Here is a 56,650-nt window from a genome sequence, read left to right as displayed (position 1 = left end):
CTTTTGGGCCGAAAAGAACAAAGTCGATTATCGATCAACCGTTCGATTTCAGCCTTTTCAGGCAGATGGTAATGCAACACGTCATCAAATCGCCGAAAAAGCGCCTGATCCAGAATTCGCGGATTGTTGGTTGCCGCAACGATCAGACTGTCAGATTCATCCCGCTCAATAAACTGAAGAAACGCATTGAGCACCCGGCGCATCTCGCCCACATCATTTTCGCGACTGCGCTCGCCGCCGATGGCGTCAAACTCATCGAAAAAGTAAACCCCTCGGCTTTCCAGCATGACATCGAATATCTGCCGAAGCTTGGCGCTCGTTTCACCCATGAATTTGGTGACGATCTTGTCCATCATGATCGTGAACAAGGGAAGGCCCAGCTCTCCTGCAAGGACAGATGCCGTCAGCGTTTTTCCGGTTCCGGGAGGGCCAGCGAGAAGAATTTTACGCCGATGTGACAAGCCGTACTTTTCAAGCTTGTCTTTCTGGCGGTATTCACGGAGAATTCGTTCGATCCGTCCGCGCATGTCATCAGACTGAACAAGCGAACCAAGGCGTTCTTTTGGGTCTGTCGTTAGGACAAGATGATCCAGGTCAGGAGTGAAAGGTATTACCCTGCCAGGGCGGAGCTTAGCCTTATCGACAAGAGTGCGGATCTCATGAGCAAGACTCTGGTGTCCCTGCTTCGCTTCATGTGCCGCAACCTGCAAAGCGATAGTGAAAAACTGCTCAGGTTTTTCATTGAAGTGCGAACGAATGAGAGACTTGATCTGTTCAGCGGTTGCCATGATGTTTCCCCTTTGTTGTATTGCTCCACTCATTCATGAAAACACAGTGCATTCGTATTCCCGCGTAACTAATATATAATAGGGAAAATACGCCAACAAACCATCTATTCCCCCTCATCCACGTCCCTCATCTCCCTCCGTCGGCTCCTCTGCTATCTCCGCTTCGGCGGCGGTGGCGACGAGGACTTCGGCGACGCGGAGGGAGCGGCGGCACTCTTCGATGCTGGGGCGGCGGTCGGCGAATTTGACCAGGTCGGCCTGGTCGAGCAGCTCGATCAGCTCCTGGCGAACGTTGACGTTGCGCGCGGCAAGCTCTTCGGCAATCTCCTGCGTGACCATCTCCATCGCGCCGAAGCGATAACGCTTCTGGAGGAATTCGCGCAAAATGTTGCTGAGCGATTCGTAACCGTCAGCCGGGACAAGCCCTTTCGAGAGCTGGCGGCGGATCGCGCGGAGCTTCTGGCGGGCGGCGCGCACCGGGTCGTCGAGGTGGCGGCGCAAGGCGGTGACGAGCCGGGCGACGAGGAATCCGGCAAGCCCCAGCACGGCGAGCGCGACGAGCACCGGCGCGAGCAGCCACGCAGGAAACGGAGCGCTGACCAGCGGCGCGATGGGGCGCAGCTCCGTGACGGTCGAGTCGCTCATGCTCAGCACCGTCACCGATTCTGCCGGGGTGATGGCGAGCCGCTCCGGCCCTGCCACCGAAGCCCTGCCGGAGACGACCGTAAAACCGGGCAACTGATGCTGACCCAAACCGAAGACAGCGATTTCGGCATCCATGCGGAATTCGGCGCGGCCATCCGGCAGGGTTTTCAAGAAAGATTTGGTGCCGGTGATCTCGAACGGTGTGCCCTGGCCGGTCTTGAGCGAGGCGACGGAGACCGAGTCGCGACGGTCGTGCCGCACGGTGATGACGTAGTGCAGCCGCTCTCCGGCAAAGAGGCTGTCCGGTTCGGCGCTGACGGTGACGTCGCCCGGAACCGGCGCGGCGCTGGCCGGCCCGCCAGCAATCACCAGCAGCAGCGCCGCAACCGCCCGGATGTTACACCTTGCGCTCACGGTGGCGGAAGAATGCGTTCAGGCCGCCGATGATCGACTTGCCGGTATCGAGAAAGACCGCATCGACCTTCATGCGGCTCAACTGCCGCTGCACCGCCTCGCGCTCCGCCTGCCGCTCTTTGGCGTAGCGGGCGAGAAAAGCGCGGCTTCCGGCGTCAACCGTCATGCGCTCGCCCGTCTCCGGATCGACCAGATCGAGCAGGCCGGAGCGGGGAAGCTCGTGGTCGAGCGGGTCGCCGATGTGGATAAGCACGAATTCGTGGCGAACGTTGAGCAGCTTCATGCCGCGCTCGTACTCCGAGCCGAGCAGGTCGGTGAGCAAAAAGATGATCGCCTTGCGCTTCTGCGTACGACGCAGGAACGAAAGCGCCGCGTCGATGTCGGTTTTGCGCCCGCACTGCCGCAGCGAGAAGATTTCGTTCAGAATCACCAGCGCGTGGGCGCGACCCTTGCGGGGCGGAATGTAGGTCTCGACCTTGTCGGAAAAGACCAGCAGCCCCACCATGTCGTTGTTCTGCACGGCGCTGAAGGCCAGAATCGCCGAGACCTCGGCGGCCAGCTCCTTTTTCAGCCGTCCGCTGCCAAAGAGCATGGAGCCGGAGCCGTCGAGCACAAGCATCATGATGCGCTCGCGCTCCTCGGTGAACATCTTGACGTATAGGCCATTCTTGCGCGCCGAGGTGTTCCAGTCGATGGTGCGCACGTCGTCGCCGTACTGGTACTCGCGCACCTGGCTGAACTCGATGCCGCGCCCCTTGAACGAGGAGTGGTACTCGCCGCTGAACAGCTCGTTGACCAGCCGCCGCGACCGGATTTCGAGCTTGCGCACCATCGCGGACAGTTCACCCGGATCGGGCGCTCCCTGGCGGGCGCGGAGGTCGTCAGGGCACCTGGACATGTTCGAGAATGCTTCGGATGAACTCCTCCGGCTTCATGTTTTCGGCCTCCGCCTCGTAGCTCGGCCGGACGCGGTGGCGCAGCACCTCATAGACGATGCTCTTGACATCCTCCGGCGTGGCGTAGGCGCGGCGCTGCAAAAAGGCGTGGGCTTTGGAGGCGAGCAAAAGAAAGATCGAGGCTCGCGGCGACGCGCCATACTCGATCATCGTCGAGAGGTTGCCGAGGCCGTAACGCTCCGGCGAGCGCGTGGCCGTCACCAGATCGACGATATAACGCTGCACCCGCTGATCGACGTAGATGCGATCCACCAGGCTTCGCGACCGAAACACCTCTTCGGGCTGCACGACCGCCCGCATCTCGATGGGAGCCTGCACCGCGGAGGCCCGCTGCATCACTTCGAGTTCCTCCTCGAAGGTCGGGTACTCGACAATGATTTTCATCATGAAGCGATCGAGCTGCGCTTCGGGCAGCATGTAGGTTCCCTCGTGCTCGACAGGGTTCTGCGTGGCCAGCACCATGAACGGCTCGCCGAGCGGGTAGGTGACATCGCCAATCGTCACCTGCTTCTCCTGCATCGCTTCGAGCAAGGCGGACTGCACCTTGGCGGGCGAGCGGTTGATCTCGTCGGCGAGAATCACGTTGGCGAACACCGGCCCCCTGCGCGGATGGAACTCCATCGTTTTCGGATTGTAGATCATCGTGCCGATCAGGTCGGCGGGCAGCATGTCGGGGGTGAACTGGATGCGGTGGAACGAGAGGTTCATCGCCGACGCAAAGGTGCGCACGATGAGCGTCTTGGCAAGCCCCGGCACCCCTTCGAGCAACAGGTGGCCGTTGGCGAGCAGGGCGATCATCACCTTGTCGATCACCGCCGTCTGACCGATGATGGTCGTCGAGAGCACCTGGCGCGCCCGGTCGATAAATGCCGACTCCTCGACGATCTGCCGTCCGAGAGTTTCGAGTTCAGTTTCCTGTTTCATGGGTGAGTTGCGAATGTTCCGGTGCGTTCAGTGGACAAGATGGACTGGATGGCGAGGACAACGATCCATTATCAACGACTCTTCACTCCTGCCGGAAAAGGCCCTTGATGCCTATAGCAAGCAGCGCAAGGCCGATGAGGAGCGCTGGCCAGGAGACCATGTCGCCGATGTAGAAGGCGCTGTTGAGCAGGCCGAGGCCTGGCGACAGGAGCAGGACGAGATCGGCTCCGACAAGAATCAGAAACGCCTTGAAAAAGCTGATTCTGCCGCGCGGTTTGCTATTGTTCTCCTCTTTCTTAGCTTTGGCCATTACGCATTTCCACTCTTGAGCGATGAATATTTTAGGAATAGAAACCAGTTGCGACGAAACCTCGGCAGCCGTGCTCGGCGGCGGGAAGGTTCTCTCGAACGTCGTCAGTTCCCAGCGATGCCACACCGATTTTGGAGGCGTGGTGCCAGAGCTGGCTTCACGGGAGCATGAGCGGCTGATCGTCTCGATTGTCGAGGCCGCCATAACCGAAGCAAATATAGCAAAAAATGACCTCGATGTCATAGCCGCCACCGCCGGGCCGGGGCTGATCGGCGCGGTGATGGTTGGGCTTTGCTTCGCCGAGGGGCTGGCCTGGGCGCTCGGCAAACCGTTCGTGCCGGTCAACCACGTCGAGGCGCACATCTTTTCGCCCTTCATCAGCGACGAGGCGGGTCATTGCGAGCCGAAGGGTGACTTCGTTTCGCTCACCGTCTCCGGCGGCCACACGCTGCTCTCGGTCGTGCGGCAGAGTCTCGATTACGAAGTGATCGGGCGCACCATCGACGACGCGGCGGGCGAGGCGTTCGACAAGACCGGCAAGATGCTCGGCCTCGGCTATCCCGCCGGGCCGGTGATCGACCGGCTGGCGAAAAGCGGCGATCCGGCGTTCCACCGCTTTCCGCGCGCGCTGACCGCAAGCTCGCAGACCAGCAAGAGTTACCGGGGCAACTTCGACTTCAGCTTCTCCGGCCTCAAAACCTCCGTGCGCACCTGGCTCGAAGGTCACGACGCTGAGTACGCCCAAGAGCACCTGGCTGACCTGGCCGCCTCGATTCAGTCGGCGATTGTCGAGGTGCTGGTCGAAAAGACCATCGCCGCCGCGCTGCTCTATAAAGTCAATGCGATTTCGGTAGCGGGCGGCGTGAGCGCCAACTCTGGCCTGCGCTCGGCGATGCAGACGGCCTGCGACAAGCACGGCCTCGACCTCTTCATCCCCGCGCCCGCCTACTCGACCGACAACGCGGCCATGATCGCCACGATGGCGCGACTGATGCTGGAGCGCGGCAAGTACCGGCCTGAAATGAACTCCTACGGCGTCGCCCCCTTCGCCCGCTTCGAGGCGGCCAGAAAAGGGGCGCGTTGAAATAGTTCGGGAAATAAATTATCTTCGGATTCTAAAAAAGCGCCCGATCCGGCCCGAATTCCGCCGGAAAGGCAAGCTCCGAATACCAACCGCAAGCCACTGACCATGTCTGACACCATCCTTGCCCTGATGCTCTTCGCCCCGCCAGCAGGAGGCGCGACGCCGAATCCGTTCATCCAGCTCGTACCGCTCGTCCTGATCTTCGTCGTCTTCTACTTCTTCATGATCCGCCCGCAGCAGAAAAAACAGAAAGAGCGCGAATCGCTGCTCAACGATATCAAGCGCGGCGACCGGATCGTCACCATCGGCGGCATCCACGGCACCGTTGCCGGGATCGAAACCGAGAAAAAAACGGTTCTTGTGCAGGTTGCCGACAACGTCAAGCTCAAGTTCGAGCGTTCGGCGATCGCCAACATAGAAAAACAGGAAACCGGCGACAAGCTCGCCTCGAAGGAGTAAGAAGCATCGATGCAGGAAATACCCGCAATTCTGGTTCTTGAAAACGGCTCGGTCTATCGCGGCACGGCCTTTGGCCACGCTGGCGAAGCGACCGGCGAAGTAGTTTTCAACACCTCGCTGACCGGCTATCAGGAGATTCTGACCGATCCGTCCTACGCGGGACAGATGGTGGTCATGACCTATCCGCTGATCGGCAATTACGGCATCACGCCGAACGACGACGAGTCGGCGAAAATCTGGGCCTCGGCGCTGATCGTGCGCGAAGCCTCGAATGTTTACAGCAACTTTGAATCGACCCGCAGCCTCGACGAAACGCTCAAAGAGGCTGGCGTGATGGGCCTCGCAGGTATCGACACCCGCAAACTGGTGAGAGAGATTCGTCAGAAGGGCGCGATGCGGGCGGTGATTTCGACCGCGGGCGACGACGTCGAGGCGCTCAAGGCGCAGGCGGCGGCGATCCCGGAGATGACCGGCCTCGACCTGGTCAAAACCGTCACCACGGAATCGACCTACACGGTTGACAATCCGGAAGCGAACTATCACGTCGTCGCCTTCGACTACGGCATCAAGACCAACATTCTCCGCCAGCTCAAGGCGGAGGGGTGCAAGGTCACGGTGGTCACGGCGAAAACCACCGCCGACGAGGTGCTCGCCCTGAATCCCGACGGCGTATTCCTCTCCAACGGCCCCGGCGATCCCTTCGCCGTCACCTACGCCATCGACACCATCCGCGAGCTGACCGGCAAGGACAGCAAACTGCCGATCTTCGGCATCTGCCTCGGCCACCAGTTGCTCTCGCTGGCGTTCGGCGCGAAGACCTACAAGCTCAAGTTCGGGCACCACGGCGCGAACCATCCGGTCAAGAACCTCCTCGACAGCCGCATCGAAATCACCTCGCAGAACCACGGCTTCGCCGTCGAGATGGAGAGCCTGCCGGAAGCGCTCGAACTGACCCACAAAAACCTCTACGACCTGACCGTCGAGGGAGTCCGCCACCGCGACCTGCCCTGCTTCTCGGTGCAGTACCACCCCGAAGCCGCCCCCGGCCCGCACGATTCGCACTACCTCTTCAAAGAGTTCACCGAACTGATGGAGAAGTCGAAGAATTGACCCTTCCCGGCGCAGGATACCTTCCGCGAGTTCCTGCGCCGCCTCTTTTTTCACTCCCGCTTTTTTTACTGATTTTCCCTCACTCCCGGAGAGAAATCACCACCCCAGCTCAACAAAGCCAGTTCCCAACGAAGGCCATGATCGGAGATGCGTCGATAGCACTTTCTTCAAAAAGCTTTTAAATTCAAAGTATTTTAGTTATAAATACTCTTTACACAACAAGTACGCACTCATGACGGTATGATCGGCTGATGGATGAACAAGTAGCGCAAACGTTTCTTTTTTAATCACTTAACTTAAATGGAACGGCCATGAAACAAACATCGAAAATGGTGATGCTTGCCGTTGCTCTCCTTGCTGGAGTCAGCGGTACCGCCTGGGCTAACGGTACGGAAATGCCTCCACCTGAACCATCGCCCTACACCCCGCCTCCAGCGCCCGTTGAAGCGCCAGCTCCGCTTCCGGTAGCAAAAGCCGACAACACAGGTTTTTACATCAGCGGCGCCGTTGGCCTTGGAATCCCCGGATCTTTCAAGACGGACTACAGCCCGGCAGAGCATGTCGATACCGTGTGCACCCCTGGGGAGAATTCGTACGATGGCGGGAAAGACAGCAAATGCGGAATCGTGAAAGACAGCAAATGCGATAGCGGAAGCAATGCTGTTCCGCCGACCTGCACTTCTGAAACCGTAGAGTACATCGATACCGCAAATGGGGCTGACTTCGACATGAAGAGCGGCTTGGTGCTCAATGGCGCCATTGGTTACAATTTCGGTTCGGCAAGGCTCGAGGGAGCCGTGGGCTACCAGAAGCACGATTTTAAAGACATGGATGACGATCTCTCGCTGCTGACCGTCATGGCGAACGCCTACTATGATTTCGACGTCGATTCAAGCGTGAGACCCTACATCATGGGCGGTCTCGGCATGGCCCGCGTCGATATGTCGTGGACATCCGACAATGAAGATGTTTTTGCCTGGCAGGTCGGCGCCGGACTGGGCCTCAACGTTGCAGATTCAACGACGCTCGACCTTGGGTACCGCTACCTGAAGCCAAACGAATTCGATACCCACGGCCTGGGCGATGGTAAACTGGCGTGCCACAACGTCATGCTTGGCCTCAGGTACCAGTTCTGACGCATATCTGAACGATAGACGCCAGTCAGAGGAGGCTGTCCCGGTTTTTCTTTTGGGGCAGCCTTCCCCATTTCAACCCGCCCCCTCCTTTCGGCACACCCCGCTACCCATACCGTTCCCGATAAATGCCATGATCGAAAATGGGATTTTTTTTTCGCAGTTAACTTTATGCGCTAAAGCCCATTTCAAATACATGTATTTTTTTCATATAATTATTCAGGAACTATGAAGGTTCGGCCAATTGTTGAATAGTTACTTGCAATAGTTTGTTTTTTCAACATTTAACTCCAATGGAACAATCATGAAACAGACATCCAAAATGGTGATGGTAGCTGTTGCGCTCCTCGCAGGAGCCAGCGGCACCGCTTGGGCAAACGGCACGGAAATGCCTCCCGCAGAACCGGCAGTCTATACTCCTCCTCCGGCGCCGATGGAAGCTCCGGCTCCGCCGCCGCTCGTAATGACCCAGAAAACCGGCCCGTACATCAGCGGCGCGGCAGGAATTGGTTTCCCCTCATTAGAGGTTGATGGATACGATATCGATGATGCTTTGGATAGCGGTCTTGTGCTGAATGGCGCCGTAGGCTACAACTTCGGATCCGCAAGGCTTGAGGGAGCTGTTGGTTACCAGTCGCATGACGTAAGTGATGCCGATGACGTGAACATTTCGATTCTGACCGTGATGGCTAACGCCTACTATGATTTCGACACTGACTCGGGCATCAGACCTTACATCATGGGTGGCGCCGGTATCGCCGATGTCGATACGAACCAGGATACCGACAGCGAGACTGTGTTTGCATGGCAGGTCGGCGCGGGACTTGGCTTTGAAGTTGCCGACAACACGACCCTCGACCTCGGGTACCGTTACCTGAAGCCGAGTGAGATCGAGGATTCGATTGACATCGAGTCTCACAACGTGATGCTTGGTCTCAGGTATCAGTTCTGATACACGCCTGAAACATCAGCGACAATCAAAACCGGAAGCAATTGCTTCCGGTTTTTTTGTTGGCGCGCCAAAACTTCCCGCATAACGGATGATGCCCGTCATTCAGCAACCCCGCTGCCTCTTTACAGCTACCTTGAAATGCTTATATTGTCCCCTTGTCCCGAATCGATCCTCGAGCGCTGAATCGCTGACGTCAGCGGCTTGGTCGTGACCGGTTTTCACCATCAAACAAAAAGACGCCGTTCAGGCAAAGCTTGGTTCATGAAAAAACGACTCTTCACTCCTGGGCCGACGCCGGTACCGGAAAATGTCATGCTTCGCATGGCCGCGCCGATCATCCATCACCGGAATCCTGAATTCATGGAGATTCTGGAGCGGGTGCACGAAGATCTGAAGTACCTGTTCAGAACGACCCAGCCAGTGGTGGTCATGACCTGTTCGGGCACCGGCGGCATGGAGGCGGCCATTTCAAGCCTGTTCAGGCAGGGCGACAAGATCATCACGATCAACGGCGGCAAGTTCGGCGAGCGCTGGGGCGAGCTGGTGCGCATCTACACGGGCAACTGCGTCGAGGAGAAGATCGAGTGGGGCACGGCCATTTCGCCTGAACGCATCGCCGAACTGCTCGACGAGCATCCGGACGCTCTCGGCGTCTGCATCACCCATTCGGAGACCTCCACCGGTACGGCATCTGACGTGCAGGCGTTGTGCGCGGCCATCCGGGAGCGCTCCGACGCGCTGATCCTCGTCGATGGCATCACCGCCATCGGGGCGCACGAGTTCCACTTCGACGACTGGGGGGCGGATATCTGCATCACCGGCTCGCAGAAGGGATTGATGATGCCGCCCGGCCTGGCGCTGGTGGCCATCTCGGAACGGGCGCAGGACATCATCCACAACCACAGGCATCAGCCGCAGTACTACCTCAGCCTGCGCAAGGCGCTGAAGGCTCACGCCAGCAACGACACGCCGTTCACTCCGGCGGTGTCGCTCATCATCGGCCTCGACGAGGCATTGCAGATGCTGCGCGCCGAGGGAATCGAGAATGTCTGGCGACGCCACGAGGAGCTTGCCGGCGCTTGCCGTCTTGGTTGCCAGGCACTCGGCATGAAACTGTTCAGCGACTCACCCTCGTATGCCGTCACGGCGGTCTGGCTTCCCGAAGGCGCGGACTGGAAGCAGTTCAACAACACCCTGAAGGTACGCAACGGCATCACGATCGCCGCGGGGCAGGACGACTTCAAGGGCAGAATCTTCCGGATTTCGCATCTCGGCTACTACGACGAACTCGACATGCTGACCCTGATGGGCGGGCTGGAGCGGTCGCTCAGGATGATGGAGATTCCTTTCAAGGTTGGAGCTGGCGTCAGCGCCGTCCAGCGGGCCTTTCTCGGAGAGTAGGCTCCGGATGGCCGTGCCAGGTTGACTATATTCAAGAAAAAGCCGCCATGCAACGAGCACTGTTGTTATTGATCGCGCTCTTTTCATTCGATGCGGTCAAATCGAACCTTGAACAGTACAACCTGTTACGGAAAGCGAACCGGCAGGCCCAGGCCGGTCAATACGCCCCGGCCGTCCGGCAGTACCGGCAGTTGCTCGACCGCTACCCGGCGGGCCTGTTGCGATGCGAGGCTTCATTCAATCTCGCCTGCGCCGAGTACGGCATGAAGCACTACCGCCGCTCGGCGGAGCTGTTCGCCACGCTTCCGCCCGGCAACGCAGCGCTCAGCAAGACCGCCGGATACAACCAGGGCAACGCGCTGGCGATGGAGGCATTCCGGAGCCGCAAGGGTGCAGGCCAGGAGGCGCTGCTTGGCCGGGCGCTGGCATTCTACCGGCGCGCCCTGCTCGACAATCCACAGAACGCCGACGCGCGAATCAACTACGAAATCGTGCTGCGGGCGATGCAGCGCCACCAGACGCCTCCGCCCCCCGCGCCCGCGCCGCAAGGCGGAGGTTCTCCGGAGGGCAACGGGCAGGATGGCGGCGGCGCGGTCTCGCGGCTGATTCTCGAAAACGCCCGGCAGGAGGAGGCGCGCCAGATGCGCAAATATTTCAAGCCGTTGCCGTCGAAGCCCTCGGAGCGGAACCAACCGGACTGGTGATGAACAAACAGGTGGCGCTGGTTTTCCTCCCCTCCGACAGCGGCGTGGATGGCGCTCGTTCGCTCTACGGCGACGGCGAGTGCTCGCTTGCCTCGAAGTGGATCGACGGCGGCGTCAGAAACCTCATCAAGCGCACGCAGTTCGCCATTCCGCCGCTGGCGCTCATGATCCTCGCCTCGATCGAGGTCAATGGCGTCGAGCAGACGCTCTGCGATCTGCGCTTCGAGGAGTTCCCGTTCGACCGCGAGTGGGATCTGGTCGGCATCAGTGTGCAAACTGGCATGGCCTCGAAGGCATTCGAGCTTGCCGACCGCTTGCGCAGCCGGGGCGTCAGGGTGGTGCTTGGCGGGCCGCACGTCACCATGTTCCCGGACTCGTGCCGCCCTCACGCCGACTGCCTGGTGCACGGCGAAGCGGACGACCTCTGGGGCGAGGCGCTCGAAGACCTCGTCACGGGAGCGCTCAAGGCCGACTACCGCGCCGCCGCGCCGCCGGACTTGCAGCTCCACCGCCCAGTCAGTCGCGCATCGCTGAAAAAAAGCCGCTATTTCACCACCAACCTCGTCCAGACCGGACGCGGCTGCCCGTACCAGTGCGACTTCTGCAACGTGCATGTGCTCAACGGCCGGGTGCTCCGGCAACGCAAAATCGAACACATCGTCGATGAAGTGCGCCGATTCAGCGAGGATGACAAGCGCATCTTCTTTTTCGTGGATGACTCGATCAACGGCGATCCGCTCTTCGCGCGGGAGCTTTTCAGCAAGCTGATTCCGCTCGGCATCAAATGGTTCGGCCAGGCGACCACCGCCCTCGGCCAGCAGCCGGAACTGCTCGACACCTTCGCCCGCTCCGGCTGCCGCGCCCTGCTGGTGGGCATCGAGAGCATCGAGCCATCGAGCCGCAGCGCCCATCGCAAGACGCAGAACCGCACCGACGAGCTGGCGGGCAACATCCGCGCGATCCGGCAGAGCGGCATAAGTCTTTACGGAAGCTTCATCTACGGCCTCGACGGCGACACGCTCCAGACGCCAGCGGCCATCCTCGACTTCATCGCCGACACCCGACTCGACGTGCCGGGCATCAACACGCTCCGCCCCATTCCCGGCACGAAGGTGTTCGACCGCCTCCGCGAGGAGGGCCGCCTGCTTTTCGACCCGGAGGACATCACGGCCTTCCGCTACACCTTCGGTCAGGAGATGCTCTACCGCCCGAAAAACATCCCGCTGCCGGAGTTTATCGAAAGCTACTCCGAACTGACGCGCAAGGTTTTCAACGTCGGCAACGCGCTCCGGCGTGGGCTGGAGGCTCCCGGCATCAACGCTGCTGTGCTGTTTTTCAACCTCTTCTACGCCCACCTCTACCGCCTGTCGAGAAACGACCTCCGGCGTCAGCTCGAAACGCTCCGCAACGCCTGAAAGTGTTTTGAGAGGAGATGAATTATGATTAAAATGAGTTCCATTTTATTTTTTACAGAACACCACCAACGACAACACCGATAATTTCAAGGAGAAAAACATGAAACGTTTTCTGCCACTGTTCGTGACCGGACTTGTTTTCCTCGGCGGATGCGGCCTGGAAAAGCCGCCAGCCAAACTGGCCGAAGAGATTAAAAACGCTGAAAACCCGGCTGAAGAAGCCGCCGCGCCTGCCGCTGCTCCCGCACCGGCGCCGGCAGCTACCCCGACCGATCCGGCTCTTGCTGATGGCAAGGCTGTTTACGAAGGCGGCTGCAACGCCTGCCACGACTCCGGCATGATGAATGCCCCGAAACCCGGCGACAAAACCGCCTGGGCTCCGCGCATCGCCAAGGGTGAGGAGACGGTGATCAAGAACACCATCGAGGGCATCAACGGCATGCCTGCCAAAGGTGGCAATGCCGCACTGACCGACGAGCAGCTCACCAACGCCGCGAAATACCTGATCAGCATCTCGAAATAAGCAAGCGCAGTTTTTTTCAGGAGGCGGGCTTTTTCTCGGCCTCCTGAAAATTTTCATGGAGAACACAATAGACCTTCAGGACAGAAATCCTCTGTTTTCTATTGCTCCGCCCTCATCTGAAATCATTTGGAGGTCTGCGGCCAAAATGATAAAATGTGTATCGTTTTGTCGTCACGCACTCCTCGAACAGCAATTAAAACTCTCAACGGAGAAATATCTATGTCCCGTTTCGTTTCCGTCGCCCTCGTCGGCGCCGCCATGCTCGTTTCCGGCAACGCTTTCGCTGCCAACTACAATGCTGCCGCAGGCAAAGCCACCTATGATGCAAGCTGCGCAACATGCCACAAAACCGGCATGATGGGCGCGCCAAAAACAGGTGACAAGGCTGCATGGGCGCCTCACATCAAAAAAGGCATGAACGTCATGGTCGCCAACTCGATCAAGGGCTACAAAGGTGCTAAAGGCATGATGCCGGCAAAGGGCGGCAACACGAAGCTGACTGATCAGCAGGTTGGCAACGCCGTGGCCTACATGGTCGGCCTGAGCAAGTAAGCTTTGTGCTTCATATCCGCAGAAAACGGGAGCCCGCCTCCCGTTTTTTTGTTGCCCGCCAATACGCCTCCTCGCTTCCCGCCTGCCGGTGAACCGATATTTTCTTATCTTTGCCTGTAATCTTGTTACGCGAACGGCGACCACAACCACCGGAATCGACCATGGAAACCGAACTCCTCGGCTATGCGGCAGGCATACTGACCACTTTCGCATTCCTGCCCCAGGCGTTCCGGATGATTCGCACGCGGCAGGCCCGTGACGTCAGCATGACCTGGGCGGCAAGCACAACAGCGGGTGTTTTTCTGTGGCTCTGCTATGGAGTCGCCAAACAAAGCCTCCCGATGATTTCCGCCAACAGCCTTACCCTGCTCCTGCTCTTCGTCATCCTTTTCGTAAAAATCCGGGATCGTGGCAATCCCGGCTCCTGAACTCAGCGCACCATATCCTCTATTATCATGACACGGCTCTCCATAGGTTTTATCGGCACCGGCCGCATCGCCCAGGCGCTCATCTCCGGACTTTCGCATGACCCGCAAATCGTCATCTGCGGCTACGACAAAATTCCGGACTCCCTGCACTCGGTCTCCCTGCACTATGGCGTCAATGCCGAGGAGTCGATCGAAGGCCTCGCGCGAGACACGGAAATCATCATCATCGCCGTGAAGCCCTACCAGGTGGCCGAGGTGCTCGCTGAGCTGAAACCGGCCCTCCACGCCCGGCACCTGCTCATCAGCGTGGCGGCGGGAATTTCGACCGGCTTCATCGAATCGAACTGTCCCAATGGCGTACGGGTCGTGCGGGTGATGCCGAACACTCCGGCGTTTGTCGGCGAGGGGATGACCGCCTTGTGCAAAGGCTCGAATGCCACAACGGACGACATCCTGGCCGCCGAGCGCATTTTCAACGCCATCGGCAAAACGGCCATCATCGACGAAAGCGGCATGGACGCCGCGACGGCGGTGTCGGGCAGCGGCCCGGCCTACATGTTCCGCATCATCGATTCGCTTGCCGAAGGGGGCGAGGCTTGCGGCCTCGACCGCGAAACCGCGCAGCTCCTTGCCGCCCAGACGATGCTCGGCGCGGCGAAGATGGTGCTGTCGGGCCGGAAAAACCCCGAGGAGCTGGTGCGCGAAGTGACAACGCCCGGCGGCACCACCGAGGCTGGCCTGCAAGCGATGGAAGAGCGCGATCTGCGAGGCGTACTCTTCGAAACGGTCAAGGCCGCCGCCGCCCGCTCGAAGGAGCTGATGAAGTAGGGGACGATGTTCACGCGCCTCCTTTTCTGGCTGCTGCCGCTCATGCTCGTGCTTCCGGCATCGAACACGCGAGCGGCGAACTCCGGAACTCCTTCCGGCAGCAAGCTCTACATCGAATCGTCGCTCGACAACGCCAACCCGTGGGTCGGCCAGCAGGTGCGGCTGACCTACACACTCTTCTTCAGCGGCACTGCGCCGCAGATCGAGGACAAAAGCCAGCCGGAACATCCCGGCATCTGGGCGCGTGAAATCACGCCGGAAAACTATATCGACAGCTCGCCGGTCTCAAAAAACGGCGCGCTTTTCAGAAAAGCGATCATCAAGCAGCTACGACTGGCGCCATTGCAAAGCGGCAAGCTCACGGTCACCGGTTACCGCCTGCGCTGTCTCGTGCCGCAACAGGGCGAAGCGTCGCTCGACAGCCGCAACGACGTCGAAACCATCGTAACCGCGCCCCCGGCGACACTTCAGGCGAGAGCGCTGCCAAAGCCAGCCCCCGCCGACTTCAGCGGAGCCGTGGGGCATTTCACCCTCGCGGTTTCACCGGCAAACAGCACGATTCATGCCGGCGAACCGCTGAACCTTTCCGTCACCATCAGCGGCAAGGGGAACCTCGACGCGACGCCTCCGTTGACGGTGCTGCTGCCGGAAGGCATTCAGCGAGAAGCGTCAGCCACGCCGCCCGACACCGTTGCGGCAAAAGGTTCGACCTCGTCGGTCAGCACAACCATGACCCTCGTCGCGTCGAAAGAGGGGGCGTTCCGGTTCGTGCCGGTCAAGTTCATCGCTTTCGATCCGGAATCCGGACGGTACGAAACTGTGGCCTCGAATGCCATCGCGATCCGGGTCACTGCCGGTCTGGCCGCGACGCCACAACCGCCGCCCGCCGCTGCAATGCCGCTCCGTGACGACGCCAAAGCGCCGGACGCCTCGAACGGGCCGCTCATCGCGCTTATGTCCGCAGCCGTGCTGGCGCTCATTTTCGGCCTGCACATCCGGTACACAAAGCGGCACAAGCGAGCCGGAACGGCAAACAAGACCAGGGACGAGGCGAAACCATCGAGACCGGCAGCGACGCCAGCGCCCGCAACCTCGGCAAAAACGGACGGAAAATCTCCGCAATCGCTCCGGAACGAACTCTATGAGGCATTGAAAAAAACAGGCATCGGGAACCCGGCGGGGCTGACCTCGAATGAGCTGGGCAAACTGATGAGGGAAAAACGGGTGAAGGCGCAAACCATTGCGGAGGTGATGGCGCTGCTCTCCGGCATCGACCACGCCCTCTACGCGCTTGGCGAAGCCTCGCCGGAAAAGCTCGAAGCGATGAACCGCAACGCCGCCCGGATCATGGCCAGTCTGTCGTCAGGCAAACAGCAATAGACCATCGAACGCGACGGCATCCGGCAAGGTCTGGCAAGCGAACAATTCTGTGCTCAGTCGAGCCCCAGTCCCGGCAAATGCAGGGCGATCTCCGGGTGATCGGTGATGATGCCGTCAGCGCCGAAGCGTTTCATCCGGAGCATCTCTTCCGGCCTGTTGACCGTCCAGGCAACCACCTTCGCGCCAAGGCCGTGCAGCCACGCCACCAGCGCCTCATCGACCAGATCGCATCGGGGATTGACATACTCCGGCACAAAGCCGGGACGCTCCGGAAAAACATCGAACGCCGAGCGCTCCTCGACGAGCAAGCCGTAAGAGAGCGCTGGCATGAGGCGTTTTGCTTCCGCGATGATGCGGGCGTCGAACGACTGAAGCCGTACGCGGCGTTCAAACCCCGATGCGGCGATCTGGCGGGTCACGAGCGCGGCATACTCACCCGGCGGCGGATGGGCCGTTCCGTCCAGCTCAGGCCACGACTTCACTTCGAGATTGCAGATCATCTCGCCAGGCCGACCGGCACGGCGAAGATGCGCTTCCAGCGCGCTGAAAACCTCGTGCAATTCCGGACGAACCGCCCGAACGCGCTGCTGGAGCGGAAAATCTGGCGACGGCTCGCCGCAATCGAATTGCGCGATCTCCTCATAGCTCATGGAGTAGAGAGAACGCCTCGACGCTTCTCCGGCAAGCAGAAGGTTCACCCACGGATCGTGGGACACAACCACGCGGAGGTCTCTGGAAACGTTGAGGTCGAGTTCGATCACCCGGCAGCCGAGATCGACAGCCTTGCAGAACGCCTGAAGGGTGTTTTCCGGATAAAAAGCCCTGGCTCCGCGATGAGCCTGAATTTCAAACGCCATATGGACGAATTGATGAACATCGCAGGCCAAACAGAACCATCATCAGTTTCAGGTTTGGATGATCCGGAAAAAGCGCACCCTTTCAGGCGATCCATCAAGATCACTCCTGACAGGTCTGCTCTGGCAGCTCAGGCGCTCTTGTTTCCGTTCGGCGCCCTGAATGGTTTTGGCGCAACGGCACTCTTGCTTTTCTTCTTCTGAAATTTCTTGCCAGCAGGCTTGGTTCCGTTGACCGGGGCAAGCCCGTGAGTACCGTAAAGACCGGGGGAGGTGGAATTGCGGGTCTTGTTGAATTTGTTCTTACGATACTTTTTTTCGAGGTCGGCATAAGGACTTGGTGGGTCCGGCGACGTATTGAAATTATTAAAGTTAGGCTCGTCGAGAGCCTCGTCAGCCTCATCCAGGACCACGTCAGGATGAATCTTATTGTACAAGTTGGTATACGTTTAGTTTACAAAACCTTGAGCAGTAAACAGCTTTGGGGCGTTTTCGACAAGGACTTGTAGTTAACAATTTCGCCCGTAAAAAGCAAGATGGTGTTTTGAGGCCACACCGAAATCAGAATGGCGCGAAAGGTCTGTCCAGCGGCTTTGCCATTGTTTGTTGTCGCTTCAAATCGTAAATTTCATGTCATCAAGCACAACCTCAAACCTGGAGATCATCATGGATATTCGCCGCCTGATCCTGGCATTCATCCTGCCGCCCGCAGCCGTCATGAACAAAGAAGCTGGCACCATCATGCTTACCGGCATTCTCACACTCTGGGGCTGGATACCTGGCGTGGTGGCCGCTCTCGTAATGATCTCGCAGGAGCAGCGCCGGAAAAACGCAGAAGCGTAAAACAGTTTGAAACTTCAGTAATTACACTGGCAACACCATAAGAGTTCCTCGTCGGCCCGGTTTTTCTTTTTTTGAACATACCGGGCCGTACAGTTTTTCTCTATGCGTCTCAATTCGTCACCCTCGCCATGCAGCATCTGAAATTCGCCATAATCCAGCCAAAGTCGAAAGTTTTCTTGCAGTTCCGGATAACGCTTCTAATGACCGACGCCCCAGTCTGGCGGGTCATACAGGTTCCCGAAGAGTACACCTTCTGGGATCTTCACGCCGCCATCCAGGACGCCATGGGGTGGCTTGATTATCACCTGCACGAGTTCCGGCACGAACAAAGGCCCGCGGGCCAGAGCGTACGGTTCGGCATTCCGTTCGATAACGAGGAGATGATCAACCCGGACCTCGTTCCATGCTGGAAGGTCAACATCAGCGAACACTTCCGGCGGCCGGGCGACAAGATGTACTATGTCTATGATTTCGGAGACAACTGGCTGCACGAGGTGCTGCTCGAAGGCGTCCTGCTGCGTGAAAAAGGGCTGAAGCTGCCCCGCTGCATCGACGGAAGGCGGGCCGCCCCACCCGAAGACTGCGGCGGCCCCGGCGGTTACGCCGACCTCCTCGAAGCGCTCTCGAACCCGGAGTCCGAAGAGCACGAGGATATTGTCGAATGGCTCAGCGAAAGCAGCCAAAACGGCCAGCCCTTCGATCCGGCAAGATTCGACATCGAAAAGATAAAATTCACCAACCCGGCCAAACGCCTGAAAAAGCTACTGGAAAATCTGTGATTGAGCACGTTCCCTTGATCGCCTGATCCGACGGATGCGACGGATGCGACGGATCAGGCGATCCGTTCTTTTTGCTTACTTTTAACGGTGTTTCCCAAGCATCAACGTTCAACAGCCATTCGCCATGCCACCCACCCACAAGCGCATTATCGGAATTGACTTTGGCGCCAAGCGGATAGGGGTGGCGGTGAGCGATCCTTTGCGGATGTTTGCGCAGCCGATGGGCACGTTCGATATGGCGGGGCTTTTCAACGTGCTCTCGAGGGTGCGTGACGAGGAGGGGATCGAGATGTTCGTGGTCGGCTATCCGTTGAGCGACACGGGCGGCGAGAACCGCATGACTGGCGTGATCGACCGGTTCGTCGCGGAGCTTCGGGAGGCATTCCCCGGCATTCCGGTGGAGACCTTCGACGAGCACCGCTCTTCGCGGACGGCCATGAAACTGCTCGCCGCTTCGGGAAGCAGCCGCAAGAAGCGCAACGAGAAGGGGCGGCTCGACACCGCCGCGGCCTGCCTTATCCTGCAAGGATACCTCGACAGCCGTCACTGAACGCACCCGCGCCGCATACCGCAGGATTTTAGGTTTAGCATTTCGCAGGGGCTTCTGTATCTTTACAGGTTGTCCTTCTCATTGCATAAACGACCGTTTTTCCTCCATGACCAACTCAGAAACTCTCGCGATGTTCAAGTCGAGCGGCGCTTTGCTCGATGGCCATTTCCGACTCACTTCAGGCCGCCACAGCAACTCCTACTTCCAGTGCGCCAAGGTGCTCCAATACCCGGAATACCTTTCGGCGATCTGCGGTGAAATCGCTGGATTTTTCAAGGAGAGCGGCGTCACGACGGTCATTTCGCCCGCCATCGGCGGCATCGTCGTCGGCACGGAGGTCGGGCGGCAGCTCGGCGTCAAGACCATCTTCGCCGAGCGCAAGGACGGAACCATGATGATCCGGCGTGGCTTCTCCATCGACCCCTCCGAACAGGTGCTGGTGGTCGAGGATGTCATCACCACCGGCGGCTCCGTGGCGGAGGTGATCGAGCTGGTCAATGCCGCCGGAGCCACGGTGGCGGGCGTCGCCTCGGTGGTTGACCGCAGCAACGGCAAGGTGCGGCTGGCCGAGCGCCAGTTCTCGCTGCTCACGATGGAGGTGGTCAGCTACGCGCCGGAGGAGTGCCCGCTCTGCAAGGAGGGCGTCCCGATCTACGCGCCGGGCAGCCGCACCAATCCCCAGGGCTGAACAGGCAGATGCAGCAGGGCATCCACACCATTTCGTTCGTCGGACTCGGGCTGATCGGCGCGTCGCTGATGCAGGCGCTCAAACGCGCCGCCGAAGCGACCGGGCGGAAGATCGGGATGATCGGCTTCGATCCGTGCTTCGACGCCGAAGACATCGCGGCGATCACCGGCGAGTGCGGTCTCGACCGCTTCGAGCCGAATCCGGCGAAGCTCTACGACGCCGATCTGGTGGTGCTTTGCGCGCCGGTCGTCACCAACATCGCCCTGCTCGACGAGGTGAAGCGGCATATCCGCAAGGACGCGGTGGTGAGCGACGTTTCGAGCACCAAGGCGGAAATCGCCACGAGAGCGAGGGAGCTTGGCATCGAATTCATCGGGATGCACCCCATCGCCGGGCGCGAACAGCAGGGCTACCGCGCGGCATCGCCGGAGCTGCTCGACGGGCGGCTCGTGATTCTCTGCGCCGATTGCACCAACCCCGAAACCGCCCGCGCCGCCGAACTGGCCGGGCTGCTCCGCGACGCCGGATGCACGCCGCTCTTCATGAGTCCCGAAGAGCATGACCGGGTGTACGCCAACATCAGCCACTTGCCGCAAATCGTTTCGACCGCGCTGATGGAGCATTGCCGCGAGAACGTCACGTGGGGCGGCCCCGGATTCGCCTCGATGACCCGGCTGGCGGGCAGTCCCTGGGCGGTCTGGCGCGACATCGTCGAAACGAATCGCAACAACATCGCCGATGAGCTGGAGGCGTTTTCCGCGCTGCTGGCCGACGTCGCCAAGGAGGTGCGCGGCGGAAACGTCCAGCGCCTCGACATGCGATTCCGCGAAGCGAATGATCTCTATCAACGCCTTCAGGAGAGGAGCCGCCCATGAAGTTCGCCATTTTCGTGAACATCACCAGAGACAAAGCGCTGGAGCTGGCCCGCGAACTGACCACCTGGATGGAGGCGCACTCGATCGACTACGCTTTCGATCCCCAGTCGGCCAAGGCGCTCGATTGCGGAAAGTGGGAAGAGAAGTCGGATCTCAGCCAGCACTGCGACGCCTTCGTCGCGCTCGGCGGCGACGGCACACTGCTGCTCGCCTCGCACTATTCGCGCTCCAAGCCGGTGGTGGGCATCAATGTGGGCGACCTCGGCTTTCTGACCGAGTTCAGCCCGGACGAAATGTGGACGGCCATGGATCATCTGGTGAGCGGCAACTACTCGATCCACACGCGCTCGCAGCTCGAAGCCACGCTGGAATCGGGCGAACTGCTGACCTCGCTCAACGACGTGATCATCGAAAAAGGCTCCGCGTCACGGCGTCTGCCGGCCTTCACCATCTTGCTCGACGACGAAATGCTCGGCTCATACCGCGCCGACGGCATCATCATCGCCACCTCGACCGGCTCGACGGCCTACTCGCTCTCGGCGGGCGGCCCGATCATCGCGCCAAAGTCGAACGTCTTCGTCATCACCCCGATCTGCCCGCACATGCTGACGGTCAGACCGATCGTCATCAGCGACGACAAGACGGTCAAGGTTTCGGTCGATTCGCAATCCGGGGAATTTCCGTTGAAAATGGATGGCATCCAGAAGAAATTGCTCGTTCCGGGCGAGGTGGTCACGGTGAAAAAGTCGCCGTATCACATCAATCTGGTGGCCAACGAAAAAAGAAACTACTGCGAAATTCTTCGCAAAAAGCTGCTCTGGAGTCACGAACATCCCACGGGAGAGTGACCGCCGCCGTCGATACCCTCTAATTATCGTCCAACGAACGAGTTACCCTTTTCCATGACCCGACACCTCTCCCCCTTCTGGCTGAACCGGCTGCTCGGCATTCCCGCCTCGACGCCGCTCACCCCCCGCGCCATGGCTTCGACGTTGCGCGTGGCCTTCTGCCCGCCGCAGGAGGAGAACCCACGCCTCGACCGCTTTATCGCGGCGTTGCGGGAGGCGTTCGCGGAGTGCGGGGTGACGATGGCCGAGGCGGCGGCGGGCGGGCGAGAGTCACGCGTCGAGGCGGGCACGGCGCTCATCGCGCCGGGCAGATTCGCGGACGGGGAGCTGCCGATCAGCCGCGTTTCGACGCTCTACAACAACCTGATCGTCGGCGTTTACGACGAACCGCCGCCGGTGCATAACGGCCAGACGCCGCAGGAGACACTCGACGCGGTGGTCGGCAAGCTCGCCTGGGAGATGGTGCATCTGCTCATCTACGTGACCGAAACGTCGTGGACGGTGTGCAGCATGAACGGCGGCATCACCACCTTCGACACGCCGCTGCCGGAGCCGCGCGACGTGCTCGAATCGCTGATTCCGAAGCTCACCGCGCAGGTGGTGCCGCCGCGCGACGGCGAGCTGGAGCTTCGGCCCGGCTCGCTCGACACCGGGGCCCCGGAGTTCCTGAAGTTCGCCGCTGATTTCGTGGAGTGCGGACGCATCTGGGCGAAAAACCCGCGCTTCATGAACCACACCTCGCGCGAGTCGCTCGCCTACCGGAACGGCTTCTGCCGCAAGATCGTCTCGCGCTACCTCGACGACCGAAGCGGCATGAGCTACGGCTTCTTCGCCCGCCAGCTCCCGGTGAAGGTCGCGCCTGCAATCGAGACGGACGGCGGCGGGAGCGCATCGCCGGTGGATGGACAGAGCCTCGCGCCGGTGACGATTGCCGGGAAGCGCCTGCTCGTGCCGGTGCCCGGAGTGCGCATCGTCACGACAAGGTCTGGTTGCCGGAAAACGGCCATCGACCCGCGCCACGATCTGGTGGAAATCGGCTATGAAAACGGACGCGCCTGGCTGGCCACGCCGGGCGGACTGCCGGAGGGCCTCGTCTCGAAGCCATCGTTCGACACGCTGACCATCATCGCCCACGCCGTCGGCAACGCCATGATCTCGAGCATCCTGCTTGCGCTCGCACCCGGCAGCCGCTTTCCCGGCCTCTTGGAGCGGTTCGGCTGCGGCATGACGCACTGGCACCACTACCCCGACGAAGACATGGTACCGGATGGCTACGTGGTACATGGCTTCGACAATCCGCCGGTCTCGTGCTCGACGCCGCAATCGGCAGCCTACAGTCTCTTCGGAAAGCTCGACGCCCTGGAGCGCGCGCTCGAAGAAGATGGCGGCCTGAACTACCTCGGCGACGTGCATATCGAGCCGGGCCACGGCACCAACGTCGTCGGCACCAGGTCGCTGGCCAAAATGGCGATGTTTCTCAACGCCGACTGCTGCGTTTGTTCAAGAAGTGAGGGGTGAGGGAAAGGCGCGTGTTGCTACCTTGTAGGGGCAACCCTTGCGGTTGCCCTTGATGGGAAATCAAAAACCCTTCAGGGTAGGCGCAAGGCCTGCCCCTGCAAGAAAATCGCCGATCCCCCAATTCCTTCTACCCCTGCTCCTGCTTTTCGCTGTGCTCCCAGCGGTTCTGGTGGTCGAGGATCATCTCGACGATCTCGCGTACGCAGCCTCGTCCTCCCTCGAACACCGAGATGTAGGCGACGCGGTTGCGCAGGAACTCCGCGCCGTTGATCGGCGTCACCGGCAATCCCGCATTCTTCAGCAATTCCAGATCATCGATATCGTCGGCGATGCAGGCGCACTCGTCGTCCTGCAAGCCGTGGCGGCTTTTGAACGCTTCGTACGCTTCGAGCCGCTCCTCGCCGCCGAGGAAGAGATCGACCGGCCCGGCGGCTTCGAGCATCTGGCGGTAGGCCCCGGCCTGCCGTCCGGCGATGACCGCCACCTTCATGCCGAGGCGCAACGCCTCGCGGATGCCGACGAGGTCGCGGGCGTAAACGCCGGGCATTTCGCGCCCCTCGCCGTCGAGGGTTATCGTGCCGCTGGTGAGGACTCCGTCGAGTGAGATGACCAGCGCCTTGACGGCGTCGAGGGCGGCGCTGATCTGTGAAGAGGGGTCAGCCTGGTAGGGCTGCATGCCGAAAAACTGGAAAGAGCTCAAGAGTGTATCTGGTTAACGTGAATGAAATTCTTCCCGGATCGACTGCATACAGCGCTGGAGCTGCATCAGTTCCCGCACCATTTCGCCAAACTCGGCGAGTGGGGCCTGCGTCGAAGCGTCCGACATGGCGGTCGCCGGATCGGGATGCACCTCGAAAAAGAGGCCCTCGACGCCCGTGGCCACGGCGGCGCGGGCCAGCGGCATGAGGAACCGGCGGTCGCCTCCCGACACGCCCGCCCCCGCGCCCGGAAGCTGGACGCTGTGCGTGACGTCGAGAATGACCGGCCAGCCGGATTCGGCCATGATCGGCAAGCCCCTGAAATCGACCACGAGGTTGTGGTAGCCGAAGGTGGTTCCCCGCTCGGTGAGCATGATCTTTTTGTTCCCCGTCGAAGCGGCCTTTTCGGCAGCGTACGCCATGTCCTGCGGCGCGAGAAACTGTCCCTTCTTGATGTTGACGGCAAGCCCCGTCGAGGCGGCGGCCACGATCAGATCGGTCTGGCGGCACAGGAACGCGGGAATCTGGAGCACATCGACGTACGAGGCGGCAAGTTCGACCTCGGAGGTTTCGTGAACGTCGGTCAGAACCGGCATCCCGAAAGTTTCCCTGATTTCGCGCAGGATTTCGAGCGCCTCGCGGTCGCCGATACCGGTATATGAAGAGGCCGACGAACGGTTCGCCTTGCGGTAAGATCCTTTGAAAATGACCGGCACACCCTCTTCCTTTCGGATGCGGTCAAGCTCGGTGGCAACCTCTATCGCCATCCGGCGGTTTTCGACGAGGCAAGGTCCCGCGATGAGGAACAGTCCCTTCTCGCCAGGCAGCGACAACGGGCCAATCGAGAACTTTTGCATCCTTTGTCCTGTTTGATTACAAGAGTTAACGGCAGTAACGAGCGAGGCCGGTTTGTTTTGACCTGAGAGTCAAAGCGCTAAATTTAATCAATAATTTCTCTTTTCATTCTTCAACAAGAATTGGTGATTATGAATACCGCGGATACCAGACAGAGACTGCTCGACATCGAAAAGCAGATCGCCAGCCTCAGGGAGGAGCAGGCGACCGTCAAGGCGCAGTGGGATGCCGAGAAGGAGCTTATACAAACTTCGCGCAGCCTCAAATCGGAGCTTGAAGACCTGCGCGTACAGGCAGAAAATTTTGAACGCAGCGGCGACTACGGCAAGGTGGCCGAGATTCGCTATGGCAAGATCGCCGGAATCGAAAAGGAGCTGGAGGAGAACAACCGCAAGATCGAGGCGCGGCAGGCTTCGGGCGACCTGATCATGAAGGAGGAGATCGACGCGGGCGACATTGCCGACATCGTTTCGCGCTGGACGGGCATTCCGGTCAGCAAGATGCTCCAGTCGGAGCGCCAGAAGCTGCTCGGCATCGAGGCGGAGCTGCACCACCGCGTGGTCGGCCAGGACGAGGCAGTGCGGGCGGTCAGCGACGCCGTCAAGCGCTCCCGCGCCGGCATGGGCGACGAGAAGCGCCCGATCGGCTCGTTCATCTTTCTCGGCCCGACCGGCGTCGGCAAAACCGAACTAGCCCGAACGCTTGCCGAATATCTTTTCAATGACGACGAGGCGCTGATCCGCATCGACATGAGCGAATACATGGAGTCGCACACGGTCAGCCGCTTGGTTGGCGCGCCTCCCGGCTACGTCGGCTACGAGGAGGGGGGCCAGCTCACCGAGGCGGTCAGGCGCAAACCCTTCTCGGTGGTGCTGCTCGACGAAATCGAAAAAGCGCACCCGGACGTCTTCAACATCCTGCTCCAGATTCTCGACGACGGGCGTCTGACCGACAGCAAGGGGCGCACGGTGAACTTCAAGAACACCATCATCATCATGACGAGCAACATCGGCGCGCAGCTCATCCAGAGCGAGATGGAGCATCTCGAAGGGCGCGATGCCGACGTGGCGATGGCCGGGTTGCAGGAGCGACTCTTCCAGCTCCTCAAGCAGCAGGTGAGGCCGGAGTTCCTGAACCGCATCGACGAGGTGATTCTCTTCACACCGTTGACACGCGAAAACCTGCGCGAGATCGTCACCATCCAGTTCGACCGGATCAGGGAGACCGCGAGGCGTCAGCGCATCACGCTCGAAATCTCGGACGACGCGCTCATGTGGCTCGCCAAAACGGGCTTCGACCCGGCATTCGGCGCGCGCCCGCTCAAGCGCGTCATGCAGCGGCAGATCACCAACCACCTGTCGGAGATGATTCTCTCCGGCGAGATTGGCGAGGACGACACCGTCGAGATCGGGCTGGAGGGCGAAGCCATCACCATGTACAAGAAATAAGTTCAAACCGGGGCCGGTCGAATCGAAAAAGACCGGCCCGTTTTTTTACTTCCATGAAAACGAGTCTTCTCGTCGCTCTGCTGTCTTTACTGCTCTGCTCCCCGGCTCAGGCGGCCCCGTCACCCCAGCCCGACAGCCTGTCGCTCAAGATCGGCCAGATGCTCATGATCGGCTTCCGGGGCATGGACGCGAAAGAGGGATCGTCTATCGCTGCCGACATTAGCCAGCGCGGCATCGGCGGCGTGGTGCTCTTCGATTACGACGTACCGTCAAAATCGCCCGTGCGCAACATCGAGTCGGCGGAGCAAGTCCGGCGGCTCGCCTCGGAGTTGCAACGCCTGTCGGCGATTCCGCTTTTGGTCGCCATCGATCAGGAGGGCGGGCGCGTCTGCCGCCTCAAGCCGTCGCGCGGCTTTCCGCCGACCGTCTCCGCCGCGCATCTTGGCGCACTCGACAATGCCGACTCCACTCGGCAGGCCGCCGGATCGACCGCCGCGCTGCTGAAAAGCCTCGGCGTCAACATGAATCTCGCGCCGGTCGTCGATCTGAACGTCAACCCGAACAATCCCGTCATCGGCAAGCTCGACCGGAGCTTCTCCGCCGACCCGGCGGTGATCGCCCGGCAGGCGCGGATTTTCGTCGATACGTTCCACCGGCACGGCGTCATCGCGGCACTGAAGCACTTTCCCGGCCACGGCAGCTCAACCACCGACACGCACAAGGATTTCACCGACGTCACCGCCACCTGGTCGCGCACCGAACTGGCGCCCTACCGGAGGCTGATCCGCGAAGGCTACGGCGATCCGGTCATGACGGCGCACGTCTTCAACGCCCGGCTCGACAGCCTCTATCCGGCGACGCTCTCGAAGGCGACGGTCAGCGGCCTGCTTCGCGACGAGCTCGGCTTTCGCGGCGTGGTCATCAGCGACGACATGCAGATGAAGGCCATCGCCGACCGCTACGGCCTCGAAGAGGCGATCCGGCTGGCCATCGATGCTGGCGTCGATGTGCTGATCTTCGGCAACAACGTCAGCTACGACCCCGACATCGCCAGCAAGGCGACAACCATCATCAGGCATCTTGTCGAAAAAGGAGCCATTTCGCCGGAGCGGATCGATGAATCGTACCGGCGCATCATGGCGTTGAAAACCCGAACCATCCTCGAACGCCCATGAAAACCCTCTACCTCGTCCGCCACGCCAAAGCTGGCTGGCACGATCCCTCTCAGGCCGACTTCGACCGCCCGCTCACCAAACGGGGCCACCGGCAGTCGGAAGAGATGAGCCGTCGCCTGCGCAAAAAAGGGGTCGCGCCGGAGCGGCTTGTTTCGAGTCCGGCGAGCCGGGCGCTCGAAACGGCGGAGATTTTCGCGGACGCTTTTGGCATCGAGCGGCGGGAGATCGTGCAGAAGATCGAAATCTACGAGGGCGGCATCGACTCGCTCGCCGCCGTCGTGCGCTCGCTTGCCGACGAGGAGAATACGGCGATGCTCTTCGGCCACAACCCGGCGATCAGCGCCTTCGCCGGATGGCTCACGGGCCAGCGCACCGAAGCGATGGACACCTGCGGAGTCGCGAAAATCGAGCTGGATTGCGAGCACTGGCAGGATACCGCCGAAGGCAGCGGAAGGCTCGCCTGGTACAAGTACCCGGAACGGGAGTGAGGGCTGGTCAACCGTAGAGTCGCACGGTGTGCGCTCACCAATCCCACAAGTCTCAACTGTCCCAAGCGTCCCAAAAGCTGTGGACTTTGTGGACAGTGCTACCAGCCTCAGTAGTGCTCCGGCTTCGGCTCTCGCTCCATCAGATCGAGGATGGCTTGCTGGGCGGGTTTGTTTTCAAACAGCATTTCATAGACGGCGCGGGTGATTGGCATATCGACGCCGAGACCGTTGGCGAGTTCAAGGACGGCTTTCGAGGTGAGCACTCCTTCGGCCACCATGCTCATTTCGCCGAGAATATCGTCGAGCGTCCGGCCCTTGCCAATCTGCTCGCCGACGTAGCGGTTGCGGCTGTGCTGGCTCAGACAGGTGACGACGAGGTCACCGATGCCTGACAGGCCCGACATGGTGAGCGGGTCCGCGCCAAGCTTCGAGCTGAGGCGCGAAATTTCGGCCAGACCGCGCGTGATGATCGCTGCTTTGGCGTTGTCGCCGAAGCCGAGGCCATCGGAAATGCCAGCAGCGATGGCGATGACGTTCTTGACCGATCCGGCGATTTCGACGCCGATGAGGTCGGTATTGACATAGACGCGAAACTCGCTGGTGTGAAACGCCTCCTGAACCAGACGGGCGGTCGCTTCCGAGACGGAGCAGGCGACAACGGTGGTCGGCTGCTGGCGGGCGACCTCCTCGGCATGGCTCGGGCCGTAGAGCACGGCGATCTGCTCCGGCGCGATGCCAGGCAGCGTTTCGAGCAGCACCTCGGACATGCGCTTGCCGGTATGCCGCTCGATCCCCTTGGCCACGTTGACGATGACTTTTCCGCTGAGCGGCAGGTCGGCAAACGCCACAGCGGTCTCCCTGAGCGCATGTGACGGCACGGCGGCAACGATCATTTCTGCCTGCTTGACCGCTTCGTGAAGATTTTCGACCACGTGAAGGTTTTCGGGAAAAAGCACCCCCTTGAGATAGCGCTTGTTCTCGCGGTCAGCCTCCAGCGCCCTGGCGAACTCCGGGCGATGCGCCCAAAGCCGCACCTCGTGCCGTTTGCTGGCAAGCAGAATGGCGAGCGTGGTGCCCCAGCTCCCCGCGCCGAGAACGGTGATTTTCATCGCTTGCCCGGCCCCCTCAGCTTTTCCGCCCGAAGCTCAGGCGGTTTTCAGTTCCGGAAAAGAGACGCCTGATGTTGGCGCGGTGGGTGTAGATGATCGCCACGGCCACGATACCGCCGAAAATGAGCAGGTGATAATCGAGGCTGTCATGCACGAACCAATGGTCGAAAAAACGGTAATCAAGGCCGGAGCCGAGATCGAACAGGTACTTGCGGATGGCGATGATCAGCGGAAAAGCGATGGCGGCAAGTATCGATCCTACCGATACATAGCGCGAAATCGTGACCGTGAGCAGAAACACGCCGATCACCATTAACATGCTCACCGGCGCGAGTCCTATCAGCATTCCGGCAGCGGTGCTGACCCCCTTGCCCCCCTTGAATCCGGCAAAGACCGTGAAGACGTGGCCGATGACGGCGCTCATGCCCGCGACGAGGCTCAGGGCGACCTCGTTCATGTCGGGGAACGCGCCGAGCGGATGCGCCTTGAAAAAGCCGACCACCGGCACGGCAGCCACGGTGCCCTTGGCGATGTCGATGAGCGTCACGACCAGGCCCACCTTCCAGCCCAGCACCCGGAAGGCGTTGGTGCCCCCGGCATTACCACTGCCGTAGTCGCGGACATCGATGCCCTTGAGCAACTTTCCGGCAATGATGCTGGTCGGAATTGAGCCGATGAGGTAAGCAACGGCGATGATGGCAAGAAATGTCAGCATACCAATCAGGATTGAATGATGAACGAACACTCGATCTGAATCAGGCCTTGACGACCTCGCCTACAATGTAGGCATTTTCCTCTCTCGACTTCAAGTAGGCCATGATGTGATCGACGCGATCCTTCGCGACAATCATCACCAGGCCGAGGCCGAGGTTGAAGGTGCGGCGCATGTCCTCTTCCGGCACCGAGCCTTCGCGGCGGATCAGGTCGAAAATCGGCAGTTCGGGCCACGACGACCAGTCAACCGACAGCGCCAGCCCCTCCGGCACGATGCGCATGGTGTTGCCCATCAGGCCGCCGCCGGTGATGTGCGACATGCCGCGCAAGTCGCCCGTGCCAAGCAGCGGCTCGATGACCGGCAGATAGGAGCGGTGCACCTTGAGCAACTCCTCGCCGACCGTGCCGTCAAGCCCGGCGAACTTCTCGTTCATCCGTCCCTCGAACACCTTGCGGGCCAGCGAATAGCCGTTGGTGTGCAGGCCGGTCGAGGGGAGGCCGATCAAGACGTCGCCCGCCTCGATCTTCGAACCGTTGATGATGTGCGGCTGATCGACCATGCCGACAATCGTGCCGGCCAGGTCGAAATCCTCCGAGTCATAGACGCCCGGCATCTCGGCGGTTTCGCCACCGATGAGCGCCGCGCCGTTCTCGCGGCACGCCTTCACCATGCCGGTCACGACCGAAGCGGCGATCTCAGGCTTGAGCTTGCCGCAGGCGTAGTAGTCGAGGAAAAAGAGCGGGCGCGCGCCGCAGACCAGAATATCGTTGACGCAGTGGTTGACCAGGCAAGAGCCGACCGTGTCGTACTTGCCAAGCTCGATGGCGATCTTGAGCTTGGTGCCCACGCCGTCGATGCTGCTCACCAGCACCGGCTTTTCGTACTTCGCGAAGTCGGGCTGGAAAAATCCGCCGAACGCGCCGATGTCGGTCATCACCTGCGGAGTGAAGGTCTGGCGGACATGCGGTTTGATGAGGCGGACAAACTCTTCACCTGCTGAAATATCGACCCCGGCTTTCTTGTAATCCATAGTTCTTTTTCGTGATTATCCTGTTAACTCTTTTCTCGACCTGCCGCAGATTTTTCAGCTTCCCGCCGGTTTTTCGAAAATTCCGGCGCACTGCGACTCCGCGAAGAACTCGCAGTGCAGCGCCGAAACCGCCGCGGCGACGTCACTCTCCCCGACGACCACGCCGACATTGATCTCCGAAGCGCCCTGCGAAATCATGCGCAGATTGACGTTGCGCAGCGAACCGAAAATCCTGCCCGCCACACCTCGCGACATGCGAAGGTTGTCGCCGACCACGCTGACCGTGGCGACCTTGTGCTCGATCTCGACCTCGCCGAGTGCGCCGAGCGCCTTGATGAACGAATCGCTCACCACGGCATCGTCAACCGTCAGGGAAACCGAAACCTCGCTGGTCGAAATCATCTCGACCGAAACGGCGAAGCGCTCGAACACCTCGAACAGCTCGCTCATGAAGCCGTGGCGGCCAAACATCCGGTTGGAGCGAATGTTGAGAATCGCCTGGCCCTTTTTGACGGCAATCGACTTGACCAGCCCGCCGTGGCTCTTTCCGGCCAGCAATGCGGGATCGTTGGTGATGAGTGTGCCTTTGGATTCCGGATGCCACGTGTTCAGCACATAGACCGGAATGTTCTGTTTCACCGCCGGGGCGATGGTGTCGGGGTGCAGCACCTTCGCGCCGAGATAGGCCAGCTCGGCGGCCTCGGAGAAGGTCATGACCCTGATGCTGCGCGCCTCCGGAACCATCCGGGGATCGCAAGTCATCACGCCATCCACGTCGGTCCAGATGTCGATGGAGTCGGTATGCAGCCATGCACCGAAAAGCGCCGCCGAAAGGTCGGAGCCGCCGCGACCAAGCGTCGTGGTCTTGCCCGCTTCGGTCGCGCCGATATAGCCCTGCGTCACGACGACGACGCCGGATTCGAGCTTTGGGCGGATAATCTCTTCCGTTTTTGCCTGGCAGATCGCCTCGATTGGCCGGGCGAAACCGTAGCGATCGTCGGTGATCATCACCGTCCGCACGTCGATCCACTCGCAGGGCACACCCTGTTCGTTCAGCGCGGTGGCGAAAACAGTGGTCGAAAGCAGCTCGCCGAAGGAGCAAAAGCGATCCTTCGAGCGCTCGCTCAGTTCGCCAACAATTTCGACGCCTTCGGTCAGACGTTCGAGCCGGGTGAGATAGACGTCAATCTTTTCGGTCACCTCTTTCCGGATTTTCTCGCTCCCGATCAGCGCCCCGATCAGATCGAGGTGGAACGCGCGAACCTCGCCGACCAGTTGTTTGGCCTCTTCGAGATGCCCCTCGCCAGCCGCGTCGGCAATTTTGACAAGCTTGTTGGTAATACCGCTGCACGCGCTCAGAACGACCAGCGGCGCGTCCTGTTTTCTCTTTTCAACGATGATGGCGATCACCTGCCGCATGGCATCTGCCGTGCCGACAGAGGTGCCGCCAAATTTCATGACTGCCATAACCTCAATCGAAAGAATTGGATAGTGATCGTTTCAGGATCATTTTCCGGTTCGGATTTAGTATACTTCCATGATCGGCGGAACGTATGAATCCGGAATACCCGAAACCCACGCTCACCGGCCCCATGAACGAAATCAACCGGTTCGCTCCGAAAAAGGCAAAAGCGGCAGACATCCTCAGAATGGCGGCGCTGCTCGCAATTTCGTGCCTCATGCTCGCGCTTGGCGCATGCCAGAGCGCTCGGCCTCTGTCCGATCGCATGGAGAGCAAATATAGTTTAAAAAAGAGAAAAACTTCTATCTCGCGCCTTCGCCCGCAAGGCCCGGAGCGGTGCGACGTGCCGGTGCAGGTTTCCGAACGCGCCTTCAGGGCGATGCTCGATTCCATCGAAGAGAGCAAAGGGGTGAAGTACCGCTTCGGCGGCAGCTCACCGGAGGGCTTCGACTGCTCCGGCTTTGTGCAATATCTCTACAACCGCTCGTTCCAGATGATGCTGCCGCGCACCTCGACCGAACTTGCCCTCGTAGGCCCGATCATTCGCAAAGACCACCTGCAACCCGGCGACCTGGTCTTCTTCGCCGCCGGAGCCGACATAACCCACGTCGGCGTCTATATCGGCAACAAACAATTCGCCCACGCCTCAACGCGAGCCGGAATCAGCGTAAATGCGCTTTACCAAAGCTATTACAACACCAACTTCGCCTTCGGCACGAGGGTCATTCGGGTAGAGTAGCGCACGGCGGATGGCGTGGACTTCGTGGACGATGTGGACGAGCCTTGACGTTCCGGGGTTTCTTCCTGTTCGTCACTATCTGACCTATAAGACCTATTCTCTGGTTTTGCTATCTTCCCACACAGCACTCACTCACTGCAACCCAACCGTCAATGCAACCACCGAAAACCCACAACCACATCGAACTCGCCTTCGAGATCGACAGCGACCTTTACGAACTCTACATCGCCCTGCTTTCGCAGGAGGGGATCGAATATTTCCTCGAAGAGGAGACGAAACTGCTGGCCTACCTGCCCGAAAGCGAGTGGAGCACCGAAAAGGAGGAGGCCATCAAGGCGCTGTTGCAGGAGACCTTCGGCTCGGAACCGCACTTCGCGGCGACCTTCATGGCCGATCGGAACTGGAACGCCGAGTGGGAGGCGCACTTGCAGCCGGTCGAAATCTCCGACCGCTTCCTGATCGTTCAGCACCAGAAGGAGTACGCCGTCAAGCCGGGCCAGATCGTCATCGCCATCAACCCGAAGATGTCCTTCGGCACCGGCTACCACGCCACCACCCGCCTGATGATGCGCCAGATGGAGGAGCTTGACCTCGACGACAAAAAGATCATGGACATCGGCACCGGTACCGGCGTGCTCGCCATAGCCGCCCGCAAGCTCGGCAACAAAAATCCGATCCTCGCCTTCGACAACAACGCCTGGGCCGCGGAGAACGCCGTCGAGAACGTCGCCGAAAACGACGTGACCGACATCCAGGTGGAGCTGCTCGACGCCGAGGAGGAGCTGGTGGCGAACCTCGAAGAGGGGTACGACCTGATTCTGGCCAACATCAACAAAAACGTGCTCGACCGCATCCTGCCGGTCATCCGCCGCCACGCGCCGACGGCGCAGGTGCTGCTTTCGGGTGTGCTGGTCTATGACGAGCCGTGGCTCAAAAAGCTGCTGAAGCGCATCAGATACACCAACGTCAAGACCATCTACGAAGACGAATGGCTCTCAGCCCTGATCGAACCAGCAAACTGAAATTTCCCGTCTTATTCGTTCTATACGTCCTATAAGACCTATTCGTCCTATTTTTGAAATCATGCCCAACGCAACCAAACGCATCGCCTGCATCGACGTCGGCACCAACACGGCGCTCTTGCTCGTGGCCGACCTCGAACCCGCCACCGGCAACATTGTGACCGTCGAGCACCGCCAGACCATCGTGCGCCTCGGCCAGAAGGTCGATGAAAACCGGATGATCCACCCCGAAGCGCTCGACCGGTTGACGGCCTGCATGACGGAGTACCGGAAACTGTGCGACGAGCTTGGCGTGCGGCGGATCCTCGCCGTCGGCACCAGCGCCCTGCGCGACGCGGCGAACCGCGACGAAATAATCGCGGCGGTGAACCGCGCGACCGGCATCGAAATCAGTTGCATCAGCGGCGAAGATGAGGCCGCGCTCACCTTCTTCGGCGCGGTGGCCGGGCTGCCGGAGGCGCCGGAGCCGTTCACGGTGATCGACATCGGCGGCGGCAGCACCGAAATCATCATGGGTACGGTCGAGAAGGTCGAAAGCGCGGTCAGCATGAACATCGGCTCGGTGAGGATGACCGAACGCTTCTGCACCTCGCAGCCCCCATCGCCGGAAGAGTTCGAGGCGGCCCGGCAGGAGATCGACAAAAATCTCGCCGCCGCGCTGCCGCCCTTCTTCGCGGGCCGCCAGCAGGTTTTCGGCGTCGCAGGAACCCTCACCACCATCGCGCAGGTCTGCCTCAGCGACCGGCAGTTCGATCCGTCGCGGGTGCAGGGTTTCCGGCTCGACTACAGCGCGGTGCACGAGCTGCTCGAACGGCTCCGCGCGATGAGGCTCGACGAAATCGTGGCACTCGGCATTCCGGAGGGACGCGCCGACGTCTTCACGATGGGCGTACTCATTTTGCGCCAGTTCATGCGGATGCTTGGCGTCGGCGCGGTGACGGTCAGCATCCAGGGCCTGCGCTACGGCGTGGCGCAGCAGGAGCTTCAGCGACTGCGAAGCCGCGCCTGACGCGCCTTCACGCCTTGCGGCACGACAGCCAGACGAGGCCGCCCGTAGCATTTTTCGTGAAAAAGAGATAGCGCTCGCTGCTCTCACCGATTTTGTACCGCTTGCGCAGCTCCTCGACGGAGAGCGGAAAGTCGCGCCGCTGAACGGCGGCGTTCGTGATCCCCAACTCTGCAAGCTCCTTCCGAAAGCTCTTCGGTCTGAACGGGCGACACTCCTCGATCCGGAAACGCCTGCCGGGAAAGCGCTCGACCAACCGATCCGAGGTGAGGTAATCGACGGTGCGGTTCAGGAATTCGAGATGCAATTGACGCGCAAGCTCGCCGGTAAGCCGCGCCTTGATGATCGCCGCATCCGGCTCGTAAAGCCACGCGCCGGGCGTTTCCGCGACAACGCGAGCGGGAGGCTCGTCGCCAGAGGATGCGATCACGAACGGCTCGTCGCCGAGACACACCGCGCGGATGCCGGGCCTCTTTCCGGCGACATGCTCGCGGTCGAGCAACAGCAGCACCTCCTTGCACTCGCCATCGACCGACAGCACGATCACTTCGAAGAGTGACGGAAGCTGCGTTTCCAACCCGCTGATTTCGAGCGCGGGCGAGGCCTTGATGCAGACCCGTCGGGCCTTGCGGAGCATCAGGTCGTGCAGCAGCACCACGTTGGGACTCGACGCCACGAGCCCCGCCGAACGCCCGCCATGCTCACGCCGCGCCGGATCGACCAGGAGCCAGTCGAACGAATCGTCGGCATATCCCGCAAGCATCTCCTCGCTGTCGCCGATGCGCGTCTCGACGTTGGCGATTCCCATCGCGCGCCGGTTCGCCTCGGCCAGCCGCGCCAGCACCTTGTCCCGCTCGCACGACACAACCTCGTCGAAGCGGCGGGCGATAAAGAGCGTGTCGATGCCGAGGCCACCCGTCAGATCGATCGCCCGCCGCCCCGGCATGAGCGAAGCCTTCCACTCCGCCGCCCGCTCGCCCGAAGCCTGTTCGAGGCCGAGCCGAGTGTAGAGCAACGGAAAGCGCGACAGCGACGGCAGCTTTACGGCAGCCTTTTTGCGGCAGGCGATCTGCTCGGCCATCGCCCGCACCGGCAAGTCTCCCCGCCCGTGAAAGCGCAACGCAAACGCCGCCGGATCGTCACCGGCGTGAGCGTCGATCAGCGCAAGCACCTCTGGATCGCAGAGGCTGTGGAGTTCATCGAGGGTCATGGGGGGGAATAATCAGGAACTTCAGGGACTGCAAGAACAACAGTGTGAACACAGGAAAAACGCTCTTTTTCGTTGACCTTGTTGTCCATGAAGTCCTTACAGTCCTTTTTATTGGTTGTTTCTTCGTTGAATTCTCGCTTTGGTCATGCACTCTCTCAACTCCCCCCGCCATTGTGCCACTCCACCAGCACCCGGCGCAGCACCTTGCCTACTGCGGATTTCGGCAGCGAGTCGCAGTATTCGATGTGTTTCGGCACTTTGTAGGCGGCAAGCTCTTTGCGGCACCACGCCTTCAGCTCGGCGGGTTCGAAAGAACAGCCTTCGCGCAGCACGACCCACGCCTTGACCGCTTCGCCCTGGTAGCCGTCCGGCACTCCGGCCACGCCGGTTTCGAGCACCGAGGGGTGCTTTGCGATGACCTCCTCGACCTCTCGCGGCCATATCTGGAAGCCACTCGCCTTGATGACATCCTTCTTGCGATCCACCACGAACAGGTAGCCCTCCTCGTCGAGATAGCCGAGGTCGCCGGTGTGAATCCAGCCGTCTCGCAGCACCATGGCGGTTTCGGCGGGATTGTTCCAGTAGCCGCTCATGTTCTGCGGCGAGCGGATGAGAATCTCGCCGACCTCGCCCGGCGGCAGCACGTTATCGCACTTTTCGGCATCGACGATGCGGAGTTCGACATCGGTGCCGGGCAGGCCGACGGAACCGCTCTTTTTCAGGCCTCGCGCCGGTGAAAACACCGGAGCGGCCAGCGCCTCGGTCAGGCCGTACGCCTCGATGATGCAACCGCCGGTCAACTGCTCGAAGCGGTTCCGGGTTTCGAGATGCAGCGATGAAGCGCCGGAGACGATCAGCCGCAGGGAGCGCAACGCTTTCGGGTCGCGCCGAAGCCGGGGGTGCGCGGCCAGCGCGTTGAAGAGCGTCGGCACGCCCGGCAGCATCTCCACCTTGCGGCGCTTGATGGTCGCGATGAGCGCGCCAATGTCGCGAGGATCGGGCATGAGCACCATCGGCGAGCGGCGGATGAAACCGCTGGCCATGACCGCCACCTGCGCGAAAACATGAAAAAGCGGAAGGTTGAGCATGATGACGATCCGGCCTTTGCCAAGCGCGCTATCGAACCAGGCGTTGATCTGCATTCCGGTCATGACGAGCGCTTCGTGCCTGCCGACGACGCACTTCGGGTTGCCGGTGGTGCCGCCGGAAAAGAGGAAGAGCGCCGGGTCCGAGGGCGCGACCGTGAGCTTCGGCGCTTCGCTTCGCGCGTGACGCTCGATCACGTCGGCCATCGACGAGTCGCCCGGACGCAAAGCGATACGGTGGCCGCCCTGCCGCTCTTTCAGCACGGCGAAGAGCATCCGCTTGAGCGGCGGCAGATACTCTTTGATCGAGGTGGCGATCACCCGCTTCAGCGGCGTGTTCGAGCGGATATTGTTGATCTTTTCGTAAAACAGGGTCAGCACCACCGCCGTTTCGGCCTCGCTCTCGCGAATCGCGCGTTCGAGTTCCGGCTCCGTGTAGAGCGGATTGAGCAGCACCACGATGCCGCCCGCCTTCCAGATGCCGAACTCGGCCACGATCATCTGCGGCGAATTGGGCATCAGCACCGCCACCCGGTCGCCCTGGCCGACGCCTTGCGCTCGCAACGCCGAGGCGAACGCGCTGCTTTTCAGCTCGAGCTCGCGCCACGAAATCGCGCTTCCCATGAACAGAAAAGCGTCATCGCCAGGACGCTCCCGTGCGCTGTCACGAAGAAGATCGAGCATGGTGATCGCCGGATAGGGCGCGAGGGTATGCGGCACGCCATCATCGTAATGACTGAGCCAGGGCCGTTCGGACATAGAAGGGTTTTCCGGAAATTATCGAGCGACTCATGGAATCACCCGAATCCACGAGGTCGCAGAAAATATACGGCTTTCATCCCGATTCATCCCCGATGAGAGATGCGCTACATTTTTGTAATTTGCGCCTTCCGTCACAACGCAGGCCGATCATCCCGAATTTTTCATCATGAGTGCAGACCCGATCACGATCTTCCGCAAAACATGGGGAACCTATCAAAAAGTCATCAGCCACAACCTCATGTTTCACCGGGAGATAACGGCGGCGGTGGCCCAATTGCTCGCAGCCAAGCCTGGCCCCTTGCACCTGCTCGACCTCGGCTGCGGCGACGCCTCGCACCTCTCGAAAATCCTCCGGCCCGGCCAGCTCGCTGAATATTGCGGGTGCGATCTCTCGCCGTTCGCCCTCGACGAAGCCCGCAAAAGTCTCGAATCGTTCGGCGGCGTTTCGGTCAACCTGTGCTGCGAGGACATGCTCGCCGTTCTGCACCAAGCTCCCGCAAGCCATTTCGACATCATCTATTCCAGCTACGCCCTGCACCACCTGGCCACGGAGGAAAAGCAGGTGTTTTTCGACGAATGCCGCCGCGCCTTGCGCGACAACGGCTGCGTGATTCTTGTGGATGTCATGCGCGACGAAGGACAGGCGCGGCAGGAGTATCTCTACCGTTACAACCGGACGGTGCGGACGCAATGGGACGCGCTGAGCCTCGACGAACGGAACCAGGTGCAGGAGCACATCCGGAGCTGCGACTTCCCCGAAACCCCGTCCCTTCTCAAAACCCTTGCCCTGAGCGCAGGATTTACCAATTGCCGGAGACTGGAAAAGCAAAGCTGGCACGAGGCATGGTGCTTCGAGGAGTGAGCCGCGAAGGCTTGAGATTCGTCATCTCCATGACGGAGAATTCAGAACCGCTTGCCATGGACACGCCACCGGAGGCGCGCTACCGGCACGCCAAACGAACCGCGAAAAACAGGCGAAAAGCCACCAGCTTCAGCAGCGTTCCAGAGCTCGGCGGACTCACCAGACCCGCCTGGCTGAACCAGCACATCGTCTTCGGCTTCCACTTCGCGCTGCCATCTTTTTGGCGTCAACCGTGAGCTGATTCTCTCATACCTGAAAAAGAGCGCCAGCCCGGAAGGAGCACGCCGCACGACAGCGAGCTGCGCCTCGTGCCATTGAGGGGGGCGGCAGACCTCTCGGCAGAGAGGTGCTTCACAAGTATTTCTTTATCTTCGCCGCATCTTTAGTTAAGGAAAAGCGCCTTTCCTTAACTAATAAACAGATTAAGGTAACGATCAAAGACATACACCCGCCCCCGTTGCTGACCTGTAATCTCTCTCAGGATGCCCTTGCCGATCAATGTTCGAATCAAGGCATTGGCTGTTGGAGTACTGACATGAATTGCCTGCTCAAGATCAGCCGCGGAAACAATGGGCTTGCGATACAGCAGGTTTAACGCCTGCCGCGCTGTAGGAGCGCGCTTCCCCATTGAGAGCAATGAGTGTTCGACCTCGGTACGAAGTGCTAAAATCTGCCGAAAAACATCCCGTCCCTTCGTCGCTGTTTGAGCTACGCCATTGAGAAAAAACCGTACCCAGTGAATGAGGTCATTGCTGACTCTGACCTTCATGAGCGCATCATAATAGCTGGATCGATTTCGCTCGAAAAAATCTGAAAGGTACAGCGATGGCTTTGCAAGCAGACCCTGGCTGACCAGATAGAGAGGAATGAGCAGGCGTCCGATGCGGCCATTGCCGTCCAGAAAAGGATGAATCGTCTCAAACTGGTAATGGCTGATCGCAATCCGCACCAAGTGAGGCACGACGATTTGAGTATTATGCCAGAACTTTTCCAGATCACTCATCAACTCAGCTACGCCTTCCGGGTGAGGAGGAATAAAGGTCGCATCGCTCAGGCTGGAACCGCCGATCCAGTTCTGGCTGATTCTGAATTCACCCGGCTGCTTGCGTTCCCCGCGAACGCCATCCATCAAAATCGAATGGGTTTGCTTGAGCAAGCGATTGGACAGCGGCAGGGCATTCAGGGATTCAATGGCGGTGTTGACCGCCTCAATGTAATTCCGGACTTCACGCCAGTCATCCCTTTTTTCCGGAAGAATCTGCTCTTCAGGCAACAACGCCTCGTCGATACCGGTTCGGGTTCCCTCGATCTTGCTTGAAGTCTGTGCTTCCTTGACAACATGCATCTCGATAAAAAGGTCGATATCCGGGACAATCAGAGAAAATGCATTCAACTCGCCAAGAGCACGGGTCGCCTGCTCAAGCAGCGCGTTAATCGTCGGGTCTTCCCAGCTCCATTCATGATTGACCGGCGTCGGTTCAAAGCTTTTATACTGATAGCGGGTCTCCCATTGACCAGCTCTGAAAGATTCAAATTTCATAAAACGCCTCCCAATTTCAGTTTCCCATCCATGCTAACCCTTACACTCAATACGCCTCGATCCACTCAACCTCCAGCCGGAACACGCCCGCTTGCCTGTTGGAGATGAGCAGGCCGATCTGCGCGATGTTGGCGCTGTCAAGCGGCGGAACGTCGTCGAGCGTTCGGCCCCGGAAGGTTGGGGTGAAGCCCGCAAAGGGAAGCTCGATCTCCCGCCACTCGCCCGGCGCGGTGTCGAAGTCGGATTTATAGACGATGCCGTCGAAGCGGTCGTCGTTCCTGGCTCTGAAGCTGTAGCGCTTGCCGTCGCCCTTCGCCCGAATCCTGAAACCGTCGAAACCGGAGTAGTTCCGCCGCTCCAGCACCGTGCGCACCGATGCGAAACCCCCGGAGTTTTCGAGCGACAGATTCCCGGCAAACACCGCGGTTCCATCGGGATTCACCCGCATCGCGCTGTCCGACACCCCGCCCATCACGACATCATCGACATTCATCCAGTTTAGGCACGTGGTTCTGAAATCACAGACGAGCATGGTTGTTGTGATTGAAATGTTGTCAAATTGACCTAAGCGTACAGCCAAATTAAACGCTCGCTTTAGTATAACGACCCAAATGCTCCATACTAAAGGCTGCCTTTAGTATGAAACACGTTACCTGTCGCCTCGCTGACCGCCTTCCCGCTCTTGCAGAAATTTCAGCAGCTCATCGATTTTCCCTGTTTGCTCCTTGATCGTGCTGGCAATTTTCTCGTCGCCACTCTGCCGTTTCGCCTCCTCAACGACATCAAAAACAATGGGCCGAAGAAAGCCGAGCGAGAGCCGAAAAAGCCAAAAACAGGTAACCAAAAGCATCGGGACGGATACGAACAGTAAATAGAGAAGGATTGGTGTTCGTTCAAAATCTGCAACTGTGCTCTGCAAGGAGAGGACAATGATAAAGATGAACGGATGAAAGCAAAGAATTATGCGGAGCAGGATTGAGATGATTTTTGGTGCTATACCCTTTTCATACTTTGAAAGAATCCATGGAAACTGCCCGACCTTCATCGCAGAATCCCTGCTGGTCAAATATTTGGTTCCATCAAGAGCTGAGCCAAAAAAGATGCTGGTAAACATCATGAGTGTTGCCGAGATGATAATTGAGAGACCAGCGAAGGTGACGGCATCAATGGGGTCCTTGAGGATATTGAAAGGAACAGTGATCGTGTCACGATGGAGCACAAAAGACAACAGCGTGATGCCTGCGAAAAGAAGTGAGATTGAGTGCAATCGCCGTGCATGTTTGAGGTTATCGAGAACAGCCTCCACGCTTGAACCCTGCATCGAATCGCCCTCCGGGGCCATATTCATCAAGGCGGCAGTTTTCGTCCCGTGAGAGTAAATGCCATTTACACCTCGGGTAATACTTTTTGCGCCGCGTAACTTGGTGTTTGAATCAATAACAGCGCCGCTCAGTGTAGCACCTTTCAGATCAGCACCTTTCAGATTGGCCCACGAGAGTTTGGCATTTGTGAGATCGGCGTTTTTCAAATCGGCTTTTTTGAGTTGGGCAAACCAGAAATTTGTGCTTGTGAGATTGGCGCTTTTGAAATCGGCTCTTTCGAGCTTAGCTGTTGCAAGGTACGCGCCTCTGAGCATTGCTTCACTGAGGTTGGCACCAGTGAAATCGGCATATGATAAATAGGCGTCTGTGAGATCAATCCCCGATAAATCAGTACCTCTGAGATCGGCACCTGAGATATCAATCTTTACATCAGGGTTTGTATTTCTCCATTTATTCCACGATACAGTCCCTTGCTTCAGAATTATTAGTTGCTCTTCATTCGCCATAGCTCATTTCCCTTTTGAAATTGTTTCTCACCTTCTCCCCCCTCACTTCCCGATACAAAACTTGTCAAAAATCGTATTCAGCACCTCTTCGTTCACCACCTTTCCGGTGATTTCGCCGACGTAGTCGAGGGCGCTACGGAGTTCGAAGGCGATGAGTTCGGTTTCGGACTCTTGGGCGATGAGTTCGAGGGCGTTTTGCAGGGCGTCCGAGGCGTTGCGCAGCGCTTCGTAGTGGCGGAGGCTGGTGACGAGCACGCTCGCTTCGTGCAGTTTGTCGAGGTCTTTTACCAATGCGCCCATGTGCTGCTTGAGCGCGGAGATGCCGTCGCCCTTGAGCGCGGAGATGCCGATGACTTCGGTGCCGGTGCCGTCGGTGATGGCGCGGATGAGGTCGCCCGAGTTGGCGGCGCGGTCGAGCTTGTTGGCGATGGCGAGGAACTTCGCGTCGGGATGGGTCGCCTTCAGCTCGCTGATTTCGGCGATCTCGTCGTCGAGCCGCTCCGCGCCGAGGTCGAAGAGGTAGAGAATCAGGTCGGCTTCGGCCATCTTCATGCGGCTGCGGCGGATGCCTTCGTGCTCGATCTCCTCGCCCGCTTCGCGCAGACCGGCGGTGTCGGTGAGGCGAAACATCGTTTTGTCGTGGATGAAGCACTCCTCGATGTAGTCGCGGGTCGTGCCGGGCATGTGGCTGACGATGGCGCGTTCCTGGCCGAGTAACGTGTTGAGTAGCGTGGACTTACCGGCGTTCGGTTTTCCGGCGATGACCGTCGAGACCCCCTCGCTGACGAGCCGCCCGTGCTGGTAGGAGTCGATGAGCTGGCTCACCTCGCGCTGGAGCGCTTCGATTTGCGCGGTCAGTTCGGCGCGACTCTGGAACTCGACCTCCTCCTCGCCGAAGTCGAGTTCGAGTTCGATGAGAGCGCAGGAGCGGATGAGCTGCTCGCGCAGGTCGCCGAGCTTTTTCGACAGGTCGCCCTTCATCTGGCTCACCGCCGTGCGGTAGGCCGATTCGGTGCGGGCGTGGATCATCTCGCCAATCGCCTCGGCCTGCAACAGATCGATGCGCCCGTTGAGGAAGGCGCGGCGGGTGAACTCGCCCGGTTCGGCGAGGCGGCAGCCGTGGTCGAGCATGAGCCGCAGCACGCGCCCCACCACCACCGGCCCGCCGTGGCAGGTAAACTCCACCATCTCCTCGGCGGTGAACGAACGCGGCGAGCGGAAAACGAGCGCGATCACCTCGTCCACCATCTCCTCGCCGTCGTGGAGCCGCCCGAAGTGCGCGGTGTAACCGGCGGCATCGGCGAGTTTGCCGTCGCCGTGCGCCTTGCAGAACACGCTGTCGGCGATGGCGAGCACCCCCGCGCCGCTGATGCGCACGATGGCGAGAGCCCCGACGCCGACCGGCGTAGCAATGGCGGCGATGGGGTGGCCGGGGATAGGCAAGTGAAGTTCGGAGGATGACATAAGTCGATACGAGGTTATGAGTTACAATGGCCGGACGGTCAGTTCGTCGGGCAACATGCCGTCGGGCAGCTCGACCAGCGAAACGATCAGCCGCGCCAGATCGCCTGGCTGCATGAACTTTTTCGGCTCGATTCCGGCATGGTCGAAAAATTCGGTCTCGACCGAACCGGGATTGATGCACGACACGCGAATACCGAAGCTGCGCAGCTCCTCCATGAGCGATTCGGAGAAGCCGTTGACCGCGAACTTGGAGGCGCAGTAGGCCGTGCCGCCCTTGATGCCGCGCTTGCCCGCCACCGAGCCGACGTTGACGATCATGCCGCTCCGTGCGGCCTTCATCGATGGCGCGACCTTGCGCGAGCAGAGGAACATCGCCGTCAGATTGGTATCGATGAGCCGCCGCCACTCCGCCGGATCGATCAGCTCGATGTCGCGGAAAAAGCCGAAACCTGCGTCGTTGACGAGCAGATCGACGCGCCCGCGCTCGGCAAACACGGCATCGAACGCCCGGTCGATCTCGGCTTCGCGAGTCACATCGGTCTGTAACCAGCGGAAGCGCGTGTGCGCGATTGGCGTCTCGCGGCGACTGAGGCCGAACACCGAGGCTCCCGCATCGAGCAAAGCGCGGCAGACGGCAAGGCCGATGCCGGAACTCGATCCGGTCACGACGGCGGTTTTCTCTGCGAGGTTCATGGGATGGTGATGGTTATGCCTGCGGCTGATTCAAAAGAGATTCACAACAGCATGTTGGTCTTGCGTTTTGTTGTCATTCTGAACGGAGTGAAGAATCCAGTTTTTTTTCGAGATAACCTGATAACTGAATGATTTAATAGATTTTACGAAACGCCTCTGGATTCTTCGCCCGACTGCGCCGGACTCAGAATGACAGGAAAAACAAAAGAGACCGCACAAAAAAAGAATTGGTCTTTCCTTTCGAGACAGCCTCCTGCCGAATATTGACAAAGCGTGTTCGTCATTTCAATAGTACGGATTCTGCACACGAAAGAGTAACTTTGGGTGCATCGCAACAAGCCCCCGTCATCATGAAAGAACAGCAATCCATCGACGCCCTCAAAAAGTCCATCCTTAACCATAACGCCGTCACGCCTGCCGAACATTTCGAGCGGGTGGTGAATCTCGTCAAGGTGCTGCGCTCCGAGTGCCCGTGGGATCGCAAGCAGACGCCAGAGTCGCTGGCGCACCTCTTGCTCGAAGAGAGCTACGAGCTGGTGTACGCCATCGACTCCGGCGACGACCCGGAGCTGAAAAAGGAGCTGGGCGACCTCTTTCTGCACGTCTGCTTTCAGGTGCTGCTGGCCGACGAGGCGGGGAAGTTCACCTTCATCGAGGTGTTCGAGGCGCTCTGCCACAAGCTCATCAGCCGTCACCCGCACGTGTTCGGCAGCGCGAAGGCCGACACCGAAGAGGAGGTGCTCGGCAACTGGGAGAGTCTCAAGATGAAGGAGGGGCGCGCGAGCCTGCTCGATGGTGTGCCGAAGGCGATGTCGGAGCTGCTGCGGGCCTATCGGGTGCAGAAGAAGGTGGCTGGCGTCGGCTTCGACTGGCCAAGCGACGAGGGGGTGCTCGACAAGCTCACCGAGGAGATCGGCGAGCTGCGCAACGCGGCCAGCAAAGAGGAGCGTGAGGAGGAGTTCGGCGACCTGCTTTTCACCATCGTCAACTACAGCCGCTTCATCGACACAAATCCGGAAGACGCCCTGCGCAAGGCGACCAACAAGTTCATGGGGCGGTTCCGCAAAGTCGAGAAGTCGGTGCTGGCGTCAGGCCGGTGCTGGCAGGAGTTCTCCGCCGAAGAGCTGGACGGGCTGTGGAACGAGGCGAAAAAGGGACGCTGAGCTAATCTGGATTCCAGCCGATGCGTCAAACAACAATGATGAGGCGGTCTCAAAAGCAATCCACAACAGTAAAGCAAGTCTGCATTTGATGGTCATTCTGAACGAAGTGAAGAATCCAGTTTCTTTGAAGCCACCAGATAACAGAATAATGTAAAAAGCGTTACAAACTTTTCTGGATTCTTCCCCCGACTGCGTCGGACTCAGAATGACACCAGAAGCAAACGGAACACGTTCAACTCAGACGAACTCCATCCCTGCCAGAAACCTCCCCGCTGCCTCAAAATACTCGCCGGTCGGGCCGTGCCCACCGTGGAAAAGCGTCACCGCCGGATCGATGCCAGTCTCTCGCAACCGGATAATGTCGGCCTCAAAGCGCTTCTGCGGATAAAGGCGGTCGTGGTCGCCGCGGGCGAGATGCGCGGCTCGCATCCGCGCGAGATCGTCGAGTTCCGGCGGGATGTCGCCACCGAGAAGCATCACGCCTGACACAGCGTGACGACCGATCAGCGCCGCGCGGCTGGCCATTCCCGCGCCTTGCGAGAAACCGTGCAGCACGAGGCGGCCATCGAACGGCAGCTCCGCCGTCACGCGCCCGATGACGGCATCGGCGTAACGCACGTTTTCGGCGATGCGCCGTTCGCGGTCGCGCCGGGTCATCCAGCTCGCGCCGGGCTGGCCTTTGGCGTTGATGAAGGGGTGCAGCGCTTCGATGGAGCAAAGCGCGAAGCGTTCCGAACCGGGAATCTGCCGGAGCATTGCAAGCTCGTCTTCGGCGGTCTGGCCGTAGCCGTGGAATCCGGCGAGCAGCGAAAAGGGAGCGTGGCCGTCCGGCGCTTCGACGAGGTAGCGCCCGCTGATCGTTGTTTCGAGATGGTGTTCAATCATATCATGCAAATTCTGACCGGCCTCGACATCGGAATCAAAAACAGCAAAAAAAAACGCCGGTCTGTCAGATGAACGCGACAGACCGGCGAAAAATGGGCAAAAAAGCTCAGTTTTTGATGAGGCGAAGGATGCCGTTCATCGGAATCGGGAGCCACTCGGGGCGATTGTTCAGCTCGTAGTTGAGTTCGTAGATCGCCTTGTTCATCAGGTAACTGCGCAGGAGCAACTCGCGCTGGCGAGCCTCTTTGGGAATCAGCCCCGCGCCTTCGGTGTTTTGCGTGTACACGTCGATGAAGTGCTGGCCAACGTAGTGGCTCCAGAGCTCGGCCCACGGTTCGAGCGCCTTGCGGTCTTCGGGCCGGATCGACTGGTTCTGCATCAGCACGTTGAATGCCGCGTAGTCGAACGAGCGCAGCATTCCGGCCAGGTCGCGGTAAACCGAGCGCTTGATCTTGCGCTCCGAAAGCGAGCGGGCGGGTTCGCCCTCGAAATCGAGAATCACGAAGTCGTTGCCGGTGTAGAGCACCTGGCCCAGATGATAGTCGCCGTGAATCCTGATCTTGACCGTGTCGATCTTCTCGTGGCGGATTGTATCGAACTGTTTGAGAATCTCCTTTTCCCGGTCGAGCAGCTCTTCGGCAAGCGGGCGAGCCTCCTTCGGCACGGCCTTCATCGATTCGCGCAGGAAGATCATGCCACGCTTGACCTTGTCGGTCATCGCCTGGTAGATCGAGCGCTGGTAGAGCGTCGTGAAGGGCTCGGGCGAAAATGCCGGATCGGTGTCGATCGAGGCAAGGGCGCTGTGCATCTCCGCCGTGCGCTCGGCAAGTTTGCCGACCATGTGGAGGTAGAACTCGCCGACCAGCTCGCGCATGATCCCCGGCATCTGGTTTGCCATCTCCGAGCGCGGTGGCAGCGCGGGCGGCAGGTTCCCCTGCGCACGGTGCGAGAGCACATCTTCGAAATAGCGCTGCACATGGTCGAGGCTCAGTTGCCAGCCGTCGCACTCGTTCGGCACGAAGTTTTGCAGAATGCCCAGCGAGCAGCGCTCCCGGTAGCTTTTGCCGTAGTCGAACGAGCCGAGATAGACCGGAATGTTGCGGTACGCCGTCTGATCGGTCAGCACACGGGAGATTTCGATCTCCGGCGCCATGCCTGAGTCGATCTTCCGGTAGAGCTTCAGGCAGAGCTCTTCGCCGTACCGGATCGAGGTGTTGCTCTGCTCCAGCCCCATCAGGTGCGATGCGGGCTGCTCCTCTCCGGCCTTCGCCGCATAGCAGGCTTCGAGCATCTTGCCGGCATCCGCAGTGATTTTTCCGGCGGCTCCCGCCCAGCTCTCAGAGTGAAGGATCAGCTCAAGCACTCGCGCGCGGAACGAGGCGTCGAACGAGGCGTCGATCAGAAATCCCTCGACGCCGTCAAGCTCGATGCGGGCGATGGCGTGACGCTGGAACGCTTCGTCCGCAAAAGCCGCCTTGTCGGCCGGAACGAAGGTCAGCGGAAGCTGGTAGCGCTCGTTCTCGCCGCTCGGGTAGTGCACTTCGGTGATCGCGAACGCGGTGTTTTGCAGCCCCGCGACCGGCACGGTATCGTTCACGCGGATGCGGATGATGTTTCGCGCCTTTCCGCCGAACCAGCGGGCGCTCTTGTAGTAGGGCGGCAACAGCGCGGTTTCGAGCTTGTCGAGGCTGCGGCCAACGAAAAGCTCCGGCCAACTCGCGGCGCGAAGGGCGGCCTTTTCGAGCAAGGCGCATCGGTCGGCGGGCGCCTCTTCGCGGATCAGGCGCAGCCAGAAGTAGCCGTATGGTCCAAGCGCGACCATGTATGGCTCCGTCCGCACCTTCGGGAAGCGGTTCATGCTGAACACCTCTTCGGGGACGCATCCCTCGTAGGCCGACAGATCGACGCTGACCGCCTGGGCATTGCGCGACAGGTTGATGACCGTCAGGATGGTTTCATCCTCATAGCTGCGGATAAACATCAGCACCTTGGGATTTCTGGCCTTCAGGAACTCGATGCCGCCCCGGCTGAACGCCTTGAAACGGCGGGCGGTGGCGATGGTGTGGCGCATCCACCAGAGCAGCGAGTTTGAGTTCGATTCCTGCACCTCGACGTTGATCGCCTCGTAGTGGTACTCGGGATCGATGATCACCGGCAGGAGCAGCTTCTGCGGATTGGCGCGCGAAAAGCCCGCGTTGCGGTCGGCGTTCCACTGCATCGGGGTGCGTACGCCGTCGCGGTCGCCGAGGTAGTAGTTGTCGCCCATGCCGATTTCGTCGCCGTAGTAGAGCACCGGCGTGCCAGGCAGCGAGAGCAGCATGATGTTCATCAGCTCGATGCGGCGGCGGTCGTTGGACATCAGCGGCGCCAGGCGGCGGCGGATGCCGAGGTTGATGCGCGCCCGCTGGTCGTGGGCGTAGATGCGGCGCATGTAGTCGCGCTCCTCATCGGTCACCATTTCAAGCGTCAGCTCGTCGTGGTTGCGCAGGAAGGAGGCCCACTGGCAGGCTTCGGGAATCTCCGGCGTCTGGGCGAGAATGTCGATGATCGGGAAGCGATCCTCGGTGGCCAGCGCCATGTACATGCGCGGCATGAGCGGGAAGTGGAAGTTCATGTGGCACATGTCCCCCTTGCCGAGATAGGCGGCGGAGTCCTCCGGCCACTGGTTCGCTTCGGCCAAGAGCATCCGGTTCGGGTACTTCTCGTCCACGTAGGTTCGCAGCTTGCGCAGGAACTCGAAGGTCGGCGGCAGGTTCTCGCAGTTGGTGCCTTCGGCCTCGTAGAGGTAGGGCACGGCGTCGAGCCGCAGGCCGTCCACGCCCATGCCGAGCCAGAAGTCGAGCACGTCGAGGAGCGCCTGGTGCACGGCGGGATTCTCGAAGTTCAGGTCGGGCTGGTGGTGGAAAAAGCGGTGCCAGTAGTACTGCCCGGCCACCGGATCCCACGTCCAGTTCGACGCCTCGAAATCCTGGAAGATGATGCGGGTCTCGCCGTATTTTTTGTCGTCGTCGTTCCAGACGTAAAAGTCGCGCTCCGGCGATCCTTTCGGAGCCTTGCGGGCCTTTTTGAACCACTCGTGCTGGTCGGAGGTGTGGTTCACCACCAGCTCGGTAATCACCTTGATGCCGCGCCGGTGCGCCTCTTCGAGGAAATCGCGAAAATCCTCGATGGTTCCGTAATCGGGGTTGACCGATGTATAATCGGCAATATCGTAGCCGTCGTCACGCAGCGGCGAGGGGTAGAAGGGCAGAATCCAGATCGCCGTCACCCCGAGGCTTTCGAGGTAGCCGAGGCGGCTCGTGAGGCCGCGAAAATCGCCGATACCGTCGTTATTGCTGTCGCAAAAGGTCTTGACATGCAGTTCGTAAATGATGGCGTCCTTGTACCAGAGAGGCTCCGGCTGATAGCTTTTTACAGCTTTACGTGTTGGCATTGGTGCTTGAAAAATGAGTGTAGATTATGATGGCAGATTGACCCTGAAAATGTGCGCGGGCATCTGGTGCGGATTCAGCTCGACGTAGTTCCACTCGCCGTTCCACTCGTAGGTGCGGCCTGAAATCAGGTCTTCGACCGTGAAGCGCTCGGTGTGCGGCAACCCGAACTTTTCGAGCGGAAAGCGCAGCCAGCCGCCGCGCGTGTTCCTGTCGTCGAGCGTGACCACCGTGAGGATGACGTTCTCGCCGTCGGGCGAGCACTTGACGTAACCGATAAGCTGGTCGTGCTCCTGGCCCCGCGACACGTCGATCGTCACGAAGGTGATGTCGCTGGTCTGCTGGAGCGCCGGATTGTTGTGGCGGATGCGATTGACCATCGCGATTTCGGAGCGGATGTTGCCTGGGCGGTCGAGCTCCCACTGCTTGATTTCGTACTTCTCCGAATCGATGTACTCCTCCTTGCCGGGGAACGGCGCATGTTCGCACAGCTCGTAGGCCGGGCCGTACATGCCGTAGTTCGACGAAAGCGTGGCGGCGAGCACGAAGCGAATGATGAAGCGAGCGCGGCTGCCGCCCTGCAACTCCTCGTGCAGAATATCGGGCGTGTTGGGCCAGAAGTTCGGACGCATGTACTCCCGCAGCTCGGTCTGGGTCAGCTCGGTCAGGTACTCCTGAAGCTCGTACTTCGTATTACGCCAGGTGAAGTAGGTATAAGAATGGGTGTAGCCCCCCTTGGCCAAGCGCGCCATCAGCTTCGGGCGGGTAAACGCCTCGGCGAGGAACATCGTGTCGGGATGCTCTTCGCGGATCGAGCCGAGCACCCACTCCCAAAAGGCGAAGCCCTTGGTGTGCGGATTATCGACTCGGAAAATCTTCACGCCTTTATCGATCCAGAAGAGGAATACGTCGCGCAGGGCGATCCAGAGGTTCTGCCAGTCCGCCGACTCGAAGTCGATGGGAAGAATGTCCTCGTAGCGCTTGGGCGGATTTTCGGCAAACTGTACCGTGCCGTCGGGACGCCAGCGGAACCACTGCGGATGCTCCTTGACCCACGGATGGTCGGGCGAACACTGGAAGGCGATGTCGAGCGCCACCGAAATGCCGTGCTTCTCGGCCTCCCGCACGAACGCCTCGAACTCCTCCATCGTGCCGAGTTCGGGGTGCACCGAGGTGTGGCCGCCGTCAGCGCTGCCGATCGCCCAGCAGCTTCCCGGATCCTCCGGCCCGGCGACGAGCGCGTTGTTCTTGCCCTTGCGCTTCGTCACGCCGATGGGGTGGATCGGCGGCAGGTAGAGCACGTCGAAGCCCATCAGGGCGATGCGCGGCAACAGCTTCATGCAGTCGCGGAAGGTGCCGTGCCGGCCCGGTTCCTCAGCCCACGAGCGGGGAAAGAGTTCGTACCAAGTGCTGAACCCGGCCTTTTTCTGGTCGATCTGGAGCAGCAGAATCTTGTCGTACAGCGTCGCCATCGCTTTTTCGGGGGCGCGTCGCATGGCTGCCGCAAGTCCTTCGCCGAGCGCCGCCTCGCTCGCGCCTACCGTGAGCAGGCCGACATAGTGATGCAGCGTCCCGGCATCCTCGTCCGCCGCGCGAGCCGCGCCAAGCTCGACGAGCGTCGCGCCGATGCGCAGGTCGAGCGACACATCCTGCCCCGCGTCAAGCTTTTTGCGCAACCCCTTGCGCCAGGTCTCGAAATGATCGACCCACGCCCGGACGGTATATTCGTACATCCCCGGCGCGCCAACCCCGAACGCCGACGACCAGCGGTCGTTGCCGAGGTGCGTCATCGGCGAGGCGCTCCACTCCGCGTCGCCCTTCCGGCGATAGAGCAGCTCGGCCACGATGGTGTCCGCGCCATCGGTGAAAATATCGGCTTCCGCCGTCATTCGCTCGCCCTCGACTCTCTTGACGGGAAAGCGCCCGCCGTCGATTTCAGGGAAAACACGGTCGATCACGACACGCCGACGTCCGTCAAAGGGGCGATCTGGACGGATCGGGGCAGGCAAGAGAAACTCTGGTTTCATAGGCGGTAATGAGTGGAACTTCGGATAGAACCTCCGGAGGCCGGAAGCCAGCCAACTGGATGCCGGCTCTCCCTCTCTGTTGAATGAACCAGAAAGAGCGAAAATAACCGCGTTTTGCATCCATGAATCGGCAGCTCAAAATACAAAATCCCCACGTTTTTCATGGGGATCGTGTACAGATAAAGGCCAGGCTGTATCCATGACTGGTCAGGCGCCCCAAATTCGCTACGTTCGCAGTGTTTTTCTGATATAAAAGAAATAGATAAGCTCCCAGAGCAACACGCTCAGGTAAATCACCAGCGCACTTAAGCCAAAAAAGACGGTGATGTTCGTGACAAGATTTCCAAACAGGTTATACGGAAAGATGGGTTGTTCGCTAAACCACAAACGCAATACACTTATCAGGCCCTCCCATCCGGTGTTAACAATTGAGTTCCGGGGTAAATAGCTTCCGGTCAACCACCCAAGCCACGCCAACAATAAAGCCGCGCCAACAAACCGCGCCAGCCATCTCCCTAAAAATTGGACCCAGACAAGCTTGTCTTCATGTGTCTGAATGCGAAGATAGATATTGTCATTTTCGCAAACCCCCTTGGGGCCTTCAGCCTGCACGACCAGGATGCGACGCCACTTGACTGCTACAGAAAGCAATAATGAAAAGAGGCCTTTGGAAAACAGATTTTCAAGGAAAATACGCAGTGTCGATTTATTGATGTTCTCCGGGTTTCTCCTTTGCATGAAAAATTTACTGAAGCCGGGCGTGACCCACAGGTACAGCGTTATCAGAAGCCACAAGACGCCACTGAACATATGTTTGTTGAACATGCTGTTCATCGAATAGGTTATCAGCAGCGACGTGATCAGTGACACCATCAGCGGAATCCGGAAATAGGCCCAAAGAAATCCTTGCTTTTTTGCATTTTTCTTCAATCTGAACTCTTTACTGGTCAAGTCAACTGAAGACTCACTATCATCTATGATCTGTTCCAGTATCCCCTTGAACAGATCATCATCCTCCCAGTACATATTATGAGCAAGCCCTGGGACGCCGTAACGTTGATAGACGATATCGCTCTTTTCAGGGTTGCTGAAAATATGTCCGTAAACATCTGTCTTTCTTGACATATCAAGATGATGGCCTACAGGGTCTTGTTCGTCGCAGAAATTGTAATGTTTTATTTTATCGTCGCTATCGGATGGAAAGTCATATTGACCAATTCCAAAATTTTTGTCATACTCCTTGTACAGTCCAAGGTGTTTGTAATTCTGACGCCACAGCGCGATATACTTGTCTATCGGCGAACCGATCGTAATGAAATTCCGAACACAATTTTTCCAAAGCAGAAACGGGATTGAGGAGCTTACAGCGGAATTTATTTTCGGAGGTTCTTTTGTGTCTTCCTGTACGAAAAATTGTGCTCTGTCACAATCCTCTCTTTCGCAATCCGTTACGGAAAAACCTTTGAGAAAGCTGTCCCAATAGGAATCACGAAAGTCCCTGAAGTTTTTATAGATTTCTTGAGCGAATATCAAAGGATCGTTTTTGATTCCGTCGAATATCGCCCTGATTCTTTCACCTAAAGCGACATCATCTTTGACACATGCTTGCTTCGCGAATTTTATGATATCATCCTGATCGGGTGTTTTCTGCGTTTCCAGTGCGTTGGCAATGCGCTCAATGACAGCGTTATCTCCAGCTTTACGCCACTGGTCAACCAGATGCTCGCCCCTCAGCAACTGGAAAAGTGATGTACGCTCGTTGTCGATCCGCTCTTCGGAAAAACCATTTCTTCTCAAGCATGCGTCTAACATCTCGAAAATATCGCTAAAGTGCTTCTTGATAAAGTCGTACACCGCCATCTCGATGAGACGACCATCTACATCTTTGACAAAGCGTTCAAGCTGGCCGACGTGCTTTCCCCATACACCATTTTCCTCCTTTGACGGCTGCCTGTAGCCGAAAAAGGGAAAACTCGAAACAAACTCGATACTTTCACTCGACGCTTCCCGGACTTCACGTTTCGCGTGGGCATAAACCAGCGCGTCGAAACACATGATGCTTCCAAGGCTGTGAGCGATGACGGTAATCTCCGGCTTTTGGTAAGGTTCTGCGTGAAGCGCTTCGTGATTGAGACGGCTTACCTGTAATTCGCGTTTTCGCCAGTCAAGAAAATCATAGAACATGAGCTTGGTGAGCGTCGCATGAAAATGGCGTACTGACTCCCCGCGTGTTCTGGCGTAATCTCCATACAGGTGAACATCGCCCATATAGTCGTTCGCGACGTATTTCACCTGTGGAGAAAACTTGAACGCAAGCATTTTTTTCAGTGGCACCGCCACCCTCGCAATCGAGTCAAGCATTGGTTCAGCCCACCTCGGCAGCCACCCTTCAGGAGTGATCGCTTTGTCCTGGAGACGATCGAGCATGGCTTTCGACCATACCTCCAGATCGGATGCGAAATCCTCTTGGTGGCGCTGAAGAATATCCTGCCAGTGCATCTCGACAAACCGGAAATTCTCCCCGGCGGTCTTTGTTGGCGGCGCACCGTCGAAATCCTCTTTGAGATCATCGAGACGAACAGGAATACCTCTGAATTCAGACCATCCAAGCTTCTCTGTCTCCGACCTCACCGATTGCGATGAAAGCGAAGCGGGAATGACAAATTCGTAAGTATTTTTGCTGTGCTTTTGCCGCACCTCGGCAAAGCGTTGTACGACAGACGGAATGGTGGTATTGAGCTTCTGATCACCGATACCATGCGCGACAACGACATAGTGCCGGGACGCTTTTGGTCTGTTGATGCGTTTTGAGTTCAGCATAGTAGTACAATATCCAAAGGGTTTGATACTTCTGAACAAAACAACAGAATCAATGACCTATGGCCTCAGGCCTGCGGTAGGTGGACAATATGCTGCCTTTTGAGCCTTATGTCGCAGATACGGGTCATCTGCTGTGATGGAAATTTAGCGAACAATTCGGGGTTTGGCAACCATAGGTATTTTAGAGGATATGATGCCATGTTAACCCGCGGTGCAATAATTCGATAGCCACCAGCGATCAGCCCCATTAAAAACTTCCGTGCGACTGACTTTTGTTTTGATGGGAAAAAATGATTCTTTTCGTGAGCAAAGTTTCAACCAAATTCTGACTTTTACGACCATGTTCGACCCAGAAAAAGATCGCCTGCACGCCATTGAGCACCGCCTGAACCAGTTACGGGGGTATCTTTAACATCGATGAACGCAAAGAAAAAGTAAGCGACCTGGAGAAAATTTCGTCAGCGCCCGATTTCTGGAACGACCAGAAAGCGGCCAACGCCCTCATCAAGGAGCTGAAGGAGCACAAATCCTGGGTCGAGGAGTTCGATCTGCTCAGCGCCGCCGCCCGCAATGCTGGCGAGGAGATCGAGATCGCCACGGAACTCGAAGACGAATCGCTCGTCACCGACCTCGACGCCACGCTCGACCGGATCGAAGAGGAGATCGGCAAGCTGGAGTTCCGCAACATGCTCTCCGGCAAGGATGACGCGGGCAACGCCATGATCATCATCCACGCGGGCGCGGGCGGCACCGAGGCGCAGGACTGGGCCGAGATGCTCTACCGCATGTACATGCGCTGGGCCGAGCGCAAAGGGTTCAAGGTCTTCACCGACGACTACCAGGAGGGCGAAGGTGCTGGCATCAAAACCGCAACGCTCGAAATTATAGGCCCTTACGCCTACGGCTACCTCAAGGCTGAGAACGGCGTACACCGGCTCGTCAGGGTCTCGCCCTACGACTCCAACGCCCGCCGCCACACCTCGTTCGCCAGCGTCTTCACCTACCCCGAAGCGCCGCCCGACGTCGAGATCGAAGTGCGCAAGGAGGATCTCGAACTCTCCACCTTCCGCAGCGGCGGCAAGGGGGGACAGAACGTCAACAAGGTCGAAACCGCCGTGCGCATCAAGCACATCCCGTCAGGCATCGTGGTGGGCTGTCAGGAGGAGCGCTCGCAGTTCCAGAACCGGGAACGCGCCATGAAGATGCTCATGGCCCAGCTCTACCAGCGCAAGCGCGAAGAGGAGGAGGCGCAGAAACGCGAGATCGAAGGCAAGAAGAAGAAGATCGAGTGGGGAAGCCAGATTCGCAGTTACGTGCTCGATGACCGGCGCATCAAGGATCACCGCACCAACTACGAGCGCTTTGACGTAGAAAACGTGCTCGATGGCGACCTCGACGAATACATCAAGCGCTACCTCTCCGAATTCGGCGACTGATCGAAAAGATCATGAGCGAGAAGGCACGCGACGCGCTCCGGTTCGGCATCGTCACCGACATTCACTACAACCCCGAAACCGAGACCGGCGAGCAGACGAAAGCCGGTCTCGAACGGTGTATTGAAAAGTGGACGCGCGAAGGCGCTGAATTCGTCATCCAGCTCGGCGACCTCATCAGCCGCCAAGGCCCCGAAACCGAGAAGGACCTCATCGCCGTGCGCGACATGCTCGCCCGCTTCCCCGGCAAGGTCTATCACGTAGCCGGCAACCACTGCCTCGCCGTTCCGCCCAAGCGATACCGCGAGATCATGGGCCTCGACAGCCTCTACTACACCTTCGCCTCGCACGGCACTCGCTTCATCGTGCTCGACGGCATGGAGGTCTCCGCCATCAACGAACCTCAAACCGAAGCCGACCGCCACCTTTTAGAATACTACCGAGACGTCGTCAACGCCCCCTTCTACTGCGGAGCCATCGGCAGCCAACAACTCGAATGGCTCGTGAGTGAACTAGACCTCGCCCTGAAAAACGAAGAGCAAGTCATCATCCTCAGCCATCTCCCGCTCCTCAAAGAAACCACCGACGAAAAACACGGCCTGTTGTGGAATCACGAAGAAGTTGTTGCTATTCTGTTGCGCTATCCGAATGTCCGCGCCGTGCTGAGCGGACACTACCACTCCGCCGCGCAGGTGGTGCGGGGTGGGATTGAGTTTGTGGGGGTGGCGGCGTTTGGGGG

At 59.3% G+C, this 56,650-nt stretch carries 55 protein-coding genes (1 of these 55 cut by a window edge); 31 read left to right on the top strand and 24 right to left on the bottom strand.

The window, feature by feature from the left end:
* From FGF66_RS06380 to FGF66_RS06360, 5 genes are all read right to left on the bottom strand, one after another.
* Window positions 1-788, bottom strand: the 5' portion of a protein-coding gene (locus FGF66_RS06380; RefSeq protein ID WP_139456843.1) for an AAA family ATPase. It extends 184 nt beyond the left edge of the window; the window shows 788 of its 972 coding nt (coding positions 1-788); the start codon lies at window positions 786-788; the stop codon falls past the left edge of the window.
* 114 nt (window positions 789-902) lie between these two features.
* Window positions 903-1,847 (bottom strand): hypothetical protein, encoded by a 945-nt coding sequence (locus FGF66_RS06375; protein WP_139456842.1) that lies wholly within the window; start codon window positions 1,845-1,847, stop codon window positions 903-905.
* Window positions 1,831-2,745 carry a DUF58 domain-containing protein gene (locus FGF66_RS06370; RefSeq protein ID WP_139456841.1) on the bottom strand — a complete coding sequence of 305 codons (915 nt, stop codon included), beginning with the start codon at window positions 2,743-2,745 and terminating at the stop codon, window positions 1,831-1,833. The genes FGF66_RS06375 and FGF66_RS06370 overlap by 17 nt, the downstream gene beginning before the upstream one ends.
* The gene (locus FGF66_RS06365; protein WP_139456840.1) at window positions 2,729-3,727 is read right to left on the bottom strand and encodes an AAA family ATPase; all 999 of its coding nucleotides are present in this window, start codon (window positions 3,725-3,727) and stop codon (window positions 2,729-2,731) included. Before FGF66_RS06365 ends, FGF66_RS06370 begins: the two co-directional genes overlap by 17 nt.
* An 82-nt stretch (window positions 3,728-3,809) precedes the next feature.
* Window positions 3,810-4,037, bottom strand: a complete 228-nt coding sequence (locus FGF66_RS06360) for a hypothetical protein (protein ID WP_139456839.1) — start codon at window positions 4,035-4,037, stop codon at window positions 3,810-3,812.
* 22 nt (window positions 4,038-4,059) lie between these two features.
* Between FGF66_RS06360 and tsaD the strand changes: the two genes are divergently transcribed.
* From tsaD to FGF66_RS06295, 13 genes are all read left to right on the top strand, one after another.
* Window positions 4,060-5,121, top strand: coding sequence for a tRNA (adenosine(37)-N6)-threonylcarbamoyltransferase complex transferase subunit TsaD (tsaD, locus tag FGF66_RS06355; protein ID WP_139456838.1), 1,062 nt, complete (start codon window positions 4,060-4,062; stop codon window positions 5,119-5,121).
* 105 nt (window positions 5,122-5,226) lie between these two features.
* Window positions 5,227-5,580: a preprotein translocase subunit YajC gene (gene yajC, locus FGF66_RS06350; RefSeq protein ID WP_139456837.1), complete on the top strand. Its 354-nt coding sequence runs from the start codon at window positions 5,227-5,229 to the stop codon at window positions 5,578-5,580.
* Window positions 5,581-5,589: 9 nt separating this feature from the next.
* Window positions 5,590-6,690, top strand: coding sequence for a glutamine-hydrolyzing carbamoyl-phosphate synthase small subunit (carA, locus tag FGF66_RS06345; RefSeq protein ID WP_139456836.1), 1,101 nt, complete (start codon window positions 5,590-5,592; stop codon window positions 6,688-6,690).
* A 311-nt stretch (window positions 6,691-7,001) separates the two neighbouring features.
* Window positions 7,002-7,826 (top strand): outer membrane protein, encoded by an 825-nt coding sequence (locus tag FGF66_RS06340; protein WP_139456835.1) that lies wholly within the window; start codon window positions 7,002-7,004, stop codon window positions 7,824-7,826.
* A gap of 301 nt (window positions 7,827-8,127) precedes the next feature.
* A complete protein-coding gene (locus tag FGF66_RS06335) occupies window positions 8,128-8,775 on the top strand; it encodes an outer membrane protein (protein ID WP_139456834.1) in 648 nt (215 codons plus the stop codon).
* Between the two features lie 261 nt (window positions 8,776-9,036).
* The gene (locus FGF66_RS06330) at window positions 9,037-10,176 is read left to right on the top strand and encodes a pyridoxal-phosphate-dependent aminotransferase family protein (RefSeq protein ID WP_139456833.1); all 1,140 of its coding nucleotides are present in this window, start codon (window positions 9,037-9,039) and stop codon (window positions 10,174-10,176) included.
* Between the two features lie 47 nt (window positions 10,177-10,223).
* Window positions 10,224-10,880, top strand: a complete 657-nt coding sequence (locus tag FGF66_RS06325) for a tetratricopeptide repeat protein (protein ID WP_139456832.1) — start codon at window positions 10,224-10,226, stop codon at window positions 10,878-10,880.
* Window positions 10,874-12,295, top strand: a complete 1,422-nt coding sequence (locus FGF66_RS06320) for a B12-binding domain-containing radical SAM protein (protein ID WP_139456857.1) — start codon at window positions 10,874-10,876, stop codon at window positions 12,293-12,295. Before FGF66_RS06325 ends, FGF66_RS06320 begins: the two co-directional genes overlap by 7 nt.
* A gap of 100 nt (window positions 12,296-12,395) precedes the next feature.
* On the top strand, window positions 12,396-12,818 hold the full coding sequence (locus FGF66_RS06315; protein ID WP_139456831.1) for a c-type cytochrome: 423 nt from the start codon (window positions 12,396-12,398) through the stop codon (window positions 12,816-12,818).
* A 219-nt stretch (window positions 12,819-13,037) separates the two neighbouring features.
* Window positions 13,038-13,370 carry a c-type cytochrome gene (locus FGF66_RS06310; protein WP_139456830.1) on the top strand — a complete coding sequence of 111 codons (333 nt, stop codon included), beginning with the start codon at window positions 13,038-13,040 and terminating at the stop codon, window positions 13,368-13,370.
* 161 nt (window positions 13,371-13,531) lie between these two features.
* Entirely contained in the window at window positions 13,532-13,798 is a 267-nt protein-coding gene (locus FGF66_RS06305; RefSeq protein WP_139456829.1) for a SemiSWEET family sugar transporter, read from the top strand.
* Window positions 13,799-13,825: 27 nt separating this feature from the next.
* Complete coding sequence (gene proC / locus FGF66_RS06300; protein ID WP_139456828.1) at window positions 13,826-14,626, top strand: pyrroline-5-carboxylate reductase; 801 nt, start codon at window positions 13,826-13,828, stop codon at window positions 14,624-14,626.
* A gap of 6 nt (window positions 14,627-14,632) precedes the next feature.
* The gene (locus FGF66_RS06295) at window positions 14,633-16,006 is read left to right on the top strand and encodes a BatD family protein (protein ID WP_139456827.1); all 1,374 of its coding nucleotides are present in this window, start codon (window positions 14,633-14,635) and stop codon (window positions 16,004-16,006) included.
* A 53-nt stretch (window positions 16,007-16,059) separates the two neighbouring features.
* On the opposite strand, the gene FGF66_RS06290 is transcribed toward FGF66_RS06295, so the two are convergent.
* Entirely contained in the window at window positions 16,060-16,863 is an 804-nt protein-coding gene (locus FGF66_RS06290) for a glycerophosphodiester phosphodiesterase family protein (RefSeq protein ID WP_139456826.1), read from the bottom strand.
* A 128-nt stretch (window positions 16,864-16,991) separates the two neighbouring features.
* Window positions 16,992-17,297 (bottom strand): hypothetical protein, encoded by a 306-nt coding sequence (locus tag FGF66_RS06285; protein WP_139456825.1) that lies wholly within the window; start codon window positions 17,295-17,297, stop codon window positions 16,992-16,994.
* A 229-nt stretch (window positions 17,298-17,526) separates the two neighbouring features.
* Between FGF66_RS06285 and FGF66_RS06280 the strand changes: the two genes are divergently transcribed.
* The 7 genes from FGF66_RS06280 (at window position 17,527) to FGF66_RS06250 (ending at window position 22,961) form a co-directional block, all read left to right on the top strand.
* Complete coding sequence (locus FGF66_RS06280; RefSeq protein WP_069810892.1) at window positions 17,527-17,703, top strand: YqaE/Pmp3 family membrane protein; 177 nt, start codon at window positions 17,527-17,529, stop codon at window positions 17,701-17,703.
* Between the two features lie 128 nt (window positions 17,704-17,831).
* Window positions 17,832-18,482, top strand: coding sequence for a plasmid pRiA4b ORF-3 family protein (locus FGF66_RS06275; RefSeq protein ID WP_139456824.1), 651 nt, complete (start codon window positions 17,832-17,834; stop codon window positions 18,480-18,482).
* A gap of 124 nt (window positions 18,483-18,606) precedes the next feature.
* Window positions 18,607-19,032, top strand: a complete 426-nt coding sequence (gene ruvX, locus FGF66_RS06270) for a Holliday junction resolvase RuvX (RefSeq protein ID WP_139456823.1) — start codon at window positions 18,607-18,609, stop codon at window positions 19,030-19,032.
* 106 nt (window positions 19,033-19,138) lie between these two features.
* The gene (gene pyrE / locus FGF66_RS06265; protein ID WP_139456822.1) at window positions 19,139-19,720 is read left to right on the top strand and encodes an orotate phosphoribosyltransferase; all 582 of its coding nucleotides are present in this window, start codon (window positions 19,139-19,141) and stop codon (window positions 19,718-19,720) included.
* Between the two features lie 8 nt (window positions 19,721-19,728).
* On the top strand, window positions 19,729-20,595 hold the full coding sequence (locus FGF66_RS06260; protein WP_139456821.1) for a prephenate dehydrogenase: 867 nt from the start codon (window positions 19,729-19,731) through the stop codon (window positions 20,593-20,595).
* Window positions 20,592-21,443 carry an NAD(+)/NADH kinase gene (locus FGF66_RS06255; RefSeq protein ID WP_139456820.1) on the top strand — a complete coding sequence of 284 codons (852 nt, stop codon included), beginning with the start codon at window positions 20,592-20,594 and terminating at the stop codon, window positions 21,441-21,443. Before FGF66_RS06260 ends, FGF66_RS06255 begins: the two co-directional genes overlap by 4 nt.
* Before the next feature lie 54 nt (window positions 21,444-21,497).
* Complete coding sequence (locus FGF66_RS06250) at window positions 21,498-22,961, top strand: hypothetical protein (protein WP_139456819.1); 1,464 nt, start codon at window positions 21,498-21,500, stop codon at window positions 22,959-22,961.
* Window positions 22,962-23,088: 127 nt separating this feature from the next.
* Here FGF66_RS06250 and FGF66_RS06245 read toward each other — a convergent pair whose 3' ends face one another.
* Both FGF66_RS06245 and kdsA read right to left on the bottom strand, forming a co-directional pair.
* Window positions 23,089-23,637, bottom strand: a complete 549-nt coding sequence (locus FGF66_RS06245) for a KdsC family phosphatase (protein WP_170181248.1) — start codon at window positions 23,635-23,637, stop codon at window positions 23,089-23,091.
* A 36-nt stretch (window positions 23,638-23,673) separates the two neighbouring features.
* Window positions 23,674-24,516 carry a 3-deoxy-8-phosphooctulonate synthase gene (kdsA, locus tag FGF66_RS06240; protein ID WP_139456817.1) on the bottom strand — a complete coding sequence of 281 codons (843 nt, stop codon included), beginning with the start codon at window positions 24,514-24,516 and terminating at the stop codon, window positions 23,674-23,676.
* Window positions 24,517-24,645: 129 nt separating this feature from the next.
* On the opposite strand from kdsA, the gene FGF66_RS06235 reads away from it, so the two are divergent.
* The 3 genes from FGF66_RS06235 to FGF66_RS06225 are packed head-to-tail and all read left to right on the top strand — an operon-like array spanning window position 24,646 to window position 27,625.
* The gene (locus tag FGF66_RS06235; RefSeq protein WP_139456816.1) at window positions 24,646-25,962 is read left to right on the top strand and encodes an AAA family ATPase; all 1,317 of its coding nucleotides are present in this window, start codon (window positions 24,646-24,648) and stop codon (window positions 25,960-25,962) included.
* A 53-nt stretch (window positions 25,963-26,015) separates the two neighbouring features.
* A complete protein-coding gene (locus FGF66_RS06230; RefSeq protein ID WP_139456815.1) occupies window positions 26,016-27,137 on the top strand; it encodes a glycoside hydrolase family 3 protein in 1,122 nt (373 codons plus the stop codon).
* Complete coding sequence (locus FGF66_RS06225; protein ID WP_139456814.1) at window positions 27,134-27,625, top strand: SixA phosphatase family protein; 492 nt, start codon at window positions 27,134-27,136, stop codon at window positions 27,623-27,625. Before FGF66_RS06230 ends, FGF66_RS06225 begins: the two co-directional genes overlap by 4 nt.
* A 107-nt stretch (window positions 27,626-27,732) precedes the next feature.
* Here the strand turns inward: FGF66_RS06225 and FGF66_RS06220 are convergent, their stop codons facing one another.
* Genes FGF66_RS06220 through lysC form a run of 4 tightly spaced genes read right to left on the bottom strand, consistent with a single transcriptional unit; the run spans window position 27,733 to window position 31,946 of the window.
* Window positions 27,733-28,734, bottom strand: a complete 1,002-nt coding sequence (locus tag FGF66_RS06220) for an NAD(P)H-dependent glycerol-3-phosphate dehydrogenase (protein ID WP_139456813.1) — start codon at window positions 28,732-28,734, stop codon at window positions 27,733-27,735.
* 16 nt (window positions 28,735-28,750) lie between these two features.
* Window positions 28,751-29,449, bottom strand: coding sequence for a glycerol-3-phosphate 1-O-acyltransferase PlsY (plsY, locus tag FGF66_RS06215; protein ID WP_139456812.1), 699 nt, complete (start codon window positions 29,447-29,449; stop codon window positions 28,751-28,753).
* 40 nt (window positions 29,450-29,489) lie between these two features.
* Complete coding sequence (purM, locus tag FGF66_RS06210) at window positions 29,490-30,479, bottom strand: phosphoribosylformylglycinamidine cyclo-ligase (protein ID WP_139456811.1); 990 nt, start codon at window positions 30,477-30,479, stop codon at window positions 29,490-29,492.
* A gap of 54 nt (window positions 30,480-30,533) precedes the next feature.
* Window positions 30,534-31,946 (bottom strand): lysine-sensitive aspartokinase 3, encoded by a 1,413-nt coding sequence (lysC, locus tag FGF66_RS06205; protein ID WP_139456810.1) that lies wholly within the window; start codon window positions 31,944-31,946, stop codon window positions 30,534-30,536.
* 86 nt (window positions 31,947-32,032) lie between these two features.
* Between lysC and FGF66_RS06195 the strand changes: the two genes are divergently transcribed.
* From FGF66_RS06195 to FGF66_RS06185, 3 genes are all read left to right on the top strand, one after another.
* Window positions 32,033-32,680, top strand: a complete 648-nt coding sequence (locus FGF66_RS06195; RefSeq protein ID WP_139456809.1) for a C40 family peptidase — start codon at window positions 32,033-32,035, stop codon at window positions 32,678-32,680.
* Window positions 32,681-32,832: 152 nt separating this feature from the next.
* Window positions 32,833-33,702, top strand: coding sequence for a 50S ribosomal protein L11 methyltransferase (prmA, locus tag FGF66_RS06190; protein ID WP_139456808.1), 870 nt, complete (start codon window positions 32,833-32,835; stop codon window positions 33,700-33,702).
* A gap of 61 nt (window positions 33,703-33,763) precedes the next feature.
* Window positions 33,764-34,711, top strand: coding sequence for a Ppx/GppA phosphatase family protein (locus FGF66_RS06185; RefSeq protein ID WP_139456807.1), 948 nt, complete (start codon window positions 33,764-33,766; stop codon window positions 34,709-34,711).
* Window positions 34,712-34,718: 7 nt separating this feature from the next.
* Here the strand turns inward: FGF66_RS06185 and FGF66_RS06180 are convergent, their stop codons facing one another.
* Together FGF66_RS06180 and FGF66_RS06175 are read right to left on the bottom strand one after the other, a co-directional pair.
* On the bottom strand, window positions 34,719-35,918 hold the full coding sequence (locus FGF66_RS06180) for a THUMP-like domain-containing protein (protein ID WP_139456806.1): 1,200 nt from the start codon (window positions 35,916-35,918) through the stop codon (window positions 34,719-34,721).
* A gap of 155 nt (window positions 35,919-36,073) precedes the next feature.
* Window positions 36,074-37,762, bottom strand: coding sequence for an AMP-binding protein (locus FGF66_RS06175; RefSeq protein WP_139456805.1), 1,689 nt, complete (start codon window positions 37,760-37,762; stop codon window positions 36,074-36,076).
* A 169-nt stretch (window positions 37,763-37,931) separates the two neighbouring features.
* On the opposite strand from FGF66_RS06175, the gene FGF66_RS06170 reads away from it, so the two are divergent.
* Window positions 37,932-38,627: a class I SAM-dependent methyltransferase gene (locus FGF66_RS06170; RefSeq protein ID WP_139456804.1), complete on the top strand. Its 696-nt coding sequence runs from the start codon at window positions 37,932-37,934 to the stop codon at window positions 38,625-38,627.
* Between the two features lie 56 nt (window positions 38,628-38,683).
* Window positions 38,684-38,863, top strand: a complete 180-nt coding sequence (locus FGF66_RS06165) for a hypothetical protein (RefSeq protein ID WP_170181246.1) — start codon at window positions 38,684-38,686, stop codon at window positions 38,861-38,863.
* A 170-nt stretch (window positions 38,864-39,033) separates the two neighbouring features.
* Here the strand turns inward: FGF66_RS06165 and FGF66_RS06160 are convergent, their stop codons facing one another.
* The 5 genes from FGF66_RS06160 to FGF66_RS06140 all read right to left on the bottom strand — a co-directional run bounded on the left by FGF66_RS06160 (window position 39,034) and on the right by FGF66_RS06140 (window position 44,152).
* Window positions 39,034-40,167, bottom strand: a complete 1,134-nt coding sequence (locus FGF66_RS06160) for a Fic family protein (protein ID WP_139456802.1) — start codon at window positions 40,165-40,167, stop codon at window positions 39,034-39,036.
* Between the two features lie 46 nt (window positions 40,168-40,213).
* Complete coding sequence (locus FGF66_RS06155) at window positions 40,214-40,699, bottom strand: CIA30 family protein (RefSeq protein WP_139456801.1); 486 nt, start codon at window positions 40,697-40,699, stop codon at window positions 40,214-40,216.
* 117 nt (window positions 40,700-40,816) lie between these two features.
* Window positions 40,817-41,995 carry a pentapeptide repeat-containing protein gene (locus tag FGF66_RS06150; protein WP_139456800.1) on the bottom strand — a complete coding sequence of 393 codons (1,179 nt, stop codon included), beginning with the start codon at window positions 41,993-41,995 and terminating at the stop codon, window positions 40,817-40,819.
* 42 nt (window positions 41,996-42,037) lie between these two features.
* Window positions 42,038-43,459, bottom strand: a complete 1,422-nt coding sequence (mnmE, locus tag FGF66_RS06145; protein ID WP_139456799.1) for a tRNA uridine-5-carboxymethylaminomethyl(34) synthesis GTPase MnmE — start codon at window positions 43,457-43,459, stop codon at window positions 42,038-42,040.
* Between the two features lie 21 nt (window positions 43,460-43,480).
* Window positions 43,481-44,152, bottom strand: a complete 672-nt coding sequence (locus FGF66_RS06140) for an SDR family oxidoreductase (RefSeq protein WP_139456798.1) — start codon at window positions 44,150-44,152, stop codon at window positions 43,481-43,483.
* Window positions 44,153-44,502: 350 nt separating this feature from the next.
* On the opposite strand from FGF66_RS06140, the gene mazG reads away from it, so the two are divergent.
* A complete protein-coding gene (gene mazG, locus FGF66_RS06135; protein WP_139456797.1) occupies window positions 44,503-45,315 on the top strand; it encodes a nucleoside triphosphate pyrophosphohydrolase in 813 nt (270 codons plus the stop codon).
* Between the two features lie 237 nt (window positions 45,316-45,552).
* On the opposite strand, the gene FGF66_RS06130 is transcribed toward mazG, so the two are convergent.
* From FGF66_RS06130 to FGF66_RS06115, 4 genes are all read right to left on the bottom strand, one after another.
* Window positions 45,553-46,200 (bottom strand): alpha/beta hydrolase, encoded by a 648-nt coding sequence (locus FGF66_RS06130; protein ID WP_139456796.1) that lies wholly within the window; start codon window positions 46,198-46,200, stop codon window positions 45,553-45,555.
* Window positions 46,201-46,306: 106 nt separating this feature from the next.
* Window positions 46,307-49,633, bottom strand: coding sequence for a maltose alpha-D-glucosyltransferase (gene treS, locus FGF66_RS06125; RefSeq protein WP_139456795.1), 3,327 nt, complete (start codon window positions 49,631-49,633; stop codon window positions 46,307-46,309).
* 24 nt (window positions 49,634-49,657) lie between these two features.
* Window positions 49,658-51,658 (bottom strand): alpha-1,4-glucan--maltose-1-phosphate maltosyltransferase, encoded by a 2,001-nt coding sequence (locus tag FGF66_RS06120; RefSeq protein ID WP_139456794.1) that lies wholly within the window; start codon window positions 51,656-51,658, stop codon window positions 49,658-49,660.
* A gap of 225 nt (window positions 51,659-51,883) precedes the next feature.
* Window positions 51,884-54,478 carry a hypothetical protein gene (locus tag FGF66_RS06115; RefSeq protein ID WP_139456793.1) on the bottom strand — a complete coding sequence of 865 codons (2,595 nt, stop codon included), beginning with the start codon at window positions 54,476-54,478 and terminating at the stop codon, window positions 51,884-51,886.
* Window positions 54,479-54,818: 340 nt separating this feature from the next.
* Between FGF66_RS06115 and prfB the strand changes: the two genes are divergently transcribed.
* Window positions 54,819-55,914 (top strand): peptide chain release factor 2 gene (gene prfB / locus FGF66_RS06110; RefSeq protein WP_211341983.1). Its coding sequence is split into 2 segments (ribosomal slippage): window positions 54,819-54,887 and window positions 54,889-55,914, totalling 1,095 coding nucleotides; the frame shifts between segments, so codons are not numbered across the junction.
* Window positions 55,915-55,925: 11 nt separating this feature from the next.
* On the top strand, window positions 55,926-56,650 hold a 725-nt coding region (locus FGF66_RS06105; RefSeq protein WP_139456791.1), incomplete at its 3' end, for a metallophosphoesterase.

The organism is Chlorobaculum thiosulfatiphilum (assembly GCF_006265165.1).
In the GTDB taxonomy this organism is placed as follows: Bacteria; Bacteroidota; Chlorobiia; order Chlorobiales; family Chlorobiaceae; genus Chlorobaculum; species Chlorobaculum thiosulfatiphilum.
The sequence above is the reverse complement of the archived record's forward strand: the minus strand, read 5'-3'. Positions and strand labels throughout refer to the sequence as shown.

Coding starts and splice junctions, on each gene's coding strand:
- FGF66_RS06370 (WP_139456841.1), bottom strand. CDS start 2,745: ATGTCCAGGTGCCCTGACGACCTCCGCGCCCGCCAGGGAGCGCCCGAT.
- FGF66_RS06365 (WP_139456840.1), bottom strand. CDS start 3,727: ATGAAACAGGAAACTGAACTCGAAACTCTCGGACGGCAGATCGTCGAG.
- FGF66_RS06360 (WP_139456839.1), bottom strand. CDS start 4,037: ATGGCCAAAGCTAAGAAAGAGGAGAACAATAGCAAACCGCGCGGCAGA.
- tsaD (WP_139456838.1), top strand. CDS start 4,060: ATGAATATTTTAGGAATAGAAACCAGTTGCGACGAAACCTCGGCAGCC.
- yajC (WP_139456837.1), top strand. CDS start 5,227: ATGTCTGACACCATCCTTGCCCTGATGCTCTTCGCCCCGCCAGCAGGA.
- carA (WP_139456836.1), top strand. CDS start 5,590: ATGCAGGAAATACCCGCAATTCTGGTTCTTGAAAACGGCTCGGTCTAT.
- FGF66_RS06340 (WP_139456835.1), top strand. CDS start 7,002: ATGAAACAAACATCGAAAATGGTGATGCTTGCCGTTGCTCTCCTTGCT.
- FGF66_RS06335 (WP_139456834.1), top strand. CDS start 8,128: ATGAAACAGACATCCAAAATGGTGATGGTAGCTGTTGCGCTCCTCGCA.
- FGF66_RS06330 (WP_139456833.1), top strand. CDS start 9,037: ATGAAAAAACGACTCTTCACTCCTGGGCCGACGCCGGTACCGGAAAAT.
- FGF66_RS06325 (WP_139456832.1), top strand. CDS start 10,224: ATGCAACGAGCACTGTTGTTATTGATCGCGCTCTTTTCATTCGATGCG.
- FGF66_RS06315 (WP_139456831.1), top strand. CDS start 12,396: ATGAAACGTTTTCTGCCACTGTTCGTGACCGGACTTGTTTTCCTCGGC.
- FGF66_RS06310 (WP_139456830.1), top strand. CDS start 13,038: ATGTCCCGTTTCGTTTCCGTCGCCCTCGTCGGCGCCGCCATGCTCGTT.
- FGF66_RS06305 (WP_139456829.1), top strand. CDS start 13,532: ATGGAAACCGAACTCCTCGGCTATGCGGCAGGCATACTGACCACTTTC.
- proC (WP_139456828.1), top strand. CDS start 13,826: ATGACACGGCTCTCCATAGGTTTTATCGGCACCGGCCGCATCGCCCAG.
- FGF66_RS06295 (WP_139456827.1), top strand. CDS start 14,633: ATGTTCACGCGCCTCCTTTTCTGGCTGCTGCCGCTCATGCTCGTGCTT.
- FGF66_RS06290 (WP_139456826.1), bottom strand. CDS start 16,863: ATGGCGTTTGAAATTCAGGCTCATCGCGGAGCCAGGGCTTTTTATCCG.
- FGF66_RS06280 (WP_069810892.1), top strand. CDS start 17,527: ATGGATATTCGCCGCCTGATCCTGGCATTCATCCTGCCGCCCGCAGCC.
- FGF66_RS06275 (WP_139456824.1), top strand. CDS start 17,832: ATGCAGCATCTGAAATTCGCCATAATCCAGCCAAAGTCGAAAGTTTTC.
- ruvX (WP_139456823.1), top strand. CDS start 18,607: ATGCCACCCACCCACAAGCGCATTATCGGAATTGACTTTGGCGCCAAG.
- pyrE (WP_139456822.1), top strand. CDS start 19,139: ATGACCAACTCAGAAACTCTCGCGATGTTCAAGTCGAGCGGCGCTTTG.
- FGF66_RS06260 (WP_139456821.1), top strand. CDS start 19,729: ATGCAGCAGGGCATCCACACCATTTCGTTCGTCGGACTCGGGCTGATC.
- FGF66_RS06255 (WP_139456820.1), top strand. CDS start 20,592: ATGAAGTTCGCCATTTTCGTGAACATCACCAGAGACAAAGCGCTGGAG.
- FGF66_RS06250 (WP_139456819.1), top strand. CDS start 21,498: ATGACCCGACACCTCTCCCCCTTCTGGCTGAACCGGCTGCTCGGCATT.
- FGF66_RS06245 (WP_170181248.1), bottom strand. CDS start 23,637: ATGCAGCCCTACCAGGCTGACCCCTCTTCACAGATCAGCGCCGCCCTC.
- kdsA (WP_139456817.1), bottom strand. CDS start 24,516: ATGCAAAAGTTCTCGATTGGCCCGTTGTCGCTGCCTGGCGAGAAGGGA.
- FGF66_RS06235 (WP_139456816.1), top strand. CDS start 24,646: ATGAATACCGCGGATACCAGACAGAGACTGCTCGACATCGAAAAGCAG.
- FGF66_RS06230 (WP_139456815.1), top strand. CDS start 26,016: ATGAAAACGAGTCTTCTCGTCGCTCTGCTGTCTTTACTGCTCTGCTCC.
- FGF66_RS06225 (WP_139456814.1), top strand. CDS start 27,134: ATGAAAACCCTCTACCTCGTCCGCCACGCCAAAGCTGGCTGGCACGAT.
- FGF66_RS06220 (WP_139456813.1), bottom strand. CDS start 28,734: ATGAAAATCACCGTTCTCGGCGCGGGGAGCTGGGGCACCACGCTCGCC.
- plsY (WP_139456812.1), bottom strand. CDS start 29,449: ATGCTGACATTTCTTGCCATCATCGCCGTTGCTTACCTCATCGGCTCA.
- purM (WP_139456811.1), bottom strand. CDS start 30,479: ATGGATTACAAGAAAGCCGGGGTCGATATTTCAGCAGGTGAAGAGTTT.
- lysC (WP_139456810.1), bottom strand. CDS start 31,946: ATGGCAGTCATGAAATTTGGCGGCACCTCTGTCGGCACGGCAGATGCC.
- FGF66_RS06195 (WP_139456809.1), top strand. CDS start 32,033: ATGAATCCGGAATACCCGAAACCCACGCTCACCGGCCCCATGAACGAA.
- prmA (WP_139456808.1), top strand. CDS start 32,833: ATGCAACCACCGAAAACCCACAACCACATCGAACTCGCCTTCGAGATC.
- FGF66_RS06185 (WP_139456807.1), top strand. CDS start 33,764: ATGCCCAACGCAACCAAACGCATCGCCTGCATCGACGTCGGCACCAAC.
- FGF66_RS06180 (WP_139456806.1), bottom strand. CDS start 35,918: ATGACCCTCGATGAACTCCACAGCCTCTGCGATCCAGAGGTGCTTGCG.
- FGF66_RS06175 (WP_139456805.1), bottom strand. CDS start 37,762: ATGTCCGAACGGCCCTGGCTCAGTCATTACGATGATGGCGTGCCGCAT.
- FGF66_RS06170 (WP_139456804.1), top strand. CDS start 37,932: ATGAGTGCAGACCCGATCACGATCTTCCGCAAAACATGGGGAACCTAT.
- FGF66_RS06165 (WP_170181246.1), top strand. CDS start 38,684: ATGGACACGCCACCGGAGGCGCGCTACCGGCACGCCAAACGAACCGCG.
- FGF66_RS06160 (WP_139456802.1), bottom strand. CDS start 40,167: ATGAAATTTGAATCTTTCAGAGCTGGTCAATGGGAGACCCGCTATCAG.
- FGF66_RS06155 (WP_139456801.1), bottom strand. CDS start 40,699: ATGCTCGTCTGTGATTTCAGAACCACGTGCCTAAACTGGATGAATGTC.
- FGF66_RS06150 (WP_139456800.1), bottom strand. CDS start 41,995: ATGGCGAATGAAGAGCAACTAATAATTCTGAAGCAAGGGACTGTATCG.
- mnmE (WP_139456799.1), bottom strand. CDS start 43,459: ATGTCATCCTCCGAACTTCACTTGCCTATCCCCGGCCACCCCATCGCC.
- FGF66_RS06140 (WP_139456798.1), bottom strand. CDS start 44,152: ATGAACCTCGCAGAGAAAACCGCCGTCGTGACCGGATCGAGTTCCGGC.
- mazG (WP_139456797.1), top strand. CDS start 44,503: ATGAAAGAACAGCAATCCATCGACGCCCTCAAAAAGTCCATCCTTAAC.
- FGF66_RS06130 (WP_139456796.1), bottom strand. CDS start 46,200: ATGATTGAACACCATCTCGAAACAACGATCAGCGGGCGCTACCTCGTC.
- treS (WP_139456795.1), bottom strand. CDS start 49,633: ATGCCAACACGTAAAGCTGTAAAAAGCTATCAGCCGGAGCCTCTCTGG.
- FGF66_RS06120 (WP_139456794.1), bottom strand. CDS start 51,658: ATGAAACCAGAGTTTCTCTTGCCTGCCCCGATCCGTCCAGATCGCCCC.
- FGF66_RS06115 (WP_139456793.1), bottom strand. CDS start 54,478: ATGCTGAACTCAAAACGCATCAACAGACCAAAAGCGTCCCGGCACTAT.